Annotated in this window: 48 protein-coding genes and 1 pseudogene (1 of these 49 only partly in view); 27 read left to right on the top strand and 22 right to left on the bottom strand. The window is 65.3% G+C overall.

Features of this window, described 5'->3' with window-relative positions:
• From L8F97_RS14010 to L8F97_RS14000, 3 genes and pseudogenes are all read right to left on the bottom strand, one after another.
• Nucleotides 1-235: pseudogene (locus L8F97_RS14010) on the bottom strand (SGNH/GDSL hydrolase family protein); the annotation flags it as partial.
• 95 nt (nucleotides 236-330) lie between these two features.
• The gene (manD, locus tag L8F97_RS14005; protein WP_242151169.1) at nucleotides 331-1,542 is read right to left on the bottom strand and encodes a D-mannonate dehydratase ManD; all 1,212 of its coding nucleotides are present in this window, start codon (nucleotides 1,540-1,542) and stop codon (nucleotides 331-333) included.
• Nucleotides 1,543-1,550: 8 nt separating this feature from the next.
• The gene (locus L8F97_RS14000) at nucleotides 1,551-1,775 is read right to left on the bottom strand and encodes a hypothetical protein (RefSeq protein WP_242151166.1); all 225 of its coding nucleotides are present in this window, start codon (nucleotides 1,773-1,775) and stop codon (nucleotides 1,551-1,553) included.
• Nucleotides 1,776-2,059: 284 nt separating this feature from the next.
• Between L8F97_RS14000 and L8F97_RS13995 the strand changes: the two genes are divergently transcribed.
• A complete protein-coding gene (locus L8F97_RS13995) occupies nucleotides 2,060-4,102 on the top strand; it encodes an alpha-glucuronidase family glycosyl hydrolase (protein ID WP_242151163.1) in 2,043 nt (680 codons plus the stop codon).
• Nucleotides 4,103-4,225: 123 nt separating this feature from the next.
• On the top strand, nucleotides 4,226-5,347 hold the full coding sequence (locus L8F97_RS13990; protein WP_242151160.1) for a LacI family DNA-binding transcriptional regulator: 1,122 nt from the start codon (nucleotides 4,226-4,228) through the stop codon (nucleotides 5,345-5,347).
• A 93-nt stretch (nucleotides 5,348-5,440) separates the two neighbouring features.
• Here the strand turns inward: L8F97_RS13990 and L8F97_RS13985 are convergent, their stop codons facing one another.
• The 3 genes from L8F97_RS13985 to L8F97_RS13975 all read right to left on the bottom strand — a co-directional run bounded on the left by L8F97_RS13985 (nucleotide 5,441) and on the right by L8F97_RS13975 (nucleotide 8,811).
• On the bottom strand, nucleotides 5,441-6,865 hold the full coding sequence (locus L8F97_RS13985) for a sugar porter family MFS transporter (RefSeq protein ID WP_313931996.1): 1,425 nt from the start codon (nucleotides 6,863-6,865) through the stop codon (nucleotides 5,441-5,443).
• Nucleotides 6,866-6,937: 72 nt separating this feature from the next.
• Nucleotides 6,938-7,684, bottom strand: a complete 747-nt coding sequence (locus tag L8F97_RS13980) for an SDR family NAD(P)-dependent oxidoreductase (RefSeq protein WP_242151159.1) — start codon at nucleotides 7,682-7,684, stop codon at nucleotides 6,938-6,940.
• A complete protein-coding gene (locus L8F97_RS13975) occupies nucleotides 7,681-8,811 on the bottom strand; it encodes a fumarylacetoacetate hydrolase family protein (protein ID WP_242151156.1) in 1,131 nt (376 codons plus the stop codon). Before L8F97_RS13975 ends, L8F97_RS13980 begins: the two co-directional genes overlap by 4 nt.
• Before the next feature lie 304 nt (nucleotides 8,812-9,115).
• On the opposite strand from L8F97_RS13975, the gene L8F97_RS13970 reads away from it, so the two are divergent.
• Complete coding sequence (locus L8F97_RS13970; RefSeq protein ID WP_242151153.1) at nucleotides 9,116-10,564, top strand: ABC transporter substrate-binding protein; 1,449 nt, start codon at nucleotides 9,116-9,118, stop codon at nucleotides 10,562-10,564.
• Nucleotides 10,565-10,570: 6 nt separating this feature from the next.
• A complete protein-coding gene (locus tag L8F97_RS13965) occupies nucleotides 10,571-11,002 on the top strand; it encodes a DUF4112 domain-containing protein (protein WP_242151150.1) in 432 nt (143 codons plus the stop codon).
• Nucleotides 11,003-11,063: 61 nt separating this feature from the next.
• Here L8F97_RS13965 and L8F97_RS13960 read toward each other — a convergent pair whose 3' ends face one another.
• The 10 genes from L8F97_RS13960 to L8F97_RS13915 all read right to left on the bottom strand — a co-directional run bounded on the left by L8F97_RS13960 (nucleotide 11,064) and on the right by L8F97_RS13915 (nucleotide 19,922).
• Nucleotides 11,064-11,774, bottom strand: coding sequence for a ribonuclease T2 family protein (locus L8F97_RS13960; protein WP_242151147.1), 711 nt, complete (start codon nucleotides 11,772-11,774; stop codon nucleotides 11,064-11,066).
• A 34-nt stretch (nucleotides 11,775-11,808) separates the two neighbouring features.
• Nucleotides 11,809-12,657, bottom strand: a complete 849-nt coding sequence (gene nadC, locus L8F97_RS13955) for a carboxylating nicotinate-nucleotide diphosphorylase (RefSeq protein WP_242151144.1) — start codon at nucleotides 12,655-12,657, stop codon at nucleotides 11,809-11,811.
• 161 nt (nucleotides 12,658-12,818) lie between these two features.
• The gene (locus L8F97_RS13950; protein ID WP_242151142.1) at nucleotides 12,819-13,805 is read right to left on the bottom strand and encodes an aldo/keto reductase; all 987 of its coding nucleotides are present in this window, start codon (nucleotides 13,803-13,805) and stop codon (nucleotides 12,819-12,821) included.
• Between the two features lie 128 nt (nucleotides 13,806-13,933).
• On the bottom strand, nucleotides 13,934-14,467 hold the full coding sequence (locus L8F97_RS13945) for a hypothetical protein (protein WP_242151139.1): 534 nt from the start codon (nucleotides 14,465-14,467) through the stop codon (nucleotides 13,934-13,936).
• 43 nt (nucleotides 14,468-14,510) lie between these two features.
• Nucleotides 14,511-15,191 carry a glycoside hydrolase family 19 protein gene (locus L8F97_RS13940; RefSeq protein ID WP_242151136.1) on the bottom strand — a complete coding sequence of 227 codons (681 nt, stop codon included), beginning with the start codon at nucleotides 15,189-15,191 and terminating at the stop codon, nucleotides 14,511-14,513.
• Nucleotides 15,192-15,265: 74 nt separating this feature from the next.
• Nucleotides 15,266-16,261 (bottom strand): quinolinate synthase NadA, encoded by a 996-nt coding sequence (gene nadA, locus L8F97_RS13935; protein WP_242151133.1) that lies wholly within the window; start codon nucleotides 16,259-16,261, stop codon nucleotides 15,266-15,268.
• 59 nt (nucleotides 16,262-16,320) lie between these two features.
• Nucleotides 16,321-17,052: a DUF4230 domain-containing protein gene (locus L8F97_RS13930; RefSeq protein WP_242151130.1), complete on the bottom strand. Its 732-nt coding sequence runs from the start codon at nucleotides 17,050-17,052 to the stop codon at nucleotides 16,321-16,323.
• On the bottom strand, nucleotides 17,042-17,899 hold the full coding sequence (locus tag L8F97_RS13925; protein WP_242151127.1) for an MBL fold metallo-hydrolase: 858 nt from the start codon (nucleotides 17,897-17,899) through the stop codon (nucleotides 17,042-17,044). Before L8F97_RS13925 ends, L8F97_RS13930 begins: the two co-directional genes overlap by 11 nt.
• Nucleotides 17,900-17,955: 56 nt before the next feature.
• Complete coding sequence (locus tag L8F97_RS13920; RefSeq protein ID WP_242151125.1) at nucleotides 17,956-19,557, bottom strand: M56 family metallopeptidase; 1,602 nt, start codon at nucleotides 19,555-19,557, stop codon at nucleotides 17,956-17,958.
• The gene (locus tag L8F97_RS13915) at nucleotides 19,554-19,922 is read right to left on the bottom strand and encodes a BlaI/MecI/CopY family transcriptional regulator (RefSeq protein ID WP_242151122.1); all 369 of its coding nucleotides are present in this window, start codon (nucleotides 19,920-19,922) and stop codon (nucleotides 19,554-19,556) included. The genes L8F97_RS13920 and L8F97_RS13915 overlap by 4 nt, the downstream gene beginning before the upstream one ends.
• Before the next feature lie 130 nt (nucleotides 19,923-20,052).
• On the opposite strand from L8F97_RS13915, the gene L8F97_RS13910 reads away from it, so the two are divergent.
• The 10 genes from L8F97_RS13910 (at nucleotide 20,053) to L8F97_RS13865 (ending at nucleotide 28,895) form a co-directional block, all read left to right on the top strand.
• Nucleotides 20,053-20,757 (top strand): CoA transferase subunit A, encoded by a 705-nt coding sequence (locus tag L8F97_RS13910; protein ID WP_242151119.1) that lies wholly within the window; start codon nucleotides 20,053-20,055, stop codon nucleotides 20,755-20,757.
• Nucleotides 20,754-21,920: an HAD family acid phosphatase gene (locus L8F97_RS13905; protein WP_242151116.1), complete on the top strand. Its 1,167-nt coding sequence runs from the start codon at nucleotides 20,754-20,756 to the stop codon at nucleotides 21,918-21,920. Before L8F97_RS13910 ends, L8F97_RS13905 begins: the two co-directional genes overlap by 4 nt.
• On the top strand, nucleotides 21,920-22,567 hold the full coding sequence (locus L8F97_RS13900; protein ID WP_242151113.1) for a 3-oxoacid CoA-transferase subunit B: 648 nt from the start codon (nucleotides 21,920-21,922) through the stop codon (nucleotides 22,565-22,567). Before L8F97_RS13905 ends, L8F97_RS13900 begins: the two co-directional genes overlap by 1 nt.
• Nucleotides 22,564-23,451 carry an alpha/beta hydrolase gene (locus L8F97_RS13895; protein ID WP_277924956.1) on the top strand — a complete coding sequence of 296 codons (888 nt, stop codon included), beginning with the start codon at nucleotides 22,564-22,566 and terminating at the stop codon, nucleotides 23,449-23,451. The genes L8F97_RS13900 and L8F97_RS13895 overlap by 4 nt, the downstream gene beginning before the upstream one ends.
• A 127-nt stretch (nucleotides 23,452-23,578) precedes the next feature.
• Complete coding sequence (leuC, locus tag L8F97_RS13890) at nucleotides 23,579-25,018, top strand: 3-isopropylmalate dehydratase large subunit (RefSeq protein ID WP_242151110.1); 1,440 nt, start codon at nucleotides 23,579-23,581, stop codon at nucleotides 25,016-25,018.
• Nucleotides 25,019-25,187: 169 nt separating this feature from the next.
• Nucleotides 25,188-25,793, top strand: a complete 606-nt coding sequence (gene leuD / locus L8F97_RS13885; RefSeq protein ID WP_242151107.1) for a 3-isopropylmalate dehydratase small subunit — start codon at nucleotides 25,188-25,190, stop codon at nucleotides 25,791-25,793.
• An 84-nt stretch (nucleotides 25,794-25,877) separates the two neighbouring features.
• Nucleotides 25,878-26,201, top strand: a complete 324-nt coding sequence (locus tag L8F97_RS13880) for a DUF1476 domain-containing protein (RefSeq protein ID WP_242151104.1) — start codon at nucleotides 25,878-25,880, stop codon at nucleotides 26,199-26,201.
• Nucleotides 26,202-26,435, top strand: coding sequence for a BolA/IbaG family iron-sulfur metabolism protein (locus tag L8F97_RS13875; RefSeq protein ID WP_242151101.1), 234 nt, complete (start codon nucleotides 26,202-26,204; stop codon nucleotides 26,433-26,435).
• A gap of 10 nt (nucleotides 26,436-26,445) precedes the next feature.
• Entirely contained in the window at nucleotides 26,446-26,790 is a 345-nt protein-coding gene (grxD, locus tag L8F97_RS13870) for a Grx4 family monothiol glutaredoxin (protein WP_242151098.1), read from the top strand.
• Nucleotides 26,791-27,239: 449 nt separating this feature from the next.
• Entirely contained in the window at nucleotides 27,240-28,895 is a 1,656-nt protein-coding gene (locus L8F97_RS13865; RefSeq protein ID WP_409929045.1) for a thiamine pyrophosphate-binding protein, read from the top strand.
• A gap of 63 nt (nucleotides 28,896-28,958) precedes the next feature.
• On the opposite strand, the gene L8F97_RS13860 is transcribed toward L8F97_RS13865, so the two are convergent.
• The gene (locus L8F97_RS13860) at nucleotides 28,959-29,129 is read right to left on the bottom strand and encodes a CsbD family protein (RefSeq protein ID WP_242151094.1); all 171 of its coding nucleotides are present in this window, start codon (nucleotides 29,127-29,129) and stop codon (nucleotides 28,959-28,961) included.
• A 116-nt stretch (nucleotides 29,130-29,245) separates the two neighbouring features.
• Nucleotides 29,246-30,250 (bottom strand): sulfur carrier protein ThiS, encoded by a 1,005-nt coding sequence (gene thiS, locus L8F97_RS13855; RefSeq protein WP_277924955.1) that lies wholly within the window; start codon nucleotides 30,248-30,250, stop codon nucleotides 29,246-29,248.
• Between the two features lie 78 nt (nucleotides 30,251-30,328).
• Here thiS and aroQ point away from each other — a divergent pair, with 78 nt between their 5' ends.
• From aroQ to arsC, 5 genes are all read left to right on the top strand, one after another.
• The gene (gene aroQ, locus L8F97_RS13845) at nucleotides 30,329-30,763 is read left to right on the top strand and encodes a type II 3-dehydroquinate dehydratase (protein WP_242151092.1); all 435 of its coding nucleotides are present in this window, start codon (nucleotides 30,329-30,331) and stop codon (nucleotides 30,761-30,763) included.
• Between the two features lie 49 nt (nucleotides 30,764-30,812).
• Nucleotides 30,813-31,295 carry an acetyl-CoA carboxylase biotin carboxyl carrier protein gene (gene accB, locus L8F97_RS13840; protein WP_242151090.1) on the top strand — a complete coding sequence of 161 codons (483 nt, stop codon included), beginning with the start codon at nucleotides 30,813-30,815 and terminating at the stop codon, nucleotides 31,293-31,295.
• 1 nt (nucleotide 31,296) lies between these two features.
• Nucleotides 31,297-32,655 (top strand): acetyl-CoA carboxylase biotin carboxylase subunit, encoded by a 1,359-nt coding sequence (gene accC / locus L8F97_RS13835; protein WP_242151086.1) that lies wholly within the window; start codon nucleotides 31,297-31,299, stop codon nucleotides 32,653-32,655.
• A gap of 163 nt (nucleotides 32,656-32,818) precedes the next feature.
• Complete coding sequence (locus tag L8F97_RS13830) at nucleotides 32,819-34,045, top strand: MFS transporter (RefSeq protein WP_242151083.1); 1,227 nt, start codon at nucleotides 32,819-32,821, stop codon at nucleotides 34,043-34,045.
• The gene (gene arsC, locus L8F97_RS13825) at nucleotides 34,042-34,386 is read left to right on the top strand and encodes an arsenate reductase (glutaredoxin) (protein WP_242151080.1); all 345 of its coding nucleotides are present in this window, start codon (nucleotides 34,042-34,044) and stop codon (nucleotides 34,384-34,386) included. The genes L8F97_RS13830 and arsC overlap by 4 nt, the downstream gene beginning before the upstream one ends.
• A 168-nt stretch (nucleotides 34,387-34,554) precedes the next feature.
• Here the strand turns inward: arsC and L8F97_RS13820 are convergent, their stop codons facing one another.
• Both L8F97_RS13820 and L8F97_RS13815 read right to left on the bottom strand, forming a co-directional pair.
• Nucleotides 34,555-35,649: an NAD(P)/FAD-dependent oxidoreductase gene (locus tag L8F97_RS13820; RefSeq protein ID WP_242151077.1), complete on the bottom strand. Its 1,095-nt coding sequence runs from the start codon at nucleotides 35,647-35,649 to the stop codon at nucleotides 34,555-34,557.
• Nucleotides 35,646-36,593 (bottom strand): alpha/beta fold hydrolase, encoded by a 948-nt coding sequence (locus L8F97_RS13815; RefSeq protein WP_242151075.1) that lies wholly within the window; start codon nucleotides 36,591-36,593, stop codon nucleotides 35,646-35,648. Before L8F97_RS13815 ends, L8F97_RS13820 begins: the two co-directional genes overlap by 4 nt.
• Nucleotides 36,594-36,641: 48 nt before the next feature.
• Here L8F97_RS13815 and L8F97_RS13810 point away from each other — a divergent pair, with 48 nt between their 5' ends.
• The 8 genes from L8F97_RS13810 to L8F97_RS13775 all read left to right on the top strand — a co-directional run bounded on the left by L8F97_RS13810 (nucleotide 36,642) and on the right by L8F97_RS13775 (nucleotide 44,545).
• Nucleotides 36,642-37,118, top strand: a complete 477-nt coding sequence (locus L8F97_RS13810) for a prepilin peptidase (protein ID WP_242151072.1) — start codon at nucleotides 36,642-36,644, stop codon at nucleotides 37,116-37,118.
• Nucleotides 37,119-37,151: 33 nt separating this feature from the next.
• The gene (gene cpaB / locus L8F97_RS13805) at nucleotides 37,152-38,159 is read left to right on the top strand and encodes a Flp pilus assembly protein CpaB (protein WP_242151069.1); all 1,008 of its coding nucleotides are present in this window, start codon (nucleotides 37,152-37,154) and stop codon (nucleotides 38,157-38,159) included.
• A gap of 1 nt (nucleotide 38,160) precedes the next feature.
• On the top strand, nucleotides 38,161-39,762 hold the full coding sequence (locus tag L8F97_RS13800) for a type II and III secretion system protein family protein (RefSeq protein ID WP_242151066.1): 1,602 nt from the start codon (nucleotides 38,161-38,163) through the stop codon (nucleotides 39,760-39,762).
• A gap of 23 nt (nucleotides 39,763-39,785) precedes the next feature.
• The gene (locus tag L8F97_RS13795) at nucleotides 39,786-40,400 is read left to right on the top strand and encodes a CpaD family pilus assembly protein (protein WP_242151063.1); all 615 of its coding nucleotides are present in this window, start codon (nucleotides 39,786-39,788) and stop codon (nucleotides 40,398-40,400) included.
• Complete coding sequence (locus L8F97_RS13790; RefSeq protein ID WP_242151060.1) at nucleotides 40,397-41,686, top strand: CpaE family protein; 1,290 nt, start codon at nucleotides 40,397-40,399, stop codon at nucleotides 41,684-41,686. Before L8F97_RS13795 ends, L8F97_RS13790 begins: the two co-directional genes overlap by 4 nt.
• A gap of 36 nt (nucleotides 41,687-41,722) precedes the next feature.
• Nucleotides 41,723-42,697, top strand: a complete 975-nt coding sequence (locus L8F97_RS13785; protein WP_242151057.1) for a type II secretion system F family protein — start codon at nucleotides 41,723-41,725, stop codon at nucleotides 42,695-42,697.
• Nucleotides 42,698-42,718: 21 nt separating this feature from the next.
• On the top strand, nucleotides 42,719-43,717 hold the full coding sequence (locus L8F97_RS13780; RefSeq protein ID WP_242151054.1) for a type II secretion system F family protein: 999 nt from the start codon (nucleotides 42,719-42,721) through the stop codon (nucleotides 43,715-43,717).
• A gap of 111 nt (nucleotides 43,718-43,828) precedes the next feature.
• Complete coding sequence (locus L8F97_RS13775; RefSeq protein WP_242151050.1) at nucleotides 43,829-44,545, top strand: hypothetical protein; 717 nt, start codon at nucleotides 43,829-43,831, stop codon at nucleotides 44,543-44,545.
• A 114-nt stretch (nucleotides 44,546-44,659) separates the two neighbouring features.
• On the opposite strand, the gene ppdK is transcribed toward L8F97_RS13775, so the two are convergent.
• Nucleotides 44,660-47,362 carry a pyruvate, phosphate dikinase gene (gene ppdK / locus L8F97_RS13770; RefSeq protein WP_242151048.1) on the bottom strand — a complete coding sequence of 901 codons (2,703 nt, stop codon included), beginning with the start codon at nucleotides 47,360-47,362 and terminating at the stop codon, nucleotides 44,660-44,662.
• 134 nt (nucleotides 47,363-47,496) lie between these two features.
• Nucleotides 47,497-48,523, bottom strand: partial view of a glycine--tRNA ligase subunit beta gene (gene glyS, locus L8F97_RS13765; protein ID WP_242151045.1) — the final stretch only. It continues 1,172 nt past the right edge of the window; the window shows 1,027 of its 2,199 coding nt (coding positions 1,173-2,199); its start codon lies beyond the right edge, outside the window; the stop codon is at nucleotides 47,497-47,499.

Raw genomic sequence — 48,523 nt, 5'->3', positions numbered from 1 at the left:
CGTTGGAAAACCGCACCCGCAGCATCTTGCCCGCAAGCGTCGGGCGGACGACTTCGCGCAGCGTGGCGCCGGCCATCCCATTGGCGGGCAAAGCGTCGGCGGTGGCGGTGGCGGGCGCCATTTGCGAGGACGCCCAAGCCGCCTGCCACGAACAACCGGGCCCTGCCGCCTGTGCGGCGGTGGCGACACCGCCCGTGCTCAGCAGCAACAGCGCAAAGTTCAACATCGGACGCATCGCGGATCCTCCAAAAGAAAACGGGGCCGGCCAGGCGACCGGCCCCGAGGATTACACTGGGGAGTGTAACGGTGAAAACATTCGCACGGCAGCGATCACCAGCTGAACATCGTGCCGTCTTCAAGGCGGTTTACCGGCAGGAACGCGCGCTTGTATTCGTAACCCTTGGCGAGTTCCTCGTCGATGTCGACCCCCAGGCCGGGCGCGTCACCGGGATGCATCGCGCCGTTCTCGAACGTGTAGGCGTGCGGGAATACCGCGTCGGTTTCGGGTGTGTGGCGCATATATTCCTGCACGCCGAAGTTCGGCACCGACAAATCGAAATGCAGCGCCGCCGCCATGCACACCGGCGACAGATCGGTCGCGCCGTGGCAGCCGGTGCGGACCTGATACATGTCCGCGAACGCCGCGATACGGCGTAGGTGCGTGATGCCGCCGGCGTGGACCACGGTGGCGCGGATATAGTCGATCAGCTGGTTCTGAATGAGATCCTTGCAGTCCCAGATCGAGTTGAAGATCTCCCCCACCGCAAGCGGCGTGGTGGTGTGCTGGCGGATCAGTTTGAACGATTCCTGGTTCTCGGCCGGGGTGGCGTCCTCGAGCCAAAAAGGGCGGTATTGTTCGAGATCCTTGCCGAGCCGCCCCGCCTCGATCGGCGTCAACCGATGGTGAATGTCATGGAGCAGGTGCACGTCCCAGCCGAGCGCCTCGCGTGCCGCCTTGAACAGCTCGGGCACGATGCGAAGGTACTTGCTCGTATTCCAGACGTTCTCGGTCGGCAGATCGGCGTCGGCCGGTTCGTAGAAGTACTTGTCCTTGGACACACCATAGGTGGAGGGCATGCCGGGCACACCGCATTGAATGCGGATCGCCTTATAGCCTTGCGCCTGATATTCGAGCGCAGCGGCGATCGTATCCTCGATGGTCGTGCCGTTGGCGTGACCGTACACCATCACGTTCTCACGCGCCGCACCGCCGAGCAGTTGATAGACCGGCAGACCGGCGATCTTGCCCTTGATATCCCATAGCGCCATGTCGACTGCGGCGATCGCGCTCATCGTCACCGGGCCGCGCCGCCAATATGCACCCTTGTAGAGATACTGCCAGATATCCTCGATTCGGTGCGCGTCACGGCCGATCAGGCACGGGACGACATGATCGGCGAGATAGCTCGCCACCGCCAGTTCGCGGCCATTAAGCGTCGCATCGCCGACCCCGGTAGTGCCGTCGTCGCATTCGATCTTGAGCGTGACGAAGTTACGTCCCGGCGAGGTGATGATGACGCGGGCGGAAACGATCTTTGGCATGACTATCCTCAGGCGAATTCAAGATTGATGGTTTCAAAGTCGGAGCATCTCGGCGCCGCCACGATGCCGGGCAGGTCGGACTCGATCACTTCACGCAAGGCGGCATCGCTCAGGCGGTGCGTACGCGGTCTAGGGCGGCGGCAACGCTTGCGCTGCGCGGCGAGTGTCGCCATCGACCTGTCGGCAGTCAGACGCAGGAGACTGCGGCGGCTGTTTACAGCGCTGAGCTTCATGATCTGACCAGCCTCTAGAATTGGTCAGGTCATATGCCGACATAAGCGTCGCCGGGGAAGTGCAAAATGGGTGTGAACTGTTCCTCGACTGCCGATTGGCCGCAGGCGTATGTTCCATACCGGCACTTCCTCCCGCGTGTTCACGCGCGGCATTGCTGTGGTGCCGTGCTGATGATACCCCTGTCAATCACGAGGATATGGGCGGTTGTCAATGGCGACGCGGTACCAGGGAGAGGCATGTGAAGGCTATTCTATCGCTGTTGGGCGCAGTTGCAATATTTGGTATGACCAGTGGCGTTGCCCACGCCGATGACGGCTATGACCTGTGGCTGCGAAACGGCGAGCACGCCGCAGCGGCGGTCGTCGCGCAGCAATCCTCGCCGACACTCAGCGTCGCCGCCGCCGAACTCCGCCGTGGGCTACCCGACGGCGCGCGAGAGGTGCTGCTCGCGCGCACCACGTCGCCACAGGTGACCGCGCTGAAGCTCGATCTCGGTACGCTGGGGGATGAGGGCTATGCAGTTCGACCGGTGCGGATCGGCGGGCGCGCGGTGACGCTGATTACCGGCAACAGCGATCGCGCGATCCTCTACGGGGCCTTCGCGTTGATCCGCTACGTGCATACCGGGAACGCACTGGCCACCGCGACGCTGACCTCAAGCCCACGTATCAAACTGCGCGTCCTGGATCATTGGGACAACCTCGACGGCACGGTGGAACGCGGCTACGCGGGGCAATCGCTGTGGGACTGGTGGACCCTCCCCGATTTCCGTGATCCGCGCTACGTGGATTACGCCCGCGCCAATGCGTCGATCGGCATCAACGGGACCGTCCTAAACAACGTCAACGCCAGTCCGACCAGCTTGACGGCGCCCTATATCGCCAAGGCTGCCGCGCTCGCCGACGTGTTCCGGCCCTATGGTATCAAGGTGTATCTGTCGGCGCGTTTCTCCGCACCGATCGAGATTGGCGGCCTCAAGACCGCCGATCCGCTCGACCCGCAGGTCGCGGCATGGTGGAAGGCGAAGGCGGACGAGATCTACCGCGCCATTCCCGATTTCGGCGGCTTCCTCGTCAAGGCGAACAGTGAAGGGCAGCCCGGCCCCCGCGATTACCACCGCACCCACGCCGATGGCGCCAACATGATGGCGGAGGCGGTCGCCCCGCATGGCGGCATCATCATGTGGCGCGCTTTCGTCTATGCCGAAACCAACGCAGAGGACCGCGCCAAGCAGGCGTATACTGAGTTCAAGCCGCTTGACGGCAAGTTCGCGCCCAACGTGATCGTGCAGGTCAAGAACGGTGCGATCGACTTCCAGCCGCGTGAGCCATTCCATCCGCTGTTCGGGGCTATGCCCAAGACGCCGCTGATGATGGAATTCCAGATTACCAAGGAATATCTCGGCTTCGCGACGCACCTCGCCTATCTCGGGCCATTGTTCACGGAAACCCTCGACGCCGACACGTTCGAGAAGGGACCGGGCTCCACCGTCGCCAAGGTTATCGACGGGTCGCTGGAAGGGCATACGCTCACCGGCATGGCCGGGGTCGCCAATATCGGGCGCGATCGCGACTGGTCCGGATCGACGTTCAACCAGGCGAACTGGTATGCGTTCGGTCGGCTGGCGTGGGATCCGTCGTTGTCGTCCCAAGCGATCGCGCGGGAATGGGCGGAGCAGACGTTTGGCACCAACCCGCGCGTCGTCGATACCGTCACGCAGATGATGCAAGGCTCCCGCGAGGCGGTGGTCGATTACATGACGCCGCTTGGGCTTGCGCATCAAATGAGTACGTCAGGCCATTACGGACCAGGACCGTGGATCTCCGATCTCAAGCGGCCGGAATGGAACCCGACATATTACAATCATGCGGATGCGGGTGGCATCGGCTTCGACCGCACGGCCACGGGCAGCAACGCGGTTGCGCAATACGCCCCGCCGGTCGCCAAGATCTTCGCCGATCCCGCGTTGACGCCGGAGCGGGACCTGCTCTGGTTTCATCATGTGAAGTGGGATCGCAAGATGGCGTCCGGTCGCACGTTATGGGCAGAGATGGTCGCGGATTACGATCGCGGCGTTGCTTACGTCGCCGACATGCGTACGCGCTGGGCAACTTTGAAGCCGCTCATCGATGCGGAGCGCTGGCAGAAGACCGCCACGTATCTTGCCGTGCAGGAGCGCGAGGCGCGATGGTGGCGCGATGCGAGCCTTGCTTACTGGATGTCGGTCAACCATTTGCCGCTTCCAGCCGGCGCGGCGCCGCCGCAGCACGATTTGACGTGGTACAAACAACTGAGCTTTCCATTGGCACCGGGCCAAGGAAAATGATCGAGACGGCGCGGCAGTAATCGCCCATATACTGCCGCACGACTGCACATGCCGGGAAAGTTGCGCGCATCGGCCTTGCGCAAATGTCGCGTGTCCGTAATCTGCTGTGCGAAAGGTTTGCATGTGAAGGAACCCCGCCCCCGGCGCCAACGCAATGTGCCGACGATCAGCGATGTTGCGGCCAAGGCGGGCGTATCACCGATGACGGTGAGCCGAGTCATCAACCATGAGGCGAACGTTCGCGACGAAACGCGACGTCGCGTCGAGGCGGCGATCACCGCGCTCAACTACCGGCCAAGTGCCGCAGCGCGCACCCTGGCAGGCGGCGACGAAATTCGCATCGGCCTGCTCTATTCCAACCCCAGCTTCGCCTATCTGAGCGCGTTGCTGGTTGGCAGCCTCGATCAGGCGAGCCGTGCCAACGTGCAGATCATCGTCGAGAAATGCGACGAGGAAGGCACCGAAGGCGCGGCGATCGAACACCTGCTGCGCGGCCGCATCGACGGCCTTGTACTGCCGCCACCGCTCGGCGACTCACAGGTGATCCTGGAGGCGCTGGCGGATTGCGACATACCTATCGTCGCTCTGTCGACCGGTCATGCGCCGGATTGGGCAATGTCGGTCAGCATTGACGATCGCCAGGCTGCGTACGACATGACGCGACACCTGGGATCGCTCGGGCATCGGCGGATCGGGTTCATCACCGGCAACCGCAATCTTACCGCGAGCGGTGAGCGGCTGGAGGGGTATCGTGCGGCATTGGCCGATCTGAACCTCGCCGACGCGTCGGAACTGATCGCCGAGGGGCTGTTTACCTATCGATCCGGCCTCGACGCGGCAGACCAGTTGCTGGAGCTTGCCGATCCGCCATCCGCGATCTTCGCGTCCAATGATGACATGGCGGCGGCGGCTGTGGCGATCGCGCACCGGCGTGGGCTGGATGTGCCGGGCGATCTGACCGTCTGCGGGTTCGACGATACCGCGCTTGCCACCACGATCTGGCCCGAGCTGACCACGATCCGTCAGCCCGTCACCGATATGTCACGCATGGCGGTCGACCTGCTCGTCCGCGAAATCAAGGCGCGCAAGGCGGACGAGACGGGTGTGCCCTCGCAACATCTGCTTGCCGAGTACGAACTGATCCGCCGCCAGTCCGATGCCGCACCCCGCCGACGGCCGACCGTGCGATCCGCGCACCATGACGTCGCGGTACAGATCGCCAAACACGCGCGCGAGGCGCTCTGACCCGCTAACAAAAAGGGGCGGCCGCTTTGCCAAGCGGCCGCCCCTCTTCGTGTCTGGCGTACTGCCGCTCTCCGACGGGGAGCGGCGCGGCACTCAGCCTTCCATCGCCTCGAGTTCGCGTCCGCGCGTTTCCCGGACCATCTTCTGCACGAAGAAGAACGAGATCGCCGCGAAGGTGGCATACCCCACGTAGGTGACCGCCAGACCCGGCGTCTTGGCGAGCGTCGGGAAGCTGACGGAGACCACCGCGTTGGCGATCCACTGCGCGAAGCCGGATACCGCCAGCCCCGAACCGCGAATCTGGTTCGGGAACATCTCGCCGAGCATGACCCACATGATCGGGCCCCAGCTCATGTTGAAGAACACGGTGTACAGGTTAGCGGCGATCAGCGCGATCAGCCCGTTGCTGCCCGGCAGCGCCACGGCGCCATCGGCGCCGGTCACAGCCGTCGAGAACGCCCAGGCGACGGTGCCGAGCGTCACCGTCATGCCGGCCGAACCGATCAGCAGCAGCGGCTTGCGGCCGATCTTGTCGACGGTCGCGATGGTGAACACGCATGCAGCGATCGACAGCACACCCGACAGGATGTTGATCATCAAGGCGTCGTTTTCGGAGAAACCGACCGCCTCCCAAAGTGTGGCGCCGTAGTAGAACACGACGTTGATGCCGACGAGCTGCTGGAACACGGCCAGACCGATACCCGTCCATAGGATCGGGCGGATCTTGCCGGTGGTCTTGTCGATCAGATCCGACATCTTCGGCTTGTGGTGATCGCCGGCGAGGCTCGCACGGATTTCAGCGACCTTGCGGTCCGCCTCGTTCGAGCCGAACAGCTTGGTGAGCACGGTGTGCGCCTCGGTCTCACGACCCTTGGCGACCAGAAAGCGCGGGCTTTCCGGGATGAAGAACAGCGCCGTCAGATAGATTGCGGCCGGAACCGCCTGCAGCCAGAACATCCAGCGCCAGGCGGTGAAACCCAACCAGAAGTCCGCAGTCGATCCACCGGCATAACGCGCCACCGCATAGTTGGCGACGAACGCGCCGGTCAGACCGGTGATGATCATCACCTGCTGCACGCTCGACAGGCGACCGCGGATCGCCGCCGGCGTCACTTCCGAGATGTAGACCGGCGAGATCACGCTTGCCGCGCCGACGCCGAGGCCGCCGAGGATGCGCGCGCAGATGAAGATCAACGAACTGCCTGCGGCGCCAGCGACCAGCGCGCTGATAAGGAACAGCACCGCAGAAAGCATCATCACGTTGCGGCGGCCGATCGCATCGGCCATCCGCCCGGCGAGGAACGCACCGATCGACGAACCGACCAGAATCGCGCCGACGTTAATGCCGAGACCGAACTTGCCGAGCGAGAACGCCGCCTCCAGCCCCTTTTGCGTGCCGTTGATGACACCCGAATCGTAGCCGAACATAAAGCCGCCGATCGTTGCCACCGCCACGATCAGTGCGATGAAGCCGATATTCAGCTTTTGTCCGGGCGAAATTGCCGCCGTTCCTGTCACATCCTGCTCCTTGTTATGCCCCGTCGGTCCTTGCCGACCCCTCGTATTCCGTACTCGTACCGCGATCAGCGATCAGCGCCAGCCGGCATCGACGAAATAATCGTGACCGGTACACATACGAGCATCGTCAGAAGCCAGGAACAGCACCAGCGCCGCCACGTCGGCGGGCTGAATGCGCCCGTCCAGACACTGCGCGGCGACGATCTCCGCCTCGCCTTCCGGCGTGTACCAGCGTTCCTGGCGCGGCGTCTGCACGTTGCCCGGCACGATGGTCGATACACGGATGTTGTCGCGGCCGAGGTCGCGCGCCATCGCCTTCGTCATGCCTTCGATCGCCGCCTTCGCGGTTTCGTACAGCGCGATCCCGGGCAAGCCGAGATGCCAGCTGATCGAACCGAAGTTGAGGATCACGCCGCCGCCGTTCGCGCGCATGCCCGGCACCACCGCTTGCGCGGCGAAGAACAGGTGGCGCAAATTGGTCGCCATCCGCTCGTCCCAATAGGCGGGCGTCACCTCGTCAATGGTATGACGATCATCACTGGCCGCATTGTTGACCAGCACGTCGATGCCGCCGAACTCACCAAGGATCGCGTCGATCGTGCCCTGCAGCGCCGAAAGGTCGCGCAGATCGCACGGGCGGAACACGACACCCTCGTACTGCGCGGCATGCGCCTCGCCGGCTTCCGCGTTGATATCGAGAAACGCGACGCGCGCGCCCTGCCGCGCGAACGCCTCGACGAGGCCGGCGCCGATTCCGGTGGCGCCGCCCGTCACCAATACGCGTTTGCCCTTGAGACTTGGGTAGACTGCCCCGCTCATGCCGCGTGCCCAAGCAGGCCGCGCTTGGCGAGGTTGGCGATGAACGCGCCGATGCCGAGCTCCCACGGCGCGGCGTCGCGCGAGAACACCACCCGATTGACGAGGCGGCCAAGCCGGTCGCTTTCGATCGTCACGGTGTCGCCGACCTTGTGGGTGAAGCCACGGCCCGGCTCGTCACGGTCCTGCACCGGCGCGAACAGCGTGCCGAGGAACAGTACAAAGCCATCGGGATATTGATGCTCGCTTAGCGTCTGCTTGACGAGATCGAGCGGATCGCGACTGATTTCGGCCATGTTGCTGGCACCCTCGAGCCGGTAATTGTCTTCGCCGGCGATGATCAGCTTCACCTCGGCCTTGCGCACGTCGTCAATTGTGAAGCTGTCGTCGAACAACCGCACCAGCGGGCCGAGCGAGCAGGACGCATTGTTGTCCTTTGCCTTGCCGAGCAGCAGCGCCGAACGCCCCTCGAAATCGCGCAGATTGACGTCGTTGCCGAGACACGCGCCAACCACCTGGCCCTTGCTGTCGACCAGCAGCGCGATCTCCGGTTCGGGATTGTTCCAGCTCGAATCGGAACGTATGCCGATCTCGTCGCCCGGCCCTACGGTGGAAAGCACCGGCGCCTTGGTGAACACCTCGGCATCCGGGCCGATCGCGACTTCGAGATATTGCGACCACAGCCCGGCCTCGACCAGCGCCGCCTTCAGTTCGGCCGCTTCCGACGAGCCCGGCTGCACCGAGCGGATCGAGCCGCCCACGCGCGCCTCAAGGCTGTCACGAATCGCGCCCGCCGCCGCCCAATCGCCACGCGCACGCTCCTCGATGACACGTTCCACCGCCGAGACCGCAAACGTCACGCCGCACGCCTTGACGCACTGCAGATCGACCGGGCTGAGCACCTTGATATCGGCAGCATCGAGCGCGCCGAGCGACGTGCCGCCCTTGCCCGAAAAATCGCCAGCTTCAACCAGCGCCGAGACGGTTGGCGCGACCTGCGACATGTCGAACACCTCGCCCTCCAGCACCAGCACCGGGCTGGGGCCGGCGTGGGTCTCCACGCGGCCGAGAAAACGCCCGCTCCGCCAGTCAGCCGGCAGGCTCGCAACAATCGCGGTATCGCCCCTCATATCCCACTCCGCTCGTCTATCGGTTTGATAGCGCTACCAGCACGGTCGGCCCATCACTGTCAATAGAACCGGCCAATGCTTCAACATGATTATCGCATCCGTTCACCGTCAAGTTCAAGCAGTGAAGCAAGAGCTTGGATGCGTTATGAATTCCGTATGATCGACGCCAACGCAAGATCTGAAACCGCTCGCATTGGAGCCGTTCGGTCCTCCCCGATCAAGCCGGGAAGCGGAATCGCGAATGCAAAGTCGGCGTGCTTTGCGCGGTAGCGGCAGCAGCGAAGCGGTGGCAATAGGGTCGCCGATGCGCCGCCGCCTTGCCTTCATGCTGCTTTTTGGCCTCGCCGGGTGCGACGTGCGTCGTGACGCGGGCGCGGTAGTGGCGAGCGCAATCGGCGAACGGCCCGAACTGAAGGATCCGGCCCGTGGCGCACTTGCCGGGCCCGACCGGTTGCTGCTCGATTCCGTAGCGGAAGGGCTGGTCCGGTTCGATGCAAGCGGCCAGATCGAGCCCGGCGTCGCCGAACGCTGGACCGTGATCGACGGTGGCATGAGCTATATTTTCCGTATCCGCGACGCGGCGTGGAGCGACGGCAAGCCGGTCACCGCCGCAGAGGTGGTGGCGATCCTCAAGCGACAGCTCGCCCGCACCTCGCGCAACCCGCTACGCCCGTTCCTCACCGCGATTGACGAAATCGTCGAGATGACGCCGGAGGTGATCGAAGTACGGCTCACGCGTCCGCGGCCTGACCTGCTGAAACTGTTCGCGCAGCCCGAGTTGGCGATCGTTCGCGCCGCGCCGCCGGGCGGCAGCGGTCCATTTCGCATCGTCGCCGCGCGTGGTCCACGGCTGGTGCTACGCCCCGCGCCCGATTTAGAGCAGGCTAGCGATGACGGCGACGACACCCCGCCGCCCGAAGCGACCGTACGCCTGATTGGGGAACGCGCGGCCAAGGCGATCCTGCGGTTCGCACACCAGCGATCGGATCTGGTGAGTGGCGGCACCTTCGCGGATTGGCCGCTGCTCGCGCAAACGACGATCGCGCCTGCAAACGTCAGGATCGATCCCGCTGCCGGGCTGTTCGGGTTCGCGGTTGCGGACCGGACCGGCTTCCTCGCCGATCCCGCGAACCGCGCCGCAGTTGCGCGCGGCATCGACCGCAATGCGATCGTCGCCGCATTCGCGCCGGGTTGGGGTTCGACGCCGACGATCCTGCCCGAGCAACTCGACTCGGCGGCGCCGCCGGCGGTGCCGGCATGGCAGTTGGGCGACGACGCGGTGTTGTCACCCGCCGAGCGCGTGCGGCAGTGGCGGCAGGGTCATCCGGAGCCGCTCGTGCTGCGCGTGGCGCTGCCCGCCGGGCCAGGTGCGGCGACCCTCTACGCTCAGGTCGCCGCAGCCCTGATCCGGATCGGCATCGTACCGCAGCGCGTCGGATGGAACGAGCCTGCGGCACTCCGGCTGGTCGATGCGGTGGCGCCGTACGACAGCGCGCGCTGGTACCTCGCCACCGCGTGCCAGCCGTGCAGCGACACCGCGCAGGCTGCGCTAGATGCCGCGCGCGACGCGCCGACGTTGACCGAGCGCGCGCGCCACATCGCGGAGGCCGATGCCGCGCTCGCCGCCGATGTAGCATACGTGCCGGTGGCGCAGCCGTTGCGCTGGTCGCTAGTGTCGCTGCGGCTGAAGGCGTGGACGGGGAACTCGCGCGCGTGGCACCCGTTGAATCGGCTGCGTTCCGAAACCAATTGAGGTTCTATGACTCAGGCCACCCGCATCAAGCCCGAACCGCTGCACGGCCGCGCCGCCGGATATGTCGGGACCGATGTGGCGGCTGTACGCAAGCGTATCGAGGCGCTGGAGCACCTGCTCGAAGGGTTGTTCGTAATCCCCGGCATCAACCGGAAAATCGGCCTCGACGTGATCCTGGATCTGATTCCGATCGGCGGTGACGCGGTCGGCGCGGCAATGGGGGCGTACATGGTCTGGGAGGCGCGCAATCTCGGCATGTCCAAGACGCAGATGGCGCGGATGATGGGCAACGTTGGCGTGGACTTCGCCCTGGGCCTGATCCCGTTCGTCGGCGCCATTCCGGACGCCCTGTTCCGGTCGAATTCGCGCAATCTGAAGATCATCCGGCGCCACCTCGACAAGCATTTCCCGTCGAGTGCCATCGTCGAGCAACGCTAGCCAACCTCAGGCGGCTTGCCGTGAATCGCGGCCGGTCTGCGCCGACCTATCTCGCGACTTCCTAGCGCCGCCCGCGCCAGATCTTCAACGCCGTCCCCGAGGTGACGCCGCCAGAGTTCGGCTTGCACCGTTCAAAGGCGAAACTCCGGTCGAGGCATAGCCACAGTTCGTTCAGCCACCCCTTGCGATTGGCGGTGACGCGGATCGCACTGGCAGGAAGTCCCGGGTTTGCGGCTGCAAACGCCGCCGCGAAAGCGCCTGCCGTCAGCGCCTTGCGCGATAATGCGTCCATATCGGGATAGCGCAGCTTGGCGTACAACCCGGTCGAGCGCTTGAAGTAATCCGCCGGTGCGTTGGGCATGCAGGTGCCGTGCTTGGCCCATTCGTGTTGCATCAACTGAGCCGAAGGGGTCGCGCACAGATGTTGCTTGATCAGTGCGGCGGGCAGGATCGCAGTAGCCTGACAATATTGCGGCCACTCCGGGCCGACACCGTCAGGCCACAGCCCGTGCAGCGTGAAACCGAAACGGTTGCCACCGCCACATTCCATATCGGCACTGTTATCGCGGCGATGCGCCTGGCAATATTCCGGTGCCCAGGTCAGCGCGAGTGTGTAGCTGCCGATCGGTAGGTTCCGCACCGGTTCCTTGTCAGACGGAAGTTCCGGGTGCGGGCGCGGCACTGACGCGGGTATCGCACATTGCAGCGCCTGCGCCTGTGCGAGCCCGGGCAGCGCCACCGCAAGCAGCGGCAAGATACGATATAGTTTCACGCGCGTCGTCCCCTCAACCATCCGCCCGCGAAAGTCAGGAAAGCGCGGCGAAATCAAGACCGATGTCGGCAGCCGGCGCCGACTGGGTGATCCGACCGACGCTTACATACGTAACGCCGCTTTCCGCAATGGCGCGGATCGTGTCGAGCCGAACCCCACCCGACGCTTCGGTCGGCACCCGGCCGGCCACCAGCGCCACCGCCTCGCGCAACACCGCGGGCGGCATGTTGTCGAGCAGGAGGTGCGTCGCTCCGGCTTCCAGCGCGGGCGCGATCTGCTCCACCGTGTCGACCTCGGCGATGATGCTGGCGATCCCTGCCGCTTTCGCGCGCCGCACCGCATCGCCGATGTCCCCCGCCACCGCGACGTGATTGTCCTTGATCATCGCCGAATCCCACAACCCCATGCGGTGATTGGTCGCGCCGCCCATTCGCGTCGCATATTTCTCCAGTACGCGCAGGCCCGGGATGGTCTTGCGCGTATCGAGCAGGGTCGCGCCCGTCCCCGCGATCGCATCGACATAGGCGCGGGTCATCGTCGCCACGCCGGACAGATGCTGCACGGTGTTCAACGCGGACCGTTCGGCGGTGAGCATCGCGCGCGCTGATCCGCGAAGCCGCAGCAAGTCGGTGCCAGGGGAAATGCTGTCGCCATCCTCGACCAGGCGCTCGATCACCACGCCTGGGTCGAGCGTGCGGAAGAACGCCTCCGCCAAGCCGAGCCCGGCAACGACGATGGCATCGCGGCTATCCATCACGCCGCTGAACCGCGCCTCTGCCGGGATTACGGCAGTGGCGGTGATGTCGCCGCCCTCCCCCAGATCCTCGGCAAGCGTCGACGCCACGAAGGCGTCGAGGTTGAAACGATCGAGATGAAAAGGCATCAACCTGTCCCGCACCACTAGAAGATGGCCCGGCTTTGCCAGATCGGCCCTCTCAACGACAGTGTGTTGTTCACGCCTATTCAGTTCCCGCAACGGCACCGTTCCCGCGCCGCGTCTCGCTGGTCGACACAGCGAAAATCGGCGCGGGAACGGTTGCCAGCTCAGTTGCCGGTCGCGGCCATCAAGTGTTGCGGGTAGCGCGCGCCCTCGACGTCGATCTCCGAAAGCGCGCTGGCGATCTCGGCGAGTTCGTTCTCACTCAACGTCACGCCCGTCGCACCGAGATTTTCCTCGAGCCGGTGCAGCTTCGTCGTGCCGGGGATCGGGACGATCCAGGGCCGCCGCGCGAGCAGCCACGCGAGCGCGATCTGCGCGGGCGTCGCTTCCTTCGCCTGAGCGATGGTCTTGATGCGATCGATCTGCGCCCGGTTCTTCGCCATCGCCTCAGGCGTGAAGCGCGGCAGCATCTTACGGAAATCACCTTCGGTCAGTTCGCCCGCCCCGAGTGCGCCGGTCAGGAAACCGCGACCGAGCGGGCTGTAAGGCACCAGCCCGATGCCGAGTTCCTCGCAGGTGTCGAGAATGCCGTTATGCTCCGGGTCACGCGTCCACAGCGAATATTCGTTCTGGAGCGCCGCGACCGGCTGCACCGCGTGCGCCCGCCGGACCGTCGCGGCGGCCGCTTCCGACATGCCGAAATGGCGGACCTTACCCTCCGCGATCAGATCCTTGAGCGTGCCGGCAACGTCCTCGATAGGGACGGCGGTGTCGACGCGGTGCTGGTAGAACAGATCGATCACGTCAACGCCGAGGCGCTTGAGCGAAGCATCGCACACCTCGCGGATATGATCGGGCCGGCTGTTGAGCCCGCCGCCCACACCCTTGTCCGCGTTGAAGCCGAACTTGGTGGCGATCACCACCTGATCGCGCACCGGACGCAGCGCCTCGCCGACGATCTCCTCATTGGTGAACGGCCCGTAGACTTCGGCGGTATCGAAGAACGTCACGCCAAGATCGACCGCTTTGCGCAGCAGGGTAACGCTTTCGTCCTTCGATATTCCCTGACCGTAGCTGGAATTGAGCCCCATGCAGCCGAAGCCGAGCGCCGAGACTTCAAGCCCGCTGTTGCCGAGAATGCGTTTTTCCATGTGCGATACGCCTTTGCCGCTATGATGTCGGCCCTGAAGATAGGCATTCGGAGCCGCAACAATTAGGGGGGAGGAAAGCGGCATGGGCTTCGGCGCGGGTTCATCGACACCGCTGCACCTATGCTAGATCAGTGACGGCGCGACACCGCCAGCAGTCGCAACGCGAGCGCAAGTCGGCTGGCGTCGTCCCGCGCGACGTGTTCGGCCGACAGCAACAGCCTCGCCCGCTCCAGCGCGGAAACGACATCGCCGCGCGACGCACCTTCCGCACAGAGCAGTTCACCTAGGTATCGCACGGTGAATGGCGGTGCCCGGTCGCACGCCTGCGCCAGCGTTTCCAACCAATAGGCGTCGAGATCGCAATCCGCGTAGATCGCGCAATCTCCTGCCTCCGCGACCAGTTCCTGGAGCACCTCATCCGGATGCTGGCCATGCTGCAGCAGCATCTCGCGGGTTATGCCGTGAAGCTGCTCCGCCTCGCTCGACCAATCCCAGAACAGCCAATCGGGTGACGGACGGATCAACCAGCTCCGGGTCGATCCATCGACCTTCGCGAGCGCGACTTCGATCGGATAGGACTCTCCCGCCTCCGGCAGACAGGACGCCTCGAAGTCGATGATCGCCACCTGCTGCGCCTGGGTAGAGAGACACTGAATCGACACCGACCACCTCCAGACAGCAAGGTGCCGGCAATTTGCTTTCCTGTCACGAATTAAAATGCGCCGGCACGCCGGTAAAGGCCGCGATCCGCGCGAACCATGCCGCGCGTTCGGCCAGCCCAACCGTGCCGCCGTTGACCAGTCGCGTGACCCCCGCGAGATCGTTGCGATCGGCGGCGGCGTTGCAGTTACGATCGGACCATTGCGCAAGCGCGGGTTTGAGCGCGTGTTCAGCGGATGTGACAAGATCGGGATCGCCGACGAAATCCACGCCATGCCGCACGGACGCCGTCGCATAGGCGGCGCGGCCGGTGGTTTGCAGGATGCCGCGTCCACGATACGTCCAGCCGTCCCGTGTTGCCGCCGAACCGTTGCCGAGCCTGCCGCCGTACACCAGACTGAACAGCGCTACGCCCTCATCTCGCCGGCAATGGTCAGCCATCTGCACGCAGGCCGCGCGATTGGCGAAATAGCCGTGCCAGTTGCCGGCATCCCAGATAGCGCCGAGCGCCTTTGCCGAATACCTGCCGTTCTCGACCAATTGTGTCAGCGCGCCGGTTTCATGCAGTACCTGCGCCATGAAGTGCGCCAGCCGCAATGGCGTGGCGATGCCGTGCGCGGTAAGCAGCGCGTCGCCGTGCGCAAACGCCTGTTGATAGTTCGGTACCGCCCGCGGCGCGAACCGCTCGACAATATCCCCGGCGCGAGCGATTATAAATCCGGTCATCACGACACCCCCAGTTAAGAGGGTGCGCAAAGATCACAGATTACGGTGCGTAGGACAGCCCCGTCAGGCGACGATCACGCTGCAACGAACGGGCCGAGATCACCCAGCCCCACCGTGCCCGACGCCATCGCCAGCATCGCGTCCAGGCTCTTCTTCGCGCGCAGCCGCAGCCCTTCCTCGATCTCGATGCGCGGCGTCAGGTCGCGCAGCGCGACGTAAAGCTTCTCCATCGTATTGAGCGCCATGTACGGGCAGATGTTGCAGTTGCAGTTCCCATCAGCACCGGGCGCACCGATGAAGGTCTTGGCAGGCGCCGCCTTCTGCATCTGGTGGATGATGTGCGGCTCGGTCGCGACGATCAGCGTGTCGCCCGGCATCGTGTCGGCGAAGGCGAGGATGCCGCTGGTCGAGCCGACATAATCGGCATGGTCGAGGATATAGGGCGGGCATTCCGGATGCGCGGCGATCGGCGCGCCCGGGTTGGCCATCTGAAGCTTGAGCAGCTCGGTCTCGCTGAACGCCTCGTGCACGATGCACACGCCAGGCCACAGCAGCATCTCGCGACCCGTCTTGCGCGCAAGATAGCCGCCGAGGTTCTTGTCCGGGCCGAAGATGATCTTTTGGTCGGCGGGGATCTGCGACAGGATCTTCTCGGCCGAGGACGAGGTGACGATCACGTCGGAGAGCGCCTTCACCTCGGTCGAGCAGTTGATGTACGTCAGCGCGATATGATCCGGGTGCGCCGCGCGGAACGCCGCGAACTGCTCGGGCGGGCACGAATCCTCCAGCGAACAGCCGGCATCCATGTCGGGCAGCACCACGATCTTTTCCGGGCTGAGGATCTTGGCCGTTTCCGCCATGAAGCGAACGCCGCAAAACGCGATCACGTCGGCATCAGTCGCCTGTGCCTTGCGCGAGAGGTCGAGACTGTCACCAACAAAATCGGCGAGATCCTGTATCTCAGGCTTCTGATAATAATGCGCGAGGATGACCGCGTTGCGCTCCTTGCGCAGCCGGTCGATCTCGGCGCGCAGGTCGAGCCCTTGCAGGTCTTGGGTCTGGACGGTCATGCGCTTGGTCTCCCTCGCGCGTGCAGATAGGCGCTCGCGCGACGCTTGTCAGCCGGTCTTCACTTGCCGGCGGCGAGGATCTCGTCGAGTGAACGGCTACGGTCCCACTGTTCCGAGTTGCGATTGCCCTCGCCCTCGAACTGCACGACGACATGCGCGTCGAGCCCGGCGATGGTGAGCGGGCGCTGGTACAGATCGGCGATCTCGCGCCGCGCCGCCTCGCGCGCGCGCATCATGTTCTTCGCGGCGGTCGCCTCGTGCTGCACCACCTGCTCGGCGCGGCCGGAAGCACGCTGCCGAAGGCGCGCCATCGCACCGCGCGTGACGAGGAGACCAGTCGTCTGGTCCACGGTCGCGCGTGCCTCGTCGACGTTGACACTGTCGACGCGCACGTCGGGCGGCGTGACGATCAGCGTTCGCGACGTCGCGTTCCAGAAGAAGTGGCTGCGATCCAGCTTGGCGAGATCGACGAAATAGTCCGCCTCGAACGGAGCCTTGAACACCAGCCCCGACGGCAGCACCCCGCCCCAGCCCGCGTCGGAGGCGGTCGCCTGCACCGTACCGGTCAACTTGCTGACGCGAAGGTCGGTCGCCCCGGCGAGTTTCGCGTCGACCACCTTGGAGATCGTCACCCCGTCGCTCTCGCGCTCGACCGTGTAGCTGACGGTATAATGTCTGTAGACGAGGTAGCCGCCCACGCCGAGCGCAACCAGCACCGCCAGGAACACCGCGCCGGCGATCGCGGGCACGAGCCACGCCGAGGCACGCGGGGGTGCGGGCTCAGCCGACATGCGACCAGACCTCGCCGTGCTCCGCCACCAACCCGCGCCCGCGCAGATCGATCAGGTGTGCCAGCACCGAGCACCCGGCGGCGGGGCGCAGCCTCGGGTCAAGGCCCACGTACATGCGTTCCACCATCTCCGGCAATGGGCGTGCACCATCGCGCAGCAGCCGCAATATCTGCCCCTCGCGCTGCTTGCGGTGGCCCATCATCCCGCGCACCAGCCGGCGCGGATTGTCGATCGGATCGCCATGCGCTGGGTAATAGATGCGATCGTCGCGCCGCAACACCTTGTCGAGGCTGGCCATATAGTCGGTCATGTCGCCATCGGGCGGCGCAACCACACTGGTGGACCAGCCCATGACATGATCGCCGCTGAACAGCGCGTTCGTCTCGGCAAGCGCGAAACAGAGGTGGTTGGACGTGTGTCCCGGCGTATGGATCGCGCTGAGCGTCCAGTCCTCCCCCGCCACCGTGTCGCCGTCCGCAAGCACGCGGTCCGGCGCATAATCAATGTCAAACCCGGCCTCCAGCCTGGGGCCGGTGTTGCCCTGCGCGAGCGGGGCGCAGCCGACGATCGGCGCACCGGTGATTGCCGCGAGCGGACGCGACGCCGGACTGTGATCGCGGTGCGTGTGGGTGATGACGATCGCGCCGACCGGCCGCCCGGCGATCGCAGCGACGATCGCGTCGATGTGCTCGGGTACATCGGGACCAGGATCGATCACCGCAAGTTCACGCTGACCGACCAGATAAACCTGCGTGCCGGTATAGGTAAACGGCGACGGATTGGGCGCGAGCAACCGCGCGACCAGCGGCTCCAGCGGTTGCGCGATGCCGGTCTGCTGTTCGTCCATCACCGCGATGTGGCGGCGCGGCGCGTCGAACGCAAGCCCGCGCCGCGCGTCCAGCCTCAGCGCGCGCCCGCCATGTCCGCGTCCAGTTCGGCCAGCGACCGGTCGATCGCGGCAAGCGCTTCACGGCGGCCCTCGGCGGGCATCCGCATATTGTCGGTGACGTTGGCGCGCGCCTTGCGCAAACCTGCCATAGCCGAGCGATAGGCGTTGCGTTGCATGACCGCGCCGCTCGCCGCCATTGCGGTGGCGTGCGCGGCGGCTTTCTCGATCCGGTCGTTGCAGACGGTGATGCGGCGCCGCCCGCCCTGCTCGTCATGGATCACCAGCGGGCGTTCCGCACTGTCGCCGCAGTTGGACGAGACGACCTGCGGCAGATTGGCGAACCTGTCGTCGGTGGCGATATCCTCATCGTCGATGCGGACAATGTGACGGGGCATCTCGCGGCCGTCGGTCGTCACGATCTTCTCCACGGCTGCGGTGATGTGCGAGGCGCCGCTGGCCGGTGGCTGGGAAGGTGCGTCGACATCAACGTCGGACATGGGCGGCACGGGCGGCGGCCCGGCGGTGCGTGGCGCATCCGGTGCCAGCGGCGGAAGTGGGGCAAGCCGGTCACCAGTCGCTACCGGCGTGATCGGGAGCGGCGCCACGAGGGGCGCGATCCGATCGATCGTCGCCAGATCGACGCCCGTAACCGTCTTCACCCGCACGCGGACATGCTCCGCCGCCTGCGTGCCCGATGCGGTCAGCCCCAGCGCCGCTACGCCGACCAGCGCCACCGTCGCCGCGCCGCCGGCCAGCCGCGCACGCGAGATGCGACGGGTGGTCAGCATGCGCAGCCGCCCTTTCAGATCGTCGATGGTATGGAGGTGACATGCCGCCGACACCGCGCCGCCATGCGCCGCTTTCAGGATCGCGCAGGCATAGGTGTGCCGCGTGATCGCCGGTCGACCGGCCAACACGCGCGCGTCATTCGCCACTTCCTGATCAGTACGAAACGCACGGAACGCGTACCAGGCGACCGGGTTGAACCAGTGTAACGCCAACACCGCCAGCCCGATCCAGTTCGCGATCAGATCGCCGCGCGCATGGTGGCCAAGCTCGTGCGCCAGCGCGAGATCGCGCTCGGCATCGTCGTAGCGGGCGCTGAAATCGGCCGGGAACGCGACGTAGCGACGCCAGATGCCGAACGCGAGCGGACCGCGCGCCGCCGGCGTTTCGATCACGGCGATGTCGCCACGCGCCTCGACCGGCGCCGCCTCGGCAAGCAGATCGCGGCAGAACTGCCGGTGCGCGAGGATGTGGAAGCCGGCGAACGCCAGCGCGCCGATGAGCCAGACCGCCGCCAACACCGGCACGAACACCGTCCAGTCGAACGCCTGCGCCGCCTGCCCTGCTCCGGCGGCTGGGGCGGCCAACATCACCGCGATAGGCTCGCTTGCCTGCCTGACCGGCAGAATCGCCGCGTGGCGAATAGCCTGCGGTACCAGATGCGGTACCGTCGCAGGCAAAGGCGGCAGCACCAGACGCAGAACCGGCAACGCCCACAAGGCATAGGCCACGTCCGCACCGAACGCGCGCCGCACCGGGTGCCGGATCAGCAGCACCAGCGCCATCAGCACGCCCGAGGCGATCAGCCCTTCGATCATCCAGCCGATCATGATTTCAGACCTTTCAGCAAAGCCTCGATCTCGGCGATATCCTGCGCCGACAACGCATCCCGCTCGGCGAGATGCGCGACCAGCGGGGTCAACTTGCCGCCGAACAGCCGATCGATCAGCCGCCGCGATTCGCCTGCGACATAGTCTTCGCGCGGGACCAGCGGACGGTAGAGATAGCGCCGCCCATCCGCCTCATGCGCGATCACCTTCTTGGCGAGCAGACGGCCGAGCAACGTCTTGACCGTGTTGGCCGACCAATCACGCGTGGCGGCGACGCGTTCCGACACGTCCTGCGCAGTGAGCGGGCTGTCTTCCCACAGCACCTCCATCACCGCATGTTCGGCATCGCTGATCCGTTCCGCCACGACTCGCTCCTAAATCCGACTACGCTTGTAATCACACATGATTACAAGCGTAGTCAATAGCGTGGGCGCATGCTCCCTTGACCACCGCCGCACCGCGCCCCTATCCGCCGGGGATCGTCAAGGAGTATCCATGCAGAAGCTCTATCCGAACGCCGCCGCCGCGCTTGACGGTCTGCTCCACGACGGCATGACGATCTGTGCGGGCGGCTTCGGCCTGTCCGGCATTCCCGAGCGCCTGATCGACGCGATCCGCGATGCCGGCACGAAGGATCTGACGATCGCCAGCAACAATGCGGGCATCGACGGCGAGGGTCTCGGCAAGCTGCTGCGTACCCGACAGGTCAAGAAGATGATCTCCTCTTATGTCGGCGAGAACAAGGAATTCGAGCGGCAGTATCTGGCTGGCGAACTCGAGGTCGAGTTCTGCCCGCAGGGGACGCTTGCCGAACGCTGCCGCGCAGGCGGCGCCGGCATCCCCGGGTTCTATACGAAGACCGGCGTCGGCACGCTGGTGGCCGAGGGCAAGGAAGTGAAGAACTTCGACGGGGAAGATTACATCCTCGAGCGCGGCATCCGTGCCGATCTGTCGATCATCAAGGGCTGGAAGGCGGACGAGAGCGGCAACCTCATCTTCCGCAAGACCGCGCGCAACTTCAACGCACCGATGGCAACCGCCGGGCGGGTGTGCGTAGCGGAAGTCGAGGAAGTGGTGCCGGTCGGCAGCCTCGATCCCGATACCATCCACCTGCCTGGCATCTACGTAAAGCGGATGATCGTCGGCAGCCCGTACGACAAGAAGATCGAGTTCCGCACCGTGCGGGAACGCGCCGCTTGAAGCGACTGCCTGCCCTGCTCCCGACGGCCTTTCTGCTGCTGCAAGGTTTTGCGGCGGTGCCGGTAACGGCCAACGACATGGGCAGTCGTGACGACGCGCGTCTGGCGGGCCGGAGCGAGAACGGTACCGACCATGCCGTCTACTGGTCGTCATCGGATGCGGCGCCCGTCATCCAGGCCGCGTATGCGAGACCGGACACCGCCTCGCCTACGGGTCACGTGGCGATGGTGCAGCCGATCACGGTGGCGATGACCGATACGCCGTCTCGCCTAAGCCGCCGGCGCGATCGGCGCGCCACGCCGGGCGGACGCCGCGAGGCACTGTTGACGCCGTCGCGTTCGATAGCGGTGCCGGCGGGCGAGCAATATCTCTACGGCTCGGGCGAAGCCGCCGCCGCGTATATCCAGACCTATAACGCGCTGGAGACGTACCTCCTCGGTATCGCGGCGGATCGTGCGATTGGGCGTGATGTCCGTTCGGTCGTGCTCGCCCCCGGCGCGACGCTCCAGAAACCAGCCTTCCTGCCGTGCGACCAGAAGCCGATGGCGGTGGTGTTCGACATCGACGAGACGGTGGTGCTCAACCTCGGCTTCGAGCAGGCCAGCCTTGCAGCAGGCGGCGGCTATAGCGCGGAGCGCTGGGACGCGTGGGAGAAGTCGGGCAGCAGGGCGGTTTCGCTCGTTCCCGGCGTGCAAGACGCCATCAAGGTCGCGCGCGACGCGCATGTCGAGGTGATCTTCAACTCGAACCGGTCGGGCGCGAATGCGGACGAGACCGCGGCGATGCTCAACGGACTTGGCGTCGGCCCGGTCGCGTACGGCAAGAACCTCTGGCTGAAGGGCGACGGCGGCAGTACCGGCAACGGCAAGGATACGCGCCGTCAGGACATTTCGGTGCACCACTGCGTGATCGCGATGGTCGGCGATCAGCTCGGCGATTTCAGCGATCTGTTCAACGCGCGCGACCTCACCATCGCCGCGCGCCGCCAGCTTCCAGCGGGACGCGAGATACGCCTGCTGTGGGGTCACGGCTGGTTCATGCTGCCGAACCCGGTTTACGGCACCGCGCTGAAAGGCACGCCGGCGGAGATCTTTCCCGCCGACAAACGCTGGACGCCCGGATCGGCGCCCCTACCCGACCCCGCTACCACGGAGAGTAAGTAATGGCCTGGACCCGTGGCGACATGGCCGCGCGCGCCGCACGCGAATTGCAGGATGGTTTCTACGTCAACCTCGGCATCGGCATCCCGACGCTGGTGGCGAACCACATCCCGGCGGGCGTGGAAGTGACGCTGCAGTCCGAGAACGGCATGCTCGGCATCGGCCCCTTCCCGTTCGCGGGCGAGGAGGACGCCGATCTCATCAACGCCGGCAAACAGACGATCAGCGAACTGCCGCAGAGCGCTTATTTCGGGTCTGACCAGAGCTTCGCGATGATCCGCGGCGGCCATATCGACCTCACCGTGCTGGGCGCGATGGAGGTTGCCGAAAACGGCGACATCGCCAACTGGATGATCCCCGGCAAGATGATCAAGGGCATGGGCGGCGCGATGGATCTCGTCGCCGGCGTGAAGAAGATCATCGTCGTGATGGAGCATACCAGCAAGAACGGTGACGCCAAGTTCATCCCCGCCTGTACGCTGCCGCTGACCGGCAAGAACGTGGTGGACATGATCATTACCGATCTGTGCGTGTTCAGCCGCCCCGACCATGACAGTCCGTTCGCGCTGGTCGAACTCGCACCCGGAGTGACCGAGGGGGAGGTCGCCGAGCGGACGACCGCGCACTATCTGCCGTTGCAGGCGGCTTGATCCTCCGCGTTGCCGCGATCGGGCTGGGGCTGCTCGCCGTCGGTTTCGTCGCCATCCTGACATTGCTGACGCCGCCGGGGCAACTCACCTTCCTGGACGGCGCGCTTGGTGGAGGCTGGGGTGCCGAACGGCCGGGCCATGATCTTGGCTTCGGCAACCATGGCCAGACCCTCGACGTGTGGCGGCCGACCGGGGCCACGGGCAAGGCGCTGCCAGTTCTGATCTTCTTCTACGGCGGCGGCTGGGTAGCCGGCTCGCACGATGCCTATGGTTTTGCAGCGCGTGCGTTTGCAAAGCAGGGCTTCGTCGTCGTGGTGCCGGATTACCGCAAGGTTCCAAGCGTTCGATTTCCCGCGTTCGTCGAGGATGGCGCGGACGCGGTGAAATGGACGCACAATCACATCGCTGCATACGGCGGCGATCCTGCCCGCATCGCGGTCGCCGGCCATTCCGCCGGTGCCTATATCGCCACGCTGCTCGCCCTCGACACGCACTATCTCGCCGATGAAGGCATGCCGCGGGACACAATCAAGGCGGTGGTCGGCCTGTCCGGGCCGTATGATTTCTACCCCTGGACTTCGCCGCGCGCGATCGAAGCCTTCAAGGGTACGCATGATCCGCGCATCACCCAGCCAATCACCTATGCGCGCGCCGACGCGCCGCCGATGCTGCTCGTCACCTCTTCAGGCGATACCGAAGTGCAGCCGCGCAACGCCGCCAATCTCTCGCGGCGACTGAAGTCGCTCGGCGCGACTGCCGAATTTCGAGACTACCCTAACCTGACTCATGAAAACGTGGCGATGGCGCTGTCGATACCGTTCAGAGGGAAAGCACCGGTGCTGTCGGATAGCGTAGCCTTCCTCCACCATGTTCTTGGCGAATGATGCCTAAGCAACACCCCTGATAGGCGTGGTTTGGCGATCATGGTAAACAGTCTGCAAGCGGCTCTCACGCAATGAACATGCAGCCAAAGGTTGCAGCCGCGCACTAAATGGCTAAAGCGCGCGCATCATGGCTAATTCGCAAACACTCTACGAGAAGATCTGGAACGCGCATATCGTCGAGAAGCGCGATGACGGGACGTGCCTTCTTTATATAGACCGCCACCTCGTTCATGAGGTGACAAGCCCGCAGGCTTTTGCCGGTCTGCGTGCCAACGGCCGCACGGTGCGCCGCCCCGATCTGACGCTCGCGGTGCCGGATCATAATCTGCCGACCACGCCGCGCGTCGACGCGCAGGGGCATCGCCTGCCGATCACCGACCCGGAAAGCGCGCAGCAGCTCGATATGCTGACGCGCAACACCGCCGAATTCGGCATCGACTATATCGACGCGACCGCGCCCGCACAGGGCATCGTCCACGTCATCGGTCCGGAGCAAGGCTTCACCCTGCCCGGCACGACCCTGGTGTGCGGTGACAGCCACACGTCGGCGCATGGCGCGATCGGCGCGCTCGCGTTTGGCATCGGCACGTCAGAGGTCGAGCATGTGCTGGCGACGCAAACCCTGCTGCTCTCGCCCTCCAAGACCATGGAGATCCGCATCGAGGGCACGCTTGGCGCCGGCGTGACCGCGAAGGACGTCATCCTCCACGTCATCGGCAAGATCGGCGCGGCGGGCGGCACCGGTTACGTGATCGAATATACCGGCTCGACGATCCGCGATCTCTCGGTCGAGGGGCGGCTGACCATCGCCAACATGTCGATCGAGGGCGGCGCGCGCGCTGGCCTGATCGCGCCAGACGAGACCACCTTCGCCTATCTGAAAGACCGGCCGATGGCGCCGAAGGGTGCCGCATGGGACGCCGCCGTCGCCTATTGGCGCACCCTGCCGAGCGATCCAGGCGCGGTGTACGATCGCACCGTGCTGATCGATGCGACCGAAATCGCGCCGTCGCTCACCTGGGGCACCAGCCCCGAGGACGTCGTGCCGATCACCGGCACCGTGCCCGATCCGATGAGCTTCGCCGATCCGTCGAAGCAGGTCGCCGCGCGAAAATCGCTCGATTACATGGGCCTCACCCCCGGCACGCCGATGGCGCAGGTGCCGGTGCAGCACGTGTTCATCGGCAGTTGCACCAACAGCCGCATCGAGGATCTGCGCGCCGCCGCCGCGATCGCTGACGGCCACCATGTCGCTGCGGGCGTGCGCGCGCTGGTCGTGCCCGGCTCCGGTCTCGTCAAGCGTCAGGCCGAGGCGGAGGGGCTGGATCGCATCTTCGTCGAAGCCGGATTCGAATGGCGCGAACCCGGCTGCTCGATGTGCCTGGCGATGAACCCGGATAAAGTGCCGCCGGGCGAACGCTGCGCTTCCACATCCAATCGCAATTTTGTAGGGCGGCAGGGCCCGGGTGCGCGGACGCATCTGGTCTCCCCTGCGATGGCGGCTGCGGCCGCGATCAACGGCCGGTTGAGTGACGTCCGCGAGTTCGACACAGGGGTAATATCATGAAACGCGCATTGATCCTCCTTATCATGGGCACGGTCGTAAGCGGCATTGCCGCGTATGCGGCCACCGCGCGTCCGATCCGCGTTGCGGCGGTCATCGGCGAACATTGATCGCGCGAGTGCCGGTGTAAAGTACGCCGACATTCTGTGATGGTCCTCGGGGAAGCACCTAGATGAAGCCTGTCACCCACGTCTCCGGCCGCGCCTATCCGTGGGGCGCAAAGAACATCGACACGGACGTCATCATCCCTGCGCACTGGCTGAAGACGGTTACGCGGGAGGGGCTGGGCAAGGGCGCGTTTGAGACAGTGCGGGCGGAGAGCGGCAATATCTTCGACGATCCGCGTTACGCCGGTGCGCCCGTACTGATCGCCGGCGACAATTTCGGTTGCGGATCGAGCCGCGAACATGCCGCGTGGGCGCTCGCCGACATGGGCATCTCCGCCGTGATCGCGCCAAGCTTCTCCGACATCTTTTCCGGCAACGCGTTCAAGAACGGCATTGTCACGGTCGTCTTGCCGCAGGACGCGATCGATCGGCTGATTGAAGTCGCGAAGACGGACGCCGTATCGATCGATCTCGAAACCATGACGGTGACCACGCCGTTTCAGGACCGCTTCCCGTTCGCGCTCGATCCGTTCCGCCGCCAATGCCTGATGGAGGGCCTCGACGAGATCGGCCTTACGCTCGCGCGCGATACGGCGATCTCGGGCTATGAGGCGGGTCTTGCCGAGAGCCGCCCGTGGATGGCGGGCGAGAGGTTCCACGCCAGCGCCTGACCCGCGGCGCAGGGCGCGGTTGCGCACCCGGTACGGCTTCCCTATTTCGCAGGAGACAGTTTCAGGCTTTAGGGGAAGCGCCAGATGACCACTTTCGATGAACGCGAGCGCGCATTCGAAGCCAAATTTGCCCGTGATGAGGAAGCTGCGTTTCGCATTCACGCGCGCCGCAACCGTCTGCTCGGCTATTGGGCGGCCGATCTGATGAAGCTGACCAAGGAAGAAGCCGACACCTACGCCACATCGATCGTCCACGCCGATCTTGAAGAGGGTGGCGACGACGACATGGTGCGCAAGCTGCTCGGCGATCTGACCGCCGCGAATGTCGAGTGCGACGAGGCCACGGTCCGCCGCGCCATCGACGAGCGTACCGTCGAGGCACGCCGCCAGCTGCTGGCGTCCGAATAGATGCCGATGGCCGCACATGAGATCGAGGCGCTGATCGTCGCCGCGATTCCCGACGCGAAGGTCGAGATGACCGACCTCGCCGGCGATAACGATCATTGGGCCGCCCGCGTCACCAGCGAAAGCTTTCGCGGTGTTCCCCGCGTGAAACAGCAGCGCGCGGTCTACGCCGCGCTGGGTGATCGCATGGGGGGCGTGCTCCATGCCCTGCAACTTACCACCGCCGTTCCAGAGTGAAGGAAGCGTTATGACCCCCGAGACCAACGACGATACCCAGGCACGCCTCGCCGCCATGGTGACCAAGAGCGACGTGCTGCTGTTCATGAAGGGCAGTCCGCTATTTCCGCAGTGCGGCTTCTCCAGCCGTGCGGTCGCGATCCTCAACCATGTCGGTGTCGAGTTCGACAGCGTCGACGTGTTGCAGGATCAGGGCGTGCGTCAGGGCATCAAGGCGTTCTCAGACTGGCCGACCATCCCGCAGCTTTACGTGAAGGGTGAGTTCGTCGGCGGGTCGGACATCATGATGGAGATGTACGAGAGCGGCGAACTGTCGCAGCTTCTCACCGATGCCGGGCTGGTCAAGGCCGCCTGAGGATAATGGTTCCGCCGTACCCGGTGCGTGAGCCGGGTGCGGACGGACCGACGCGAGATCGGGGGCAGCATCGGCCCGTCCTGCTGAAGCGTTACCGCTCGGCTGCTGATGGCGTTGCAGACCGCGTGCCAAATTAGCAAAAGTAGCGAAAACGAGCGGCTTATAAGGTTAACGATCAGCATGCCCGTAATGGGTATGTAAACTATCTCGACATTGTTCGCGTTCCATCAACGCGGGTTGCGAACGCGCTTCCGCACTAATCTGCAAGCCCTCTGCTCCTTTGCTAGGCGGGCAGCGATCCCTTCTCGCAACGCGCGGTGCTGAGCGCTCAGCTCCCATCCCAACACAACGCCACTTGGACCTTGGTCTTTGCTAGGGAAGTAGCGCGCGGCACAAGTTGAGATCACCCCCCTTCGACAAGCCGCTGCCCAGCGTTTAGACACTTGGCGATGATGATCTCCCCCCCTCCCGCTCGCACCGGTGGCCGCATCCTGGTCGATCAACTGCTGGCGCAAGGCAGCGACCGGATCTTCACCGTACCGGGCGAGAGTTTCCTGGCGGTGTTGGACGCGCTGCATGACACGCCGGCGATTGACGTTGTGGTGTGCCGGCAAGAAGGCGGCGTCGCCTTCATGGCGTGCGCGGACGGTGCGTTGACCGGGCGGCCTGGCATCGCCTTCGTCACACGCGGACCGGGCGCAACCAACGCCTCGATCGGCGTCCATGTCGCGATGCAGGACAGTCAGCCGATGATCCTGTTCATCGGCGATGTCGATCGCGCCACGCGTGATCGCGAGGCGTTTCAGGAGATCAATTTCGAGGCGATGTTCGCACCGATCGCCAAGTGGGCGGCGCGGATCGACGACGCGCGTCGCATCCCCGAATATGTCGCGCGTGCCTATGCGACAGCGCTCAGCGGGCGGCCCGGTCCGGTCGTCCTCGCGCTGCCCGAGGACATGCTCAAGGATGTCGTGGAAGCGATCGACCGCCCATGTGTCGAACGGATCATCCAGGCGGTCGACCCGATCGAACTGCGCGCGCTGGCCGGATTGCTGGATACGGCCGAACGGCCGGTGATGATCGTCGGCGGCGCCGGCTGGACCGGCACCGCCGCGCGCGACATCGCGGCATGGGCCGAGCGCAGCGGCGTGCCGATCGCCTGCGCGTTCCGGCGGCAGGATGCGGTGCCGAACGACTGCACGGTGTGGGCAGGCAACCTGGGATATGGCCCCAATCCGAAGCTGGTCGAGCGCGTACGCGCCGCCGATCTGCTGCTGGTGGTCGGCCCGCGATTGGGCGAAGCGACGACCGATGGCTACGCGCTCGTCACGTCGGATCATCCCGGACAAACGCTGGTTCACGTCCATCCCGATCCAGTCGAGCTCGGCAGCACCTATCGCACCGATCTCGCGATTTGCGCAGACATGGCCTCGTTCGGGGACGCGTTGCTGTCGATCGACATGACAGCGCTGGCGGCGGGTGCGCAGGCGCACGACGATTATCTCGATTGGTCCACACCCGCCCCGCGCGATGGCTTGGCGCTCGATCTCGGCCCCTGCGTGGCGGCGATGCGCGACATGCTGCCGGCAGACACGATCATCTGCAACGGTGCTGGAAACTACAGCGGCTGGTGGCACCGCTACTGGCGCTATGCCGGCCCGGTCAGCCAGCTTGCGCCGACCGCGGGCGCAATGGGCTACGGTGTTCCCGCCGCCACCGCGGCCGCGCTGCGTCATCCGCAACGCATGATCGTCGCGCTCGCCGGCGACGGCTGTTTCCTGATGAACGGCCAAGAACTCGCGACGGCGGTGACACACGGTGCGAACATGCTGGTGCTAGTGATCGACAACGGTGGCTACGGCACGATCCGCATGCATCAGGAGCGCGACTATCCCGGTCGAGTCAGCGGCACCCGGCTCGGAAATCCCGATTTCGCCGCGCTTGCACGGGCGTATGGCTGCTGGGCGGAAACGGTAGAGGCGACCGAAGCGTTCGCGCCGGCTTTGCAGCGGGCGCTGGCCGAGCCGGGAGTCAAGCTGATCCACCTGAAGACGGAGATGCGCGCCATCACCGCCGGTGCGATGCTGCGGGACGGAGCAGCATAAGCCTCACACGAAAAAGCCGCCCCGGTTTCCCGGAGCGGCTGTATCTTCGACACAGGCGATGACTCAGATGTCGTCGCCAAGCATGCCCTTGACCTTGCCTTTGAGCTGCTGGCCCTTGCCGGTCGCTTCCTGATCAGCGCCGTCGGCCTGCGTTACCGGATCGTCGCTCTGCTGCTTGGCCTTGCCAAGCGCTTCGTTGACGTTGCCTTTGATCTTGTCGACGAGTTCACCCATGATGGAATCTCCTGTCGGTTGCCGCGTCGCGCAGGTGCGTGACGCTACCTGCTTAAACAACGGTCGGACCCCATCGTTGTTCCACCTCAATGATCCAGATCAGCTATGGCGAGACGTCAGATCAGGCCTGAGAGCGGACTCGACGGATCGGCATAGCGACGCTTGCCCATCCGCCCGGCAAGATAGGCCAGCCGCCCGGCCTCCACGCCCGCCTTCATCGCGGCGGCCATCATGATCGGGTCCTTCGCCTCAGCGATCGCGGTGTTCATCAGCACGCCGTCGCAGCCGAGTTCCATTGCCGCCGCCGCGTCGGATGCAGTGCCCACACCGGCATCGACCAGCACCGGCACGCCGGCGCCCTCGACGATCAGCCGGATCGTCACCTGATTCTGGATGCCGAGCCCCGAGCCGATCGGCGCGCCCAGCGGCATGATCGCCACCGCGCCAGCATTCTCCAGCCGCTTCGCCGCGATTGGATCATCCACGCAATAGACCATCGGCAAGAAGCCCTCCTTGGCGAGCACCTCGGTCGCACGCAGCGTCTCGACCATGTCGGGGTAGAGCGTCTTGGCCTCGCCCAGCACCTCGAGCTTGACGAGATCCCAGCCACCCGCCTCGCGCGCTAGCCGCAGCGTGCGGATCGCCGAGTCGGCATCGAAGCAGCCGGCGGTGTTAGGCAAATACGTGACCTTTTTGGGGTCGATGAATTCGGTCAGCATCGGCGCGTTCGGGTCCGACACGTTGACGCGCCGCACCGCGACGGTGACGATCTCCGCGCCCGAGGCGTCCAGCGCGGCGGCGTTCTGCGCGAAATCCTTGTACTTGCCGGTACCGACGATCAGCCGCGAGCGGAACGTCCGCCCGGCCACGCTCCACGTGTCGGCTGCGACCGGTGCGGCGTGATCGCCACCTCCGACGAAATGCACGATCTCCAGCGAATCGCCATCCTCGACCAGCACATCCTTTAACGTCGAGCGCGGCACCACCGACAGGTTGCGCTCCACCGCGACCTTCTCCGGCAGCAGCCCCATGTCGGCGGCGAGGTCGGCGAGCGTCAGCCCGGCGCGCACCCGGCGATGCTCACCGTTGATGGTGATCGAGAGGGTTCCGTCAGTGTGCATATCGATTCCCGAATTGATCTCGCCCGGCGCGCCTGCGTGGCGTAGATAGGCGCGCGCACCGCCAAACGAAAGTCCACGATGCCCGACACCATCTTCGTCCTCAACGGCCCGAACCTCAACCTGCTCGGCACGCGCGAGCCGGAGATCTATGGCGACGAGACGCTCGACGACATCGCCGGCATGCTGGAAGACCGTGCGCGCGAACTCGACCTGTCGGTCGACGTGCGGCAGTCCAATCATGAGGGCCATCTCGTCGACTGGCTGCACGAGGCGCAGGCGGTGGGCGCGAAGGCGGTGCTGCTCAACGCCGGCGCGCACACCCACACTTCCATCGCGATCCACGATGCGATCAAGGGCATCAGGACGCCGGTGCTAGAGGTGCATCTCTCTAATCCGCACACGCGCGAGGCGTTCCGCCACAAAAGCTACGTCGGCATGGCCGCGAAGGGCACCGTGGCGGGGTTCGGTGCGTATTCCTACATGCTGGCGCTTGAAGCGGCGGCGCGGTTCTGACAGGACGCGCCGTTTGAACCAGATCAAGATCAGGGATAACGGGGGTCGCATGACCGACAACACCACCAATGACGCAATGCGGATCGACGTCGATCTGGTCCGCCAGCTCGCCGAGATGCTTGACGCGACCGATCTGACCGAGATCGAGGTCGAGGACGGCGACCGCAAAATCCGTATCGCCCGCAAGGCCGCGCAGGTCGCACCCGCGCCAATGCACTATGCAGCGCCCACTGCCCCGGCGGCGGCCGCGCCCGCGCTCGCCGCGCCGGAGATCGTCGCCGCGCCGACGGCGGTCAGCGCCAATGCGGTGAAATCGCCGATGGTCGGGACGGTGTATCTCTCGGCCGAACCCGGCGCCAAGGCGTTCGTGTCTGTCGGTGATACGGTTGCGGCGGGCGACACCTTGCTCATCGTCGAGGCGATGAAGGTGATGAACCCTATCGTCGCGCCGTCGGCCGGCACGGTGAAGGCGCTGTTGGTCGAGAACGGCCAGCCGGTCGAGTTCGACCAGCCGCTGGTGGTCGTAGCGTAATATGCCCGACATCAAGAAGCTGCTGATCGCCAATCGCGGCGAGATCGCGCTGCGCATTCACCGCGCGTGTCATGAAATGGGCATCCAGACGGTGGCGGTGCATTCCACTGCAGACGCCGATGCGATGCACGTGCGGCTCGCCGATCAGGCGATCTGCATCGGCCCGCCTTCGGCTGCCGAGAGCTATCTCAACATCCCCAACATCATCTCGGCAGCGGAGATTTCCGGCGCGGACGCAATCCACCCGGGCTACGGCTTCCTGTCGGAGAACGCCAAGTTCGCCGAGATCGTCGAGGCGCACGGGCTGATCTTCGTCGGCCCCAAGCCCGAACATATCCGCACGATGGGCGACAAGGTCGAGGCCAAGCGCACCGCCGGCGCGCTCGGCCTGCCGCTGGTGCCGGGTTCGGACGGCGCGATCAGCGATGTCGAGGAAGCCCGCGCGATCGCGGCGAGCATCGGTTACCCGGTGATCATCAAGGCCGCATCGGGCGGCGGCGGGCGTGGCATGAAGGTATGCACATCCGAGGACGAGCTCGAAACGCTGATGCAGCAGGCTGGTCGCGAGGCTAAGGCCGCGTTCGGCGATGCCACCGTCTATCTCGAAAAATATCTCGGCAACCCGCGCCATATCGAGTTCCAGGTGTTCGGCGACGGCAACGGCAACGCCATCCACCTCGGCGAACGCGATTGCTCGCTCCAGCGTCGCCACCAGAAGGTGCTGGAGGAAGCCCCCTCGCCCGTGCTCGGGCTTGAGGATCGCGCGCGGATGGGTGGTATCGTCGCCAAGGCGATGGCCGACATGGCCTATCGCGGCGCCGGCACGATCGAGTTCCTGTGGGAAGACGGCGAGTTCTATTTCATCGAGATGAACACCCGCCTTCAGGTCGAGCATCCGGTGACGGAAGCGATCACCGGCATGGATCTGGTGCGCGAACAGATCCGCATCGCCGAGGGGCATCCCCTCTCGGTCCGGCAGGAGGAACTGGAGTTCCGCGGCCACGCGATCGAATGTCGTATCAATGCCGAGGATCCGCGCACCTTCGCACCGTCCCCCGGCAAGATCGAATATTACCACGCGCCGGGCGGCATGCACGTCCGCGTCGATAGCGGGCTGTACGCGGGTTATCGCATCCCTCCCTATTATGACTCGATGATCGCCAAGCTGATCGTCTACGGCCGCACCCGCGAGGGCTGCCTGCTGCGGCTGCGCCGTGCGCTTGAGGAGTTCGTGATCGACGGCGTGAAGACGACGATCCCGCTGCATCAGGCGCTGCTCGACGATCCCGAGTTTCAGGCGGGCGACTATACCATCAAGTGGCTGGAAGACTGGCTGGCGCGGCCGGAGAATCTGGGCTGACGGCCCCTTACGCATAGCCCTTCCCCGGCGCAGGCCGGGGAAGGTGAGGGTGATGGGCAATCCCGGCCAACATGACCGCGAGCAGGCCATCCGCTATAGCAGGGCACCCTTGCCCAAACCCCGCCCCGCTCCCTAAGGTGTCCGCCCACCTCAAGGACCAGACATGGCCGTCATCGCCGACCTGAAAGCGCTCACCCCGGCGCAGAAAAGCTCGATCTGGGCGAGCTATCTCGGCTGGACGCTCGATGCGTTCGATTTCTTCCTGATGGTGTTCATGTTCTCTGCCGTCGCCAAGGAGTTTGGCACGGATGTGAAGACTACCGCAGAGGCGACGTTCTTCACGCTCGCCGCGCGGCCGTTCGGCGCGCTGGTGTTCGGTCTCGCCGCCGATCGCTTCGGGCGGCGGCCGGTGATGATGATCGTCATCCTCGCCTTTTCCGCCTTCTCGGTGCTGTCCGCGTTCGCCTGGTCGCTAACCTCATTGTTCGTGATCCGCGCGCTGTTCGGCTTCGCGATGGGCGGCGAATGGGGGATCGGCGCCAGCCTTGTAATGGAGAGCATCCCCGCCAAATTGCGCGGGCCGGTGTCAGGCCTGCTGCAATCGGGCTATCCGTCGGGCTATTTCCTCGCCAGCTTGGTGTTCTTCCTGCTGTTCGATCATATCGGCTGGCGCGGCATGTTCCTGATCGGCGTGGTGCCCGCCATCCTGGTGTTCCTGATCCGCATGCATGTCGAGGAAAGCCCGGCGTACGAGGCGCTCGCGAAGAAGCCACGCGTCAACCCGTTCGCCGCGCTCGCCGCCAACTGGAAGATCGCGCTGTACCTCGTCGTGCTGATGACCGCGTTCAACTTCTTCAGCCACGGTACGCAGGATATCTACCCGACCTTCCTCAAGGCGCAGCACCACCTGTCGACGCAGACTGCCGGGCTGATCGCGATGGTGATGAACGCGGGCGCGATCTTCGGCGGGATCGGGTTTGGCATCTGGTCGGAACGGATCGGCCGCAAGCGCGCGATCATCATCGGTTGCCTGTGCGCGGTGCCGGTCATCCCGCTGTGGGCGTTTTCGGTAACGCCGGTGATGCTGGCGGTGGGCGCGTTCCTGATGCAGGTCGCGGTGCAGGGCGCGTGGGGGATCGTGCCGGTCCACCTCAACGAACTGTCGCCGGCGGCTGTGCGAGGGATGTTTCCGGGGTTCGCCTATCAACTGGGCAACCTGATCGCGGCGCGTAACGCCGTCATCCAGGCCGACATCGCCGAGCGGCACGGCGGCGATTACGGTCTGGCGCTGGCGATGGTGGCGGGCATTACCCTGGTCGTTATCATCGTGTGGACCGCGATCGGGCCGGAGCGGCGCGACGTGGATTTCGTCAAGGAGGCGGAAGCATGAAGGCGACGATCTGGCACAACCCGCGCTGCGGCACCTCACGGACCGCGCTGGCGATCTTGGAAGGAACACCTGGTGTCGAGGTCGAGGTGATCGAATACCTCAAGACCCCGCCAAGCCGTGATAAGCTCGCCGCACTATATGCCCGCGCTGGAATGACGCCGGCCGAAGGCGTTCGCGCGAACGAAGCGACTGATCGCGGGCTGGACGTCACCACCATGAGCGACGACACCGTGCTGGACGCTATGGTGGCCGAGCCGATCCTGATCCAGCGCCCGTTGGTGGAAACCGAAAACGGCGTAGTGCTCGCGCGTCCGCCGGAGAAGGTTCGCGCGATCCTCTGAGTCGCGGGGTCGGCGCTACGTCTCCTCGAAACCACCGGCCCTGAAGATCACTCCGCCTTTGTATGCGAACTTAGCGACGGACTCGCAGGCCGTGTCCGCTCGATCACAAACGTATGGGTCATGCTCACCGCCGTTAATAGCGCCGGAATACTAGCCGCTCGAACTTCCTCAGGCCAACGCGACCAGACGGTCGGGTGCGTAGCGCGCGGGATCGATTGCCGCGACAGACGGGTCGGGCGCGCACCCGAGCAGCAGTCCCGCCGCCAACGCGGCCGCCGCGGGCGCGGTCTGGATGCCGAAGCCGCCCTGCCCCGCGCACCAGAAGAACCCGGGCACGCGCGCGTCGAAGCCGTATACCGGCAGGCGGTCCGGTGCGAAGCTCCGCAAACCCGCCCAGCGCCGCTCCACCTTCGTCACGCGCCAGTCCACCACCTGTTCCAGCCGGTCGATCGCCAGCGCGACATCCAGATCCTCCGGCTGCGCATCGCACGGCGCGCACGCGGTCTCGTCATGTGGGCTGAGCCACACGCGTCCGTCCGCCGTGGGCTTGAAGTAGAAGCCGCCGGCAATATCGACGACCAGCGGCAGATCGGCGGGCGCAGGCGGATCGGTCAGCAACTGGATCATGGTGCGGCGATACGGCTGCACGCCGATTGGAGCCGCTCCGGCGAGACACGCGATCGCATCGGCCCACGCCCCGGCGGCGTTGACGAGGATGTCGGCCCGGCACGTCGCGCCGCCTGCCTGCAACACCCATGCCCCGCCCTGGCGCGACGCCATGTGCAGCGGTGCGCTCGTCACCAGCGCTGCGCCTGCCCGCCGCGCGAGGGCGAGATACTGCGCGTGAAGCGCCGCCACATCGATATAGGTGCTGCTCGGCTCGGCGATGCCAAGCGTCCATTCGGGCCGCAGCCCAGGGATCCGGCGGGCCGGATCGACGCGATCCAGCGCTATCCCGCTACCCGCGAAGTCCGCCAGAAACGCATCGCCCGCCGCCGCATCTTTCGTTCGCCCGATGTGCAGCGCCCCAAGTGGATCGAGGAACCCGCCGGCTTGCAGGAACGGACCGGAGGCGGTGGTGAGCGGTTGTACGCCCGGCCCGCCATACGTCTCGGACCAGAACGCCGCGGAGCGACCCGTCGCATGATAACCCGGCGCATCCTCCGCCTCGATCAGCAGCACGCGCGCACGCGTACCGATCGCCGCCGCGAGACTGGCACCGGCCATTCCGGCCCCGACGATCGCCACGTCATAGCCGGTCATTCGCCACCTCGTAGCCGCGCGCCGAGAAACGAATCGATCTCGCCCAGCGCACGGTTGCGTACCGGATCAACCTCCCGCAGGATTTCGTGCGCGCACTCCTTTCCGAAGCGCACCAGCCGCACGTCAGGCAGCTTCGCCGCCACTCGAACCGCCGCGCGGGCGGACACGAGCTTGTCGCGATCGGCGACCAGCATCAGCGTGGGCACCCGCATTTCGCCCAGGCGTGGATCGCGGCGCATCGCCCGGGTCGAGGCAAACGCCTCGGCGAGCCAGCGCCAGCTCGGTGGCCCGAGCAGGAGGTCGGGTTGCGACTTCTGCCAGTAGATCTCGTCCTGGTACCGGTCGTTGTCGTGGGTCAGCAAAGCCTGGCGGGTCTCGGTAGTTGCTGGAATCTCGTTGCCGCGCCAAGCCCGGCGCGCCGGATCGCCGATACGGCCGAACAGGCGCGCACCCCATTCGCCAAGGCCGGTGCCGATCGGGCTGTTGAGCCCCAGCATCGGCGCCACCAGCACCGCCGCATCAGGGGCAATCGCGCGCTCCGCCATCGCGCGCAGGACCAGATGTCCGCCCATAGAATGACCTACCGCGACGCGCGGTTCTGCCGCGCCGACATGCCACGCCCGCCAGAACTGCTCGAAATCGTCGATGTAGAGTGAAAAGCGATCGACATGCCCAACATGGGCATCGAGCGAACACCGCCCGGAACCACCCTGCCCTCGCCAGTCGAATGCGGTGACAGACCAGCCCTCCGCATGCCAATGAGCCAGCGTCTCGAGGTATTTCTCGAACACATCGCCGCGCCCCGCCTGAAACAGGATGCTGCCGCGTAGGCGCCCTTCTGCCGGCCAGTCGAACCGGCGCATCACCCACCGATCGGGCGCGCGCCAGCGGCCCACCGTCGCGCCGGCGGGGATGACACGGCGATAGAGTTGCGGCGACAACATCGGTCTTGGTTACTTTTTTGAAAGCCATCCCGTCTAGGAGCTTTTCCGATGGGTGGGACAATCATTGCATTCCTGACGGGCGTCCTCGCGCTCCTGCTGCTGTGGGCCGGCATCGAGGATGTGCGCACCCGCGAGATCGCCAACTGGAAGAACCTGACGATCGCGCTGCTTGCGCCGCTATCGTGGTGGGCGAGCGGGATGACGCCATGGCCGGATATGGCGTTGCAGCTAGGTATCGCGGCCATCGTGTTCGCGCTGTTCTGTGGCGCGTTCGCGCTCGGCTGGATGGGCGGCGGCGACGTCAAGATGATCGGCGCGCTTGCGTTATGGTTCCCGCTGCAACTGCTGGTGTGGATGCTGGTGGTGATGTCCATCGCTGGCGGCGTGCTGACGGTTTTGATGGTGCTCGATCGCGGCGCGCGAAAAGGCGGCGACATCGAGATCCCGTACGGTGTCGCAATCGCCTTCGCCGCTTTGCTCGCGCTGCGTGAACTGCATCTTAACCACTCTCCTATAATGGTTTGAGCCGGATTTTTACCGGGCGTCGAAAGGCCTGAGATGAACAGTCGTAAGATCTTTTTGCTGTTGGGTGCGCTCGTCGTCGCCGCCGTTACGGCGTTCATGGCGCGCAGCCTGATCGTCGGGACACCGGCGCCTCAGGCGGTTGCCGCGGTGGCGGCCGCGCGCGTGGATGGGCCTGAAGTGCTGGTGGCGACGCGCTCGCTTCCGGTCGGCACCATCCTCGACGCGACGGCGGTGAAGTACCAGCCATGGCCGAAGGATCTGGTCGAGAACGCCTACTTCATCCACCAGGGCGGTTTCGATGCCAAGACGCTGCAAGGTACGGTCGTGCGCAACCCGATCACCGCCGGTCAGCCGATCACGCAGGGCGCACTCGTCAAGCCGGGTGACCGCGGATTCCTTGCCGCTGCGCTTGGCGCCGGGATGCGCGCGGTTACGGTTCCCGTCTCGCAGCAGAGCAGCGTAGCCGGCTTCGTGTTCCCGGGCGACCGCATCGATCTCGTGCTGACGCAGAATGTCGTCGGCGGCGGTGATGGTGCGCCGCTGAAGGTGGCGGAGACGATCATGCGAAACCTGCGCGTGCTCGCCACCGATCAACGCACCGACAATACCGTCGACGAGAACGGCAAGACGCAGGTCCGCACCTTCTCGATGGTAACGCTCGAGGCGACGCCGAAGATGGCGGAGCAGATCGCCGTCTCGCAAACGCTCGGTTCGCTGTCGCTGTCGCTGCGCAGCCTCGCCGACAACCAGTCCGAACTCGATCAGGCGATCGCCAGCGGCGCGGTCGACGTGCCGAACGGCAGCGATCCCAAGGCGGAAAGAGCGATGATCGCCAGGGTCGCCGCACAGCCCAGCGCGGGCAGTACGTCGTTCGAGACGGGCGCCGACGTGTCGCGTTTCCAGCGCAGCACCGTACCGGGCAAGCCGATCGACACGTCGACGCCGGCAGGAGCCGCAGCGGCAGCGGCAACGAAGGGGCCGGTCGTGCGGGTCGCCCGGGGCAATGCCGTGACCGATGTCGCGGTTGGGGGGAAGAAGTAAGATGCGCACTGTATCGAGAACCATCGGCTGGCCGCTGGCCGTAGCGCTGGCCGCGGGGGCCGCCACCGCCGCGCCGCGCAATCGCCCTGCCGCTCCCAATGCCCGGCGCCCAATGGTGGCCGCCGCTTCGCCCAGCACGGTGTTGCAGGTCAGCACCGGTCGTGGTCGCCTTATCAACCTTTCCCGCCCGATCACCGACGTGTTCGTGGCAAGCGACGCGATCGCAGACGTACAGGTCCGCTCGCCGACGCAGCTCTACATCTTCGGCAAGGGCACCGGCGAGACGACGGTGTCCGCCACGGCGGCGGGCGGCGCGGTCGTCTATGCGGCCACCGTTCGCGTCGGCAACAATTTCGACACGATCCAGCAGATGCTCAACCTGGCGATGCCGGACGCGCATATCACCGCGACGACGATGAACGGGCTGGTGCTGCTTACCGGCACGATCAACAGTCCGGGCGATGGTGCCGAGGCCGAGCGGCTGGTTCAGTCCTTCGTCGGCGACAGCATAAAGGTGCTGTCGCGGCTGAAGACCGCGACGCCGCTTCAGGTCAACCTGCAAGTTCGTTTCGCCGAGGTGAGCCGCAGCTTCGTCAAGAACCTGGGCGTAAACCTGACGAGTTATGACAAGCCCGGTGGGTTCCAGTTCGGGTTGGGCCAGGGTCGCGCAGCCGCAACGCAATATTACCCATACGGCGGCACGTTCACCGGTGCCGGCACCTCTACCGCGACCGGCAACAACAGCGCCGTCAGCGCAGCCGTTACCGGCACGACGATTGCCGCCGCGGGCAAACTGCTTGGGTTCAACCTGCTCTCCACGCTCGATCTCGGCGAGACGGACGGTCAGGTGACGACGCTCGCAAATCCGAACCTCACTGCGCTCTCGGGCGAAACCGGCACGTTCCTCGCTGGCGGCGAAATCCCGATCCCGATCAGCCAAGGCCTGGGCGCGGTGTCTGTGGAGTACAAGCAGTACGGCGTCAGCCTCGCCTATACGCCGACCGTGCTGGCGGACGGTCGCATATCGCTGCGGGTCCGCCCCGAAGTGTCCCAGCTTTCGTCGCAGGGCGCGGTCACGATTTCCGGCACGACGATACCGGCACTGACCACGCGGCGGGCGGAAACGACGGTGGAACTCGGCTCCGGCCAAAGCTTCATGATCGCCGGTCTGCTCCAGAACGACCACAACAACTCGATTACCAAGGCGCCGGGCGTCGGCGACTTGCCGGTCCTCGGTGCGCTGTTCCGCTCCAATGCGTTCAACCGCAACGAAACCGAGCTGGTGATCGTCATCACCCCGTATCTCGTCAAGCCGGTCGACGCGAACCAGATCGCGCTGCCGACCGATGGCTACAAGGTGCCGACCGACCTCAGCCAGATCCTGACCGGGCAGTTGGGCGGCGGCACCACTGGAGGCCAGCGGCCCAAACCGACGCTCGCCGCGCCGGTGACCGCGCAGCCGGGGCTGGGCGCGGTCGCACCGCTGCCGTTCGCGCCGTCGCAGCCCGGCGTCCCCGCCCCGCTCGACAAGGCACAGGCCGTGACCGCACCGCCTCGCAAGAAATCCGCCGCGGTCGCCACGCCCGGCTTCGACTCCAACTGATGTTTATTCGCAAGGATTTCGCCATGCGCAAACAATGGATCCTGATTGCGGCGCTCACCGCCGCAGCATGCACGGGCACCCAGAACCGCGGCCTAGAGTCGGTTCACCAGCCCGTGGTATCGCGCAACGACTACGTGTTCGACGTGGCGACGACTCGCAGCGGCCTCGCACCCGGTGAGGCGCAGCGGCTGGCCGGGTGGATGGCGGCGCTGCGGCTCGGCTACGGCGATCATGTCGCGATCGACGATCCCAACGGCTACGCGCCAGCAGCGCACGACCAGGTCGCGACACAGGTTGCTCGCTATGGCCTATTGCTCTCGGACGATGCGCCGATGACGGATGCTCCTCCGGCACCCGGCATGCTTCGCGTCGTGGTAAGCCGGATGAAGGCGACCGTCCCGGGCTGCCCCGATTTCAGCCGCGTCAGCCAACCCAACTACGAAAATCAGACCGGATCGAATCAGGGTTGTGCAATCAACTCCAACCTCGCCGCAATGGTCGCCAATCCGATGGATCTGGTGCGTGGTCAGTCGGGTAGCGGCATGACCGATACGTTCGCCGCGAGCAAGGCGATCGACACGTTCCGCAAAGCCGCGCCGACTGGTGCCGGCGGCCTCAAGGGAGCCAGCTCGAAATGAACGCCCCCTTCAACATGAGCAAGATCGGGCTGCGTGATCCCTTCGTCGCCTATGTGTGCGACGAAACCACCGCCGATGCGATCCGCGGTGTTGCCGCAGAGATGGGATGGCCGCCCGAGAAGGTGAACAAGGGCGGACTACGCAACGCGGTTCAGTCGTTGTCGGTGTCCGCCAGCCCGCAGATCCTGCTGGTCGATCTGTCAGAGAGCGGTGATCCGCTGAACGACATCAACGCGCTTGCCGAGGTGTGCGAACCCGGAACCGTCGTCATCGCCGCCGGTCAGGTCAACGATGTGCGGCTATACCGCGATCTCATCGTCAGCGGGATTCAGGATTATCTGTTGAAGCCGCTCAATCCAGCGGTGCTGCGCGAGGCGCTAACGCACGCGCAGGCGGTGTTCAACGCACCCAAAGTGACCGAGGACACCGGCGAGCGCCCGCATTGCGCGACCGCGTTCATCGGCGCACGCGGTGGTGTCGGGGCATCGACGATCGCCACGTCGGTTGCGTGGCTGATCAGCCAGCGTGGCCCCCGCAACACCGCAATCCTTGATCTCGACGTGCACTTCGGGACGGGCGCGCTCGCGCTTGATCTCGAGCCCGGCCGCGGCTTGACCGACGCAATAGAGAACCCCAGCCGCATCGACGGCCTGTTCATCGAACGTGCGATGGTGAAGGCGGGCGAGAACCTGTCGGTGCTATCGGCCGAAGCGCCGATCAACGCACCGATCATGACGGACGGCGCCGCCTTCTACCAGTTGCAGGAGGAAATGCGCGTCGCCTTCGAATGCACGATCGTCGATCTGCCGCGTGGGATGCTGGTACAGCATCCGCACCTTGTCTCCGAGCTTCAGGTCGCGGTGATCGTCACCGAAATGACGCTGGCAGCGGCGCGTGACACGATCCGGCTGCTGTCGTGGCTTAAATCGAACGCGCCGATGACGCAAATCGTCGTCGTCGCCAACAAGGTTCTGCCTGCCGCCATGCTGGAAATCAGCCGCAAGGATTTCGAAGGGTCGATCGAGCGGAAAATCGACTATTTCGTACCGCTCGACCAGAAGCTTGCCGCGCAGGCCGCGAAGCTGGGTAAGACCGTCGCCGAAGCGGGCAAGGTCTCGAAAACGGTGGTCCCGCTGACCGAGATTGCAACGCAGATCATGTCCGTCGGCGATGCCGAAGGGGTGGTTGCGCCCGGCGGCAAGAAGAAGCTCAAGGGGCAATCGCTGCTCGGCAAGTTTGGTGATCTCAAGGCGATGATGCCCAAGCGCGCGCTCAAGAAGAAGTGATCTCGTCCCCGACCCTACGGAACGATTGAAACCGCGATGGATATGATGTCGCTCATTTTTATCAGCATTGGTGCGCTCGGCACGCTGGCGCTGGTGGTGTTCGCGTTCGCCGGCCCCTCGCCTGACCGCGCGCGCGCGCGGCGACTGTCGTCCGTGCGTGAGCGGCATAGCGAATCCGCCTCCGCACTCGCGGCCGTACAGGCTCGCCGTGTTGCCGCATCGCGCGGCAACAAGATGGACGCGGCGGCAATGCGCTTCCTGCCGCGCCCCGCGCTGCTCAAGAAGCGGTTGGCGATGACCGGTAAGCCGTGGACGGTCGGCAAGTACGGCATGGCCACGCTCGGCTGCGCGGTGGTGGTGGCGCTGGTGCTGATGATCCTGCACATGCCGCTGGCGCTGTCGATCCTGCTCGGCGTGGCGATGGGTGCCGGCATTCCGCATATGGCGGTGGGGTTCTTCATCAAACGGCGGATCGGCAAGTTCACCGCCAAGTTCCCGGACGCGATCGAGCTGCTGGTGCGCGGCCTGCGCTCCGGGCTGCCGATCACCGAGACGATCGGCGTGGTGGGACAAGAAGTCGACGGGCCGATCGGCGTGGAGTTTCGCTCGATCACCGACAAGATGCGCATCGGGCGCACGCTGGATGCGGCGCTGCAAGACACCGCAGACCGTCTCGGCACGCCTGAATTCCAGTTCTTCTGCATCACAATCGCGATCCAGCGCGAGACCGGCGGCAACCTTGCCGAGACGCTCTCCAACCTCGCTACGGTGCTGCGCATGCGCGGCCAGATGAAGCTCAAGATCAAGGCGATGTCGTCCGAATCCAAGGCGTCGGCCTATATCGTCGGTTCACTGCCGTTCATCGTGTTCTCGATGATCTGGATGATCAACGCGACATACATGCAGAACTTCTTCGTCGATCAGCGGCTGATGGTGGCTGGCCTCGGCGGCTTGCTGTGGATGGGTATCGGCGCGTTCATCATGGCCAAGATGGTCAATTTCGAAATCTAACCAGAGGCGAGCGGGACGATCATGGGCTCTACAGCCGGACCAAAGATCCTAGGGATCGATGTCTTCGCCGTCGCGACGTTGCTCGCGGCCGTGGCGGCGCTCGCGGTGCTGCTTGCCATCTATGCGGCGACGACCGTCAACGATCCGATGACCAAGCGCGTAAAAGCGTTAAACGATCGCCGCGAACAGCTGAAGGCCGGTATCACCGCCTCCACCAAGCGCCGCGCCAAGCTCGTCACCAAAAACGAGACGACCGATCGGATCAAGGCGTTCCTGACCTCGCTCAGCATGTTGCAAGACAGTCAGGTCAAGGCGGCGCAGATCAAGCTTCTTCAGGCCGGTATCCGGTCAAAGGAATATGCCGTCGCGGTGATCTTCGGCCGGCTGGTGCTGCCGATCATATGCGGCGGGCCTATGCTGTACCTCGTTTACGGCACCGACACGTTCCAGACCTGGTCGCCGTTGAAGGCTTATGGTCTCGTCGCGGGCAGCTTCATCCTGTCGTACAAGGCGCCCGACCTGTTCCTCAACAACAAAATCAAGAAGCGTTCGGACGCGATCCGTAAGGGCTTGCCCGATGCGCTCGATCTGCTGGTGATCTGTGCCGAGGCGGGACTCACCGTCGACGCCGCGTTTGGGCGAGTAGCGCGCGAACTCGGCAAGGCCTACCCCGAATTGGGTGACGAGTTCACGCTGACCGCCATCGAGCTCGGTTTCTTGGCCGAGCGGCGCCAGGCCTTCGAAAACCTCGCATCGCGCGTGAAGCTCGATGCGGTGAAGGGCGTGGTTACGACGATGATTCAGACGGAAAAATACGGCACACCGCTCGCTTCGGCGCTGCGCGTGCTGTCCGCCGAGTTCCGTAACGAACGCATGATGCGCGCGGAAGAAAAGGCGGCGCGACTGCCCGCGATCATGACCATTCCGCTGATCCTGTTTATCCTGCCGACCTTGTTCGTGGTGATTTTGGGCCCTGCGGCGTGTTCGATCTCGGACGCGTTCATCCACGGAGGACACTGACGAGTCCCGAAGCGGCGCAGATTTCGGGGCACGCCGACGGCAGCGCGGGCTTGATACCCTTGGATGCCGCCGTCACAGGAATGGTAATCATTCCGTTAAGGGTTCGCGTATATGTTGTTCACTTCGCCGTTGCAATTGCTCGTTCTTTGCGCGGTGGCGGTGGTGGCCTGGTTGCTCGGGTTCGCGACCAATCCCAACACGGTCAATGACGGCGAAGGTATGCGCAAGCTGATGCGCGACTTCGCGACGTTCCGCGCACAATCGCAAAGCCGGCTGAACACGCTCGCACGACACGCTGCGACGCTGGAGGCAACGCATCAGGCGATGGTGGACCGCCTCGCTGAAGCAGAGACTCGCATCGCGACGTTCAGGGCTGCCACGCCTGCACCTGCTGCCCCTTCGGTCGCAACCGCGGAGCCGGCGATGCGCGACGGCGACAGCGCTGCGTCTGCGCTGGATGGCGATCCGAGCGATCCCATCATCCCGCCGCTCACGCCCGGCGAAACGGCTGCACCGCCGCCGATCGCCGAAGCCTTCCCGGAGCTTGCAAGCGGCGTCGGTACGATCGAAACGCCTTTCGTGACGGAGCAGGACGCGCTGACACGGATCGACGGCATTGATGCCGCGCTCGCGATGCGCCTTTCCGAACTCGGCATCGCGCGTTTCGCGGATATCGAGCACTTGTCCGATCAGGACGAAATGGCACTCGAACTCAGGCTCGCGTTACCGGCTGGATATATCACGGGCCGGCAATGGCGGCAGCAAGCCGCGGCGTTGCGCGTGGATGATCTAGGCGACGGGGCAGACCGCCCCCGCACACCCCGCTGAACACCGCCAAGGCGATCACAGCGGCCGCACCGTGCGGTCATCAAATCTCCGAGACAGGCAGCCGGTCTCGTTCACGAATGACGCGGGCGAGCCGACTACCGGCCCGCCCGTCTCTCACCCCTTAGCCGCAAGCGCCGCCTGCGCCGCCGCCAGCCGCGCGATCGGCACGCGATATGGCGAGGCGCTGACGTAATCGAGCCCGGTTCGCTCGCAGAAGGCGATCGATGCCGGGTCGCCGCCATGCTCGCCGCATATGCCAAGTTTGATGCCGGGTCGGCTCGCCCGACCGCGTTCGGCCGCCAGCTCGATCAATTGCCCGACGCCTTCGACATCAAGGCTGACGAACGGGTCCTTGGCGTAGATGCCTTGCTCGACATAGGTGTTGAGGAAGCGGGCCGCGTCGTCCCGCGACACGCCAAGAGTCGTTTGGGTCAGATCGTTGGTGCCAAACGAGAAGAACTCACCGACCTCCGCGATCTCGCCCGCCATCAGCGCGGCGCGTGGCAGTTCGATCATCGTGCCGACAAGATACTCGATCGTGCGGCCCTTGTCGGCAAAGACCGCCTGCGCGGCCTTGTCGACCACGATCTTCATCAGTTCCAGCTCGCGGCGCGTACCGACCAGCGGGATCATTACCTCGGGGATCGGCGCTGCCCCCGACTTCTCGGCAACCTCGATCGCCGCCTCGAAGATGGCGCGCGCCTGCATCTCGTAGATCTCGGGATAGGTCACGCCGAGCCGGCAACCGCGATGACCAAGCATCGGGTTGAACTCGTGCAACTCGGCCGCGCGGCGCTTGAGCGTGTCGATGTCGATGCCAGCGGCCGATGCCACCTCGGCAAACTCAGCCTCCTGATGCGGCAGGAACTCGTGCAGCGGCGGATCGAGCAATCGGATCGTTACCGGCAGGCCCGCCATCACCTCGAACAACTGCACGAAGTCGCTGCGCTGTTCCGGCAGCAGCTTCTCCAGCGCCGATCGCCTGCCCGCCTCGTTCTCGGCGAGGATCATCTGACGGACATTGGTGATGCGCTCGGCATCGAAGAACATATGTTCGGTACGGCAGAGACCGATGCCCTCCGCGCCGAATTCGCGCGCGACCCTGGCGTCGAGCGGCGTCTCGGCGTTGGCGCGCACCTTGAGACGGCGGACTTCGTCTGCCCACCCCATCAGCGTGCCGAAATCGCCCGACAGTTCGGGTTGCACCGTCGGCACCGCGCCCGCCATCACCTCGCCGGTGGTGCCGTCGATCGTGACGATCTCGCCCTCCGCGATCTCGCGGCCGCCGATCCGCATCACGCGCGCCTTGGCGTCGATCGCGATCGAGCCGGCACCCGACACGCATGGCCGCCCCATGCCGCGCGCCACCACTGCCGCGTGGCTGGTCATGCCCCCGCGCGCGGTGAGGATGCCTTTGGCGGCGTGCATGCCGTGGATGTCCTCTGGCGACGTTTCGACGCGGATTAGGATCACGCTGTCACCCGCCGCCGCGCGCTTCTCGGCGGTGTCGCTGTCGAACACCGCTGCGCCGGAGGCGGCGCCCGGCGAGGCGGGCAGCCCCTTGGTCAGCACGTCGCGCGTCGCCTTGGGGTCAAGCGTCGGGTGGAGCAACTGGTCGAGCGCCTGCGGCTCGACGCGCGCGATCGCTTCCTCGCGGGTGATGAGGCCTTCCTCCGCCATCTCGACCGCGATCTTCAGCGCGGCCTTGGCGGTGCGCTTGCCCGAGCGGGTCTGGAGCATCCACAGCTTGCCCTGCTGCACGGTGAATTCGATGTCCTGCATGTCGCGGTAATGCGTTTCGAGCAGGTCGAACACCTTGGCGAGTTCGGTGAAGGTCTCCGGCATCGCCTCCTCCATCGATGCGGGCTTGGCGCCGGCCGCATCCTTGGCGGCCTTGGTCAGATATTGCGGGGTGCGGATGCCGGCGACAACATCCTCGCCCTGCGCGTTGATGAGGAATTCGCCGTAATAGGCGCGGTCACCCTTGGCGGGATCACGCGTGAAGGCGACGCCGGTCGCCGAGGTTTCGCCCATGTTGCCGAACACCATCGCCTGGATGTTGACGGCGGTGCCCCAGGCGGCGGGGATGTCGTTCAACCGGCGATAGACCTTGGCGCGCTCCGACTGCCACGATCCGAACACCGCGCCGACCGCACCCCATAACTGGTCATGCACATCCTGCGGGAATGGCTTGCCCCATTGCTGTTCGACCAGCGCCTTATATTCGGCGACCAGCTTGCGCAGATCTTGCGTTGTCAGGTCGGTGTCGAGGAAATAGCCGTTGTCCTCCTTGGCGATCTCCAGCGCTTCCTCGAACCCACCGTGATCGAGTTCAAGCACCACGTCCGAATACATCTGGATGAAGCGACGATAGCTGTCCCACGCGAAGCGCGCGTCTCCGGAGGTGGCGGCAAGCCCCTCGACGGTCGCGTCATTGAGACCGAGGTTGAGCACGGTATCCATCATGCCGGGCATCGACGCCCGCGCGCCCGAGCGGACCGACACCAGCAACGGGTCGCCAGCATCCCCGAACATCTTGCCCGTCACGCCCTCGATATGCGCGATGCCGGCGGCCACCTCGTCGCGCAGCGACGGCGGGAACTGGCCGCCCTCGTCGTAATAGCGGGTGCACATTTCGGTCGAGATGGTGAAGCCCGGCGGCACCGGCAGGCCGATCGACGCCATCTCGGCAAGGTTCGCGCCTTTACCGCCAAGCAGGTTGCGATCCCCCTTGCCGCCATCCGAAACACCGCCACCGAAGCGGTAGACATAGCGCTGGTCGGTCGCAGTCGATGCTTCGGCCAAGGTGCTCGCCATGTCGTCTTCTCCGTGGATGTTGTTTTCCGGTTTGTGCAACGCAACACGGCTTTGTTCAAGCCGCGAGCGGGACGGCGGTCGGCCAGTGGGTTGCGCTCGCCGAGAGGTTTGTCGGAGTAATCGCCGGCTGCCGATCAGCCCTCGATCCGGGAGAAATCCGCCACGCCGTGCACCGCCGTACGCACCCGCGCGAGCAGCGCCAGCCGTGCGGTACGTTTGGCGGGATCGGGATCGTTGACGATCACGCTTTCGAAAAACGCGTCGATCGGCGCACGCAGCGTGGCGAGCGCGGCCATTGCCGCCTCGAAATCCTCGTGCGCGACGGCATCGTCGGCGGCTGGCTCGGCCGCGTCGAGCGCGGCGATGAGCGCGGCCTCGGCCGCCTCGGGCGTATAATCGCTCACCGCATCGGAACCGGTGAACCCCTCCTTCTTGAGGATGTTCGCCGCACGCTTGTACCCGGCGAGCAGGTTGGCGCCATCCTCAGTGCCGACGAACGCCTGCAACGCATGGACACGCGCGAGCAGGCGGACGAGATCGTCCTCGCCACCAAGCGCGAACACCGCGTCGATCAGGTCGTGGCGGACTCCGGCTTCGCGTTGCTGGACTTTGAGGCGGTCGGCGAAGAACTCGATCGGTGGTGAGGGATGTAGTCCTGCCGCGCGCAACCCCGCGTAGCTTCGTGCATTTGCCGCGACCGGGAAGCGGATCAGTTCTTCGCCGTTCGCCATCAGCCGCTGCACGTCGCCGGAGACATCAAGATACATCGGTGTACTTGGCGAGGATATACTTGCCGCAGCCAGATACGCCTCGACATGCAAATCCACCGCCTTAGTCAGCCATACACCGAGGCTGCCGCGCAAGCCGTTGGCGACGATCAGACGGATGACCCCCAATGCCGCGCGCCGAAGCGCGAACGGGTCTTTCGATCCAGTCGGCAGTTCCTCGATCAAGAAAAACCCACGTAGAGTATCCAGCTTGTCCGCCAGCGACACCGCCACAGTAACCGGCGCAGTCGGCACGTCATCGCCCTGCCCGACCGGCTTGTAATGATCGCGGATCGCCTCGGCTACTGCCGGCGGCTCGCCCTGCGCGGCGGCGTAATAGCCGCCCATCAGGCCCTGCAGTTCGGGAAACTCGCCGACCATGCCGGTGACGAGA

It is taken from the genome of Sphingomonas sp. BAUL-RG-20F-R05-02 (assembly GCF_022662305.1).
Taxonomy (GTDB): domain Bacteria; phylum Pseudomonadota; class Alphaproteobacteria; order Sphingomonadales; family Sphingomonadaceae; genus Sphingomonas.
Note: the sequence above shows the minus strand (reverse complement) of the source record. Positions and strands in the feature narration are given on the sequence as shown.

Coding starts and splice junctions, on each gene's coding strand:
- manD (WP_242151169.1), bottom strand. CDS start 1,542: ATGCCAAAGATCGTTTCCGCCCGCGTCATCATCACCTCGCCGGGACGT.
- L8F97_RS14000 (WP_242151166.1), bottom strand. CDS start 1,775: ATGAAGCTCAGCGCTGTAAACAGCCGCCGCAGTCTCCTGCGTCTGACT.
- L8F97_RS13995 (WP_242151163.1), top strand. CDS start 2,060: ATGACCAGTGGCGTTGCCCACGCCGATGACGGCTATGACCTGTGGCTG.
- L8F97_RS13980 (WP_242151159.1), bottom strand. CDS start 7,684: ATGAGCGGGGCAGTCTACCCAAGTCTCAAGGGCAAACGCGTATTGGTG.
- L8F97_RS13975 (WP_242151156.1), bottom strand. CDS start 8,811: ATGAGGGGCGATACCGCGATTGTTGCGAGCCTGCCGGCTGACTGGCGG.
- L8F97_RS13970 (WP_242151153.1), top strand. CDS start 9,116: ATGCGCCGCCGCCTTGCCTTCATGCTGCTTTTTGGCCTCGCCGGGTGC.
- L8F97_RS13965 (WP_242151150.1), top strand. CDS start 10,571: ATGACTCAGGCCACCCGCATCAAGCCCGAACCGCTGCACGGCCGCGCC.
- nadC (WP_242151144.1), bottom strand. CDS start 12,657: ATGCCTTTTCATCTCGATCGTTTCAACCTCGACGCCTTCGTGGCGTCG.
- L8F97_RS13950 (WP_242151142.1), bottom strand. CDS start 13,805: ATGGAAAAACGCATTCTCGGCAACAGCGGGCTTGAAGTCTCGGCGCTC.
- L8F97_RS13940 (WP_242151136.1), bottom strand. CDS start 15,191: ATGACCGGATTTATAATCGCTCGCGCCGGGGATATTGTCGAGCGGTTC.
- nadA (WP_242151133.1), bottom strand. CDS start 16,261: ATGACCGTCCAGACCCAAGACCTGCAAGGGCTCGACCTGCGCGCCGAG.
- L8F97_RS13930 (WP_242151130.1), bottom strand. CDS start 17,052: ATGTCGGCTGAGCCCGCACCCCCGCGTGCCTCGGCGTGGCTCGTGCCC.
- L8F97_RS13925 (WP_242151127.1), bottom strand. CDS start 17,899: ATGGACGAACAGCAGACCGGCATCGCGCAACCGCTGGAGCCGCTGGTC.
- L8F97_RS13920 (WP_242151125.1), bottom strand. CDS start 19,557: ATGATCGGCTGGATGATCGAAGGGCTGATCGCCTCGGGCGTGCTGATG.
- L8F97_RS13910 (WP_242151119.1), top strand. CDS start 20,053: ATGCAGAAGCTCTATCCGAACGCCGCCGCCGCGCTTGACGGTCTGCTC.
- L8F97_RS13900 (WP_242151113.1), top strand. CDS start 21,920: ATGGCCTGGACCCGTGGCGACATGGCCGCGCGCGCCGCACGCGAATTG.
- leuC (WP_242151110.1), top strand. CDS start 23,579: ATGGCTAATTCGCAAACACTCTACGAGAAGATCTGGAACGCGCATATC.
- leuD (WP_242151107.1), top strand. CDS start 25,188: ATGAAGCCTGTCACCCACGTCTCCGGCCGCGCCTATCCGTGGGGCGCA.
- L8F97_RS13880 (WP_242151104.1), top strand. CDS start 25,878: ATGACCACTTTCGATGAACGCGAGCGCGCATTCGAAGCCAAATTTGCC.
- L8F97_RS13875 (WP_242151101.1), top strand. CDS start 26,202: ATGCCGATGGCCGCACATGAGATCGAGGCGCTGATCGTCGCCGCGATT.
- grxD (WP_242151098.1), top strand. CDS start 26,446: ATGACCCCCGAGACCAACGACGATACCCAGGCACGCCTCGCCGCCATG.
- L8F97_RS13865 (WP_409929045.1), top strand. CDS start 27,240: ATGATGATCTCCCCCCCTCCCGCTCGCACCGGTGGCCGCATCCTGGTC.
- L8F97_RS13860 (WP_242151094.1), bottom strand. CDS start 29,129: ATGGGTGAACTCGTCGACAAGATCAAAGGCAACGTCAACGAAGCGCTT.
- thiS (WP_277924955.1), bottom strand. CDS start 30,250: ATGCACACTGACGGAACCCTCTCGATCACCATCAACGGTGAGCATCGC.
- aroQ (WP_242151092.1), top strand. CDS start 30,329: ATGCCCGACACCATCTTCGTCCTCAACGGCCCGAACCTCAACCTGCTC.
- accB (WP_242151090.1), top strand. CDS start 30,813: ATGACCGACAACACCACCAATGACGCAATGCGGATCGACGTCGATCTG.
- accC (WP_242151086.1), top strand. CDS start 31,297: ATGCCCGACATCAAGAAGCTGCTGATCGCCAATCGCGGCGAGATCGCG.
- L8F97_RS13830 (WP_242151083.1), top strand. CDS start 32,819: ATGGCCGTCATCGCCGACCTGAAAGCGCTCACCCCGGCGCAGAAAAGC.
- arsC (WP_242151080.1), top strand. CDS start 34,042: ATGAAGGCGACGATCTGGCACAACCCGCGCTGCGGCACCTCACGGACC.
- L8F97_RS13820 (WP_242151077.1), bottom strand. CDS start 35,649: ATGACCGGCTATGACGTGGCGATCGTCGGGGCCGGAATGGCCGGTGCC.
- L8F97_RS13815 (WP_242151075.1), bottom strand. CDS start 36,593: ATGTTGTCGCCGCAACTCTATCGCCGTGTCATCCCCGCCGGCGCGACG.
- L8F97_RS13810 (WP_242151072.1), top strand. CDS start 36,642: ATGGGTGGGACAATCATTGCATTCCTGACGGGCGTCCTCGCGCTCCTG.
- cpaB (WP_242151069.1), top strand. CDS start 37,152: ATGAACAGTCGTAAGATCTTTTTGCTGTTGGGTGCGCTCGTCGTCGCC.
- L8F97_RS13800 (WP_242151066.1), top strand. CDS start 38,161: ATGCGCACTGTATCGAGAACCATCGGCTGGCCGCTGGCCGTAGCGCTG.
- L8F97_RS13795 (WP_242151063.1), top strand. CDS start 39,786: ATGCGCAAACAATGGATCCTGATTGCGGCGCTCACCGCCGCAGCATGC.
- L8F97_RS13790 (WP_242151060.1), top strand. CDS start 40,397: ATGAACGCCCCCTTCAACATGAGCAAGATCGGGCTGCGTGATCCCTTC.
- L8F97_RS13785 (WP_242151057.1), top strand. CDS start 41,723: ATGGATATGATGTCGCTCATTTTTATCAGCATTGGTGCGCTCGGCACG.
- L8F97_RS13780 (WP_242151054.1), top strand. CDS start 42,719: ATGGGCTCTACAGCCGGACCAAAGATCCTAGGGATCGATGTCTTCGCC.
- L8F97_RS13775 (WP_242151050.1), top strand. CDS start 43,829: ATGTTGTTCACTTCGCCGTTGCAATTGCTCGTTCTTTGCGCGGTGGCG.
- ppdK (WP_242151048.1), bottom strand. CDS start 47,362: ATGGCGAGCACCTTGGCCGAAGCATCGACTGCGACCGACCAGCGCTAT.